General features: G+C 70.4%; 56 protein-coding genes and 8 pseudogenes. 30 read left to right on the top strand and 34 right to left on the bottom strand.

Going from position 1 to position 54,557, the window contains the following annotated elements; translation table 11 throughout:
- Window positions 1-134 (top strand): annotated as a pseudogene (locus ACFU7Y_RS02785) (IS5/IS1182 family transposase); the annotation flags it as partial.
- A gap of 88 nt (window positions 135-222) precedes the next feature.
- Complete coding sequence (locus ACFU7Y_RS02780; RefSeq protein ID WP_380766231.1) at window positions 223-759, top strand: hypothetical protein; 537 nt, start codon at window positions 223-225, stop codon at window positions 757-759.
- Window positions 760-894: 135 nt separating this feature from the next.
- Here the strand turns inward: ACFU7Y_RS02780 and ACFU7Y_RS02775 are convergent, their stop codons facing one another.
- From ACFU7Y_RS02775 to ACFU7Y_RS02765, 3 genes are all read right to left on the bottom strand, one after another.
- Entirely contained in the window at window positions 895-1,284 is a 390-nt protein-coding gene (locus tag ACFU7Y_RS02775) for a hypothetical protein (protein ID WP_380766230.1), read from the bottom strand.
- Complete coding sequence (locus tag ACFU7Y_RS02770; protein ID WP_224285034.1) at window positions 1,212-1,538, bottom strand: Pycsar system effector family protein; 327 nt, start codon at window positions 1,536-1,538, stop codon at window positions 1,212-1,214. The genes ACFU7Y_RS02775 and ACFU7Y_RS02770 overlap by 73 nt, the downstream gene beginning before the upstream one ends.
- Before the next feature lie 658 nt (window positions 1,539-2,196).
- Window positions 2,197-2,997 carry a hypothetical protein gene (locus tag ACFU7Y_RS02765; RefSeq protein ID WP_380766228.1) on the bottom strand — a complete coding sequence of 267 codons (801 nt, stop codon included), beginning with the start codon at window positions 2,995-2,997 and terminating at the stop codon, window positions 2,197-2,199.
- A 1,150-nt stretch (window positions 2,998-4,147) separates the two neighbouring features.
- On the opposite strand from ACFU7Y_RS02765, the gene ACFU7Y_RS02760 reads away from it, so the two are divergent.
- The 3 genes from ACFU7Y_RS02760 (at window position 4,148) to ACFU7Y_RS02750 (ending at window position 5,444) form a co-directional block, all read left to right on the top strand.
- Entirely contained in the window at window positions 4,148-4,579 is a 432-nt protein-coding gene (locus tag ACFU7Y_RS02760; protein ID WP_380766226.1) for a helicase associated domain-containing protein, read from the top strand.
- A gap of 112 nt (window positions 4,580-4,691) precedes the next feature.
- On the top strand, window positions 4,692-4,928 hold the full coding sequence (locus tag ACFU7Y_RS02755; protein ID WP_224274437.1) for a hypothetical protein: 237 nt from the start codon (window positions 4,692-4,694) through the stop codon (window positions 4,926-4,928).
- Between the two features lie 186 nt (window positions 4,929-5,114).
- Window positions 5,115-5,444 (top strand): hypothetical protein, encoded by a 330-nt coding sequence (locus ACFU7Y_RS02750; protein ID WP_380766224.1) that lies wholly within the window; start codon window positions 5,115-5,117, stop codon window positions 5,442-5,444.
- A gap of 123 nt (window positions 5,445-5,567) precedes the next feature.
- Here ACFU7Y_RS02750 and ACFU7Y_RS02745 read toward each other — a convergent pair whose 3' ends face one another.
- Window positions 5,568-6,083, bottom strand: a complete 516-nt coding sequence (locus tag ACFU7Y_RS02745) for an RICIN domain-containing protein (protein ID WP_380766222.1) — start codon at window positions 6,081-6,083, stop codon at window positions 5,568-5,570.
- 802 nt (window positions 6,084-6,885) lie between these two features.
- Between ACFU7Y_RS02745 and ACFU7Y_RS02740 the strand changes: the two genes are divergently transcribed.
- A complete protein-coding gene (locus ACFU7Y_RS02740) occupies window positions 6,886-7,116 on the top strand; it encodes a hypothetical protein (RefSeq protein WP_224274427.1) in 231 nt (76 codons plus the stop codon).
- A gap of 321 nt (window positions 7,117-7,437) precedes the next feature.
- A pseudogene (locus tag ACFU7Y_RS02735) lies at window positions 7,438-7,581 on the top strand (DUF664 domain-containing protein); the annotation flags it as partial.
- A 243-nt stretch (window positions 7,582-7,824) separates the two neighbouring features.
- Here the strand turns inward: ACFU7Y_RS02735 and ACFU7Y_RS02730 are convergent.
- The 3 genes and pseudogenes from ACFU7Y_RS02730 to ACFU7Y_RS02720 all read right to left on the bottom strand — a co-directional run bounded on the left by ACFU7Y_RS02730 (window position 7,825) and on the right by ACFU7Y_RS02720 (window position 9,711).
- Window positions 7,825-8,046 (bottom strand): hypothetical protein, encoded by a 222-nt coding sequence (locus ACFU7Y_RS02730; RefSeq protein WP_224274425.1) that lies wholly within the window; start codon window positions 8,044-8,046, stop codon window positions 7,825-7,827.
- A 45-nt stretch (window positions 8,047-8,091) separates the two neighbouring features.
- Window positions 8,092-8,727, bottom strand: a pseudogene (locus tag ACFU7Y_RS02725) (transposase); the annotation flags it as partial.
- A 639-nt stretch (window positions 8,728-9,366) separates the two neighbouring features.
- Window positions 9,367-9,711 carry a hypothetical protein gene (locus ACFU7Y_RS02720; RefSeq protein ID WP_380766220.1) on the bottom strand — a complete coding sequence of 115 codons (345 nt, stop codon included), beginning with the start codon at window positions 9,709-9,711 and terminating at the stop codon, window positions 9,367-9,369.
- Between the two features lie 130 nt (window positions 9,712-9,841).
- Here ACFU7Y_RS02720 and ACFU7Y_RS02715 point away from each other — a divergent pair, with 130 nt between their 5' ends.
- Together ACFU7Y_RS02715 and ACFU7Y_RS02710 are read left to right on the top strand one after the other, a co-directional pair.
- On the top strand, window positions 9,842-11,122 hold the full coding sequence (locus tag ACFU7Y_RS02715; RefSeq protein WP_380766219.1) for a YncE family protein: 1,281 nt from the start codon (window positions 9,842-9,844) through the stop codon (window positions 11,120-11,122).
- Between the two features lie 292 nt (window positions 11,123-11,414).
- Window positions 11,415-11,921: a cupin domain-containing protein gene (locus tag ACFU7Y_RS02710; RefSeq protein ID WP_224274420.1), complete on the top strand. Its 507-nt coding sequence runs from the start codon at window positions 11,415-11,417 to the stop codon at window positions 11,919-11,921.
- 375 nt (window positions 11,922-12,296) lie between these two features.
- Here ACFU7Y_RS02710 and ACFU7Y_RS02705 read toward each other — a convergent pair whose 3' ends face one another.
- The 3 genes from ACFU7Y_RS02705 to ACFU7Y_RS02695 form a co-directional block, all read right to left on the bottom strand.
- Window positions 12,297-12,647: a calmodulin gene (locus ACFU7Y_RS02705; RefSeq protein WP_380766218.1), complete on the bottom strand. Its 351-nt coding sequence runs from the start codon at window positions 12,645-12,647 to the stop codon at window positions 12,297-12,299.
- Between the two features lie 921 nt (window positions 12,648-13,568).
- Entirely contained in the window at window positions 13,569-13,913 is a 345-nt protein-coding gene (locus ACFU7Y_RS02700) for a hypothetical protein (protein WP_224274416.1), read from the bottom strand.
- A 10-nt stretch (window positions 13,914-13,923) separates the two neighbouring features.
- Entirely contained in the window at window positions 13,924-14,385 is a 462-nt protein-coding gene (locus tag ACFU7Y_RS02695; protein WP_380766216.1) for a hypothetical protein, read from the bottom strand.
- Between the two features lie 360 nt (window positions 14,386-14,745).
- Here ACFU7Y_RS02695 and ACFU7Y_RS02690 point away from each other — a divergent pair.
- Window positions 14,746-16,194: pseudogene (locus ACFU7Y_RS02690) on the top strand (catalase).
- 657 nt (window positions 16,195-16,851) lie between these two features.
- Window positions 16,852-17,262, top strand: a complete 411-nt coding sequence (locus tag ACFU7Y_RS02685) for a hypothetical protein (protein ID WP_224274412.1) — start codon at window positions 16,852-16,854, stop codon at window positions 17,260-17,262.
- Between the two features lie 386 nt (window positions 17,263-17,648).
- Here ACFU7Y_RS02685 and ACFU7Y_RS02680 read toward each other — a convergent pair whose 3' ends face one another.
- The gene (locus tag ACFU7Y_RS02680) at window positions 17,649-18,095 is read right to left on the bottom strand and encodes a DUF5994 family protein (RefSeq protein ID WP_380766232.1); all 447 of its coding nucleotides are present in this window, start codon (window positions 18,093-18,095) and stop codon (window positions 17,649-17,651) included.
- A gap of 260 nt (window positions 18,096-18,355) precedes the next feature.
- On the opposite strand from ACFU7Y_RS02680, the gene ACFU7Y_RS02675 reads away from it, so the two are divergent.
- Together ACFU7Y_RS02675 and ACFU7Y_RS02670 are read left to right on the top strand one after the other, a co-directional pair.
- Entirely contained in the window at window positions 18,356-18,781 is a 426-nt protein-coding gene (locus ACFU7Y_RS02675; protein ID WP_224274409.1) for a CBS domain-containing protein, read from the top strand.
- Between the two features lie 462 nt (window positions 18,782-19,243).
- Complete coding sequence (locus ACFU7Y_RS02670) at window positions 19,244-19,675, top strand: hypothetical protein (protein ID WP_224274407.1); 432 nt, start codon at window positions 19,244-19,246, stop codon at window positions 19,673-19,675.
- A gap of 265 nt (window positions 19,676-19,940) precedes the next feature.
- On the opposite strand, the gene ACFU7Y_RS02665 is transcribed toward ACFU7Y_RS02670, so the two are convergent.
- From ACFU7Y_RS02665 to ACFU7Y_RS02645, 5 genes are all read right to left on the bottom strand, one after another.
- Entirely contained in the window at window positions 19,941-20,234 is a 294-nt protein-coding gene (locus ACFU7Y_RS02665; protein WP_224274405.1) for an STAS domain-containing protein, read from the bottom strand.
- A gap of 18 nt (window positions 20,235-20,252) precedes the next feature.
- Complete coding sequence (locus ACFU7Y_RS02660) at window positions 20,253-20,408, bottom strand: DUF6131 family protein (protein ID WP_224274404.1); 156 nt, start codon at window positions 20,406-20,408, stop codon at window positions 20,253-20,255.
- Window positions 20,409-20,456: 48 nt separating this feature from the next.
- A complete protein-coding gene (locus tag ACFU7Y_RS02655; RefSeq protein WP_380766213.1) occupies window positions 20,457-21,041 on the bottom strand; it encodes a hypothetical protein in 585 nt (194 codons plus the stop codon).
- Window positions 21,038-21,604, bottom strand: coding sequence for a hypothetical protein (locus tag ACFU7Y_RS02650; protein WP_224274400.1), 567 nt, complete (start codon window positions 21,602-21,604; stop codon window positions 21,038-21,040). Before ACFU7Y_RS02650 ends, ACFU7Y_RS02655 begins: the two co-directional genes overlap by 4 nt.
- Before the next feature lie 365 nt (window positions 21,605-21,969).
- Complete coding sequence (locus tag ACFU7Y_RS02645; protein ID WP_380766211.1) at window positions 21,970-22,278, bottom strand: hypothetical protein; 309 nt, start codon at window positions 22,276-22,278, stop codon at window positions 21,970-21,972.
- A gap of 138 nt (window positions 22,279-22,416) precedes the next feature.
- Here ACFU7Y_RS02645 and ACFU7Y_RS02640 point away from each other — a divergent pair, with 138 nt between their 5' ends.
- Window positions 22,417-22,710, top strand: a complete 294-nt coding sequence (locus ACFU7Y_RS02640) for a helix-turn-helix domain-containing protein (protein ID WP_224274397.1) — start codon at window positions 22,417-22,419, stop codon at window positions 22,708-22,710.
- On the opposite strand, the pseudogene ACFU7Y_RS02635 reads toward ACFU7Y_RS02640, so the two are convergent.
- Together ACFU7Y_RS02635 and ACFU7Y_RS02630 are read right to left on the bottom strand one after the other, a co-directional pair.
- A pseudogene (locus tag ACFU7Y_RS02635) lies at window positions 22,711-23,031 on the bottom strand (transposase); the annotation flags it as partial.
- Window positions 23,032-23,239: 208 nt separating this feature from the next.
- On the bottom strand, window positions 23,240-23,617 hold the full coding sequence (locus ACFU7Y_RS02630; protein ID WP_380766209.1) for a hypothetical protein: 378 nt from the start codon (window positions 23,615-23,617) through the stop codon (window positions 23,240-23,242).
- A gap of 247 nt (window positions 23,618-23,864) precedes the next feature.
- Here ACFU7Y_RS02630 and ACFU7Y_RS02625 point away from each other — a divergent pair, with 247 nt between their 5' ends.
- The 5 genes from ACFU7Y_RS02625 to ACFU7Y_RS02605 all read left to right on the top strand — a co-directional run bounded on the left by ACFU7Y_RS02625 (window position 23,865) and on the right by ACFU7Y_RS02605 (window position 28,712).
- Window positions 23,865-24,212: a hypothetical protein gene (locus ACFU7Y_RS02625; RefSeq protein WP_380766207.1), complete on the top strand. Its 348-nt coding sequence runs from the start codon at window positions 23,865-23,867 to the stop codon at window positions 24,210-24,212.
- A 434-nt stretch (window positions 24,213-24,646) separates the two neighbouring features.
- Complete coding sequence (locus ACFU7Y_RS02620) at window positions 24,647-25,912, top strand: molybdopterin-dependent oxidoreductase (RefSeq protein WP_380766205.1); 1,266 nt, start codon at window positions 24,647-24,649, stop codon at window positions 25,910-25,912.
- Between the two features lie 2 nt (window positions 25,913-25,914).
- Window positions 25,915-26,418 (top strand): hypothetical protein, encoded by a 504-nt coding sequence (locus ACFU7Y_RS02615; RefSeq protein WP_380766203.1) that lies wholly within the window; start codon window positions 25,915-25,917, stop codon window positions 26,416-26,418.
- A 79-nt stretch (window positions 26,419-26,497) separates the two neighbouring features.
- Window positions 26,498-27,349: an S-methyl-5'-thioadenosine phosphorylase gene (locus ACFU7Y_RS02610; RefSeq protein WP_380766202.1), complete on the top strand. Its 852-nt coding sequence runs from the start codon at window positions 26,498-26,500 to the stop codon at window positions 27,347-27,349.
- Window positions 27,342-28,712, top strand: a complete 1,371-nt coding sequence (locus ACFU7Y_RS02605) for a glycosyltransferase 87 family protein (protein WP_224274385.1) — start codon at window positions 27,342-27,344, stop codon at window positions 28,710-28,712. Before ACFU7Y_RS02610 ends, ACFU7Y_RS02605 begins: the two co-directional genes overlap by 8 nt.
- A gap of 44 nt (window positions 28,713-28,756) precedes the next feature.
- Here the strand turns inward: ACFU7Y_RS02605 and ACFU7Y_RS02600 are convergent, their stop codons facing one another.
- The 3 genes and pseudogenes from ACFU7Y_RS02600 to ACFU7Y_RS02590 form a co-directional block, all read right to left on the bottom strand.
- Window positions 28,757-29,410: a class I SAM-dependent methyltransferase gene (locus ACFU7Y_RS02600; protein ID WP_224274377.1), complete on the bottom strand. Its 654-nt coding sequence runs from the start codon at window positions 29,408-29,410 to the stop codon at window positions 28,757-28,759.
- The gene (locus ACFU7Y_RS02595) at window positions 29,407-29,934 is read right to left on the bottom strand and encodes a DUF2064 domain-containing protein (RefSeq protein WP_374119892.1); all 528 of its coding nucleotides are present in this window, start codon (window positions 29,932-29,934) and stop codon (window positions 29,407-29,409) included. Before ACFU7Y_RS02595 ends, ACFU7Y_RS02600 begins: the two co-directional genes overlap by 4 nt.
- 111 nt (window positions 29,935-30,045) lie before the next feature.
- A pseudogene (locus tag ACFU7Y_RS02590) lies at window positions 30,046-30,747 on the bottom strand (glycosyltransferase family 2 protein); the annotation flags it as partial.
- Between the two features lie 170 nt (window positions 30,748-30,917).
- On the opposite strand from ACFU7Y_RS02590, the pseudogene ACFU7Y_RS02585 reads away from it, so the two are divergent.
- Window positions 30,918-31,208, top strand: a pseudogene (locus ACFU7Y_RS02585) (response regulator); the annotation flags it as partial.
- A gap of 1 nt (window position 31,209) precedes the next feature.
- Window positions 31,210-31,479: pseudogene (locus tag ACFU7Y_RS02580) on the top strand (ATP-binding protein); the annotation flags it as partial.
- 2 nt (window positions 31,480-31,481) lie between these two features.
- Here ACFU7Y_RS02580 and ACFU7Y_RS02575 read toward each other — a convergent pair.
- From ACFU7Y_RS02575 to ACFU7Y_RS02560, 4 genes are all read right to left on the bottom strand, one after another.
- Window positions 31,482-32,537: an NAD-dependent epimerase/dehydratase family protein gene (locus ACFU7Y_RS02575; protein ID WP_380766200.1), complete on the bottom strand. Its 1,056-nt coding sequence runs from the start codon at window positions 32,535-32,537 to the stop codon at window positions 31,482-31,484.
- Window positions 32,538-32,817: 280 nt separating this feature from the next.
- Window positions 32,818-34,608, bottom strand: coding sequence for a reverse transcriptase domain-containing protein (locus ACFU7Y_RS02570; protein WP_380766199.1), 1,791 nt, complete (start codon window positions 34,606-34,608; stop codon window positions 32,818-32,820).
- Between the two features lie 575 nt (window positions 34,609-35,183).
- Window positions 35,184-36,386: a group II intron reverse transcriptase/maturase gene (gene ltrA, locus ACFU7Y_RS02565; protein ID WP_380766197.1), complete on the bottom strand. Its 1,203-nt coding sequence runs from the start codon at window positions 36,384-36,386 to the stop codon at window positions 35,184-35,186.
- Between the two features lie 430 nt (window positions 36,387-36,816).
- Window positions 36,817-38,754 carry a BTAD domain-containing putative transcriptional regulator gene (locus ACFU7Y_RS02560; RefSeq protein WP_380766195.1) on the bottom strand — a complete coding sequence of 646 codons (1,938 nt, stop codon included), beginning with the start codon at window positions 38,752-38,754 and terminating at the stop codon, window positions 36,817-36,819.
- Between the two features lie 111 nt (window positions 38,755-38,865).
- Here ACFU7Y_RS02560 and ACFU7Y_RS02555 point away from each other — a divergent pair, with 111 nt between their 5' ends.
- On the top strand, window positions 38,866-39,750 hold the full coding sequence (locus ACFU7Y_RS02555; protein ID WP_224274364.1) for an alpha/beta fold hydrolase: 885 nt from the start codon (window positions 38,866-38,868) through the stop codon (window positions 39,748-39,750).
- 147 nt (window positions 39,751-39,897) lie between these two features.
- The gene (locus tag ACFU7Y_RS02550; protein WP_380766192.1) at window positions 39,898-40,167 is read left to right on the top strand and encodes a hypothetical protein; all 270 of its coding nucleotides are present in this window, start codon (window positions 39,898-39,900) and stop codon (window positions 40,165-40,167) included.
- A gap of 10 nt (window positions 40,168-40,177) precedes the next feature.
- On the opposite strand, the gene ACFU7Y_RS02545 is transcribed toward ACFU7Y_RS02550, so the two are convergent.
- Together ACFU7Y_RS02545 and ACFU7Y_RS02540 are read right to left on the bottom strand one after the other, a co-directional pair.
- Window positions 40,178-42,334: a tyrosine-type recombinase/integrase gene (locus tag ACFU7Y_RS02545; RefSeq protein WP_380766190.1), complete on the bottom strand. Its 2,157-nt coding sequence runs from the start codon at window positions 42,332-42,334 to the stop codon at window positions 40,178-40,180.
- A gap of 580 nt (window positions 42,335-42,914) precedes the next feature.
- The gene (locus ACFU7Y_RS02540; protein WP_380766188.1) at window positions 42,915-43,172 is read right to left on the bottom strand and encodes a hypothetical protein; all 258 of its coding nucleotides are present in this window, start codon (window positions 43,170-43,172) and stop codon (window positions 42,915-42,917) included.
- Window positions 43,173-43,190: 18 nt separating this feature from the next.
- Between ACFU7Y_RS02540 and ACFU7Y_RS02535 the strand changes: the two genes are divergently transcribed.
- Together ACFU7Y_RS02535 and ACFU7Y_RS02530 are read left to right on the top strand one after the other, a co-directional pair.
- A complete protein-coding gene (locus ACFU7Y_RS02535) occupies window positions 43,191-43,418 on the top strand; it encodes a hypothetical protein (protein ID WP_224274356.1) in 228 nt (75 codons plus the stop codon).
- Complete coding sequence (locus ACFU7Y_RS02530) at window positions 43,406-44,203, top strand: hypothetical protein (protein ID WP_380766186.1); 798 nt, start codon at window positions 43,406-43,408, stop codon at window positions 44,201-44,203. The genes ACFU7Y_RS02535 and ACFU7Y_RS02530 overlap by 13 nt, the downstream gene beginning before the upstream one ends.
- Before the next feature lie 652 nt (window positions 44,204-44,855).
- Here the strand turns inward: ACFU7Y_RS02530 and ACFU7Y_RS02525 are convergent.
- Complete coding sequence (locus tag ACFU7Y_RS02525; protein WP_380766183.1) at window positions 44,856-45,722, bottom strand: NAD(P)H-binding protein; 867 nt, start codon at window positions 45,720-45,722, stop codon at window positions 44,856-44,858.
- Window positions 45,723-45,803: 81 nt separating this feature from the next.
- Between ACFU7Y_RS02525 and ACFU7Y_RS02520 the strand changes: the two genes are divergently transcribed.
- Window positions 45,804-46,715 (top strand): AraC family transcriptional regulator, encoded by a 912-nt coding sequence (locus ACFU7Y_RS02520; RefSeq protein ID WP_224274350.1) that lies wholly within the window; start codon window positions 45,804-45,806, stop codon window positions 46,713-46,715.
- A 621-nt stretch (window positions 46,716-47,336) separates the two neighbouring features.
- On the opposite strand, the gene ACFU7Y_RS02515 is transcribed toward ACFU7Y_RS02520, so the two are convergent.
- Complete coding sequence (locus ACFU7Y_RS02515) at window positions 47,337-47,597, bottom strand: hypothetical protein (RefSeq protein WP_380766180.1); 261 nt, start codon at window positions 47,595-47,597, stop codon at window positions 47,337-47,339.
- 232 nt (window positions 47,598-47,829) lie between these two features.
- Window positions 47,830-48,732, bottom strand: coding sequence for an aminoglycoside phosphotransferase family protein (locus tag ACFU7Y_RS02510; protein ID WP_380766178.1), 903 nt, complete (start codon window positions 48,730-48,732; stop codon window positions 47,830-47,832).
- Between the two features lie 704 nt (window positions 48,733-49,436).
- Here ACFU7Y_RS02510 and ACFU7Y_RS02505 point away from each other — a divergent pair.
- A complete protein-coding gene (locus ACFU7Y_RS02505; RefSeq protein WP_224275842.1) occupies window positions 49,437-49,988 on the top strand; it encodes a YciI family protein in 552 nt (183 codons plus the stop codon).
- 186 nt (window positions 49,989-50,174) lie between these two features.
- Here ACFU7Y_RS02505 and ACFU7Y_RS02500 read toward each other — a convergent pair whose 3' ends face one another.
- Complete coding sequence (locus ACFU7Y_RS02500; protein WP_380766176.1) at window positions 50,175-50,672, bottom strand: hypothetical protein; 498 nt, start codon at window positions 50,670-50,672, stop codon at window positions 50,175-50,177.
- 126 nt (window positions 50,673-50,798) lie between these two features.
- Between ACFU7Y_RS02500 and ACFU7Y_RS02495 the strand changes: the two genes are divergently transcribed.
- Complete coding sequence (locus tag ACFU7Y_RS02495) at window positions 50,799-51,104, top strand: hypothetical protein (protein WP_380766174.1); 306 nt, start codon at window positions 50,799-50,801, stop codon at window positions 51,102-51,104.
- A gap of 242 nt (window positions 51,105-51,346) precedes the next feature.
- A complete protein-coding gene (locus ACFU7Y_RS02490) occupies window positions 51,347-51,520 on the top strand; it encodes a hypothetical protein (RefSeq protein WP_380766172.1) in 174 nt (57 codons plus the stop codon).
- A gap of 275 nt (window positions 51,521-51,795) precedes the next feature.
- Here the strand turns inward: ACFU7Y_RS02490 and ACFU7Y_RS02485 are convergent, their stop codons facing one another.
- The 3 genes from ACFU7Y_RS02485 to ACFU7Y_RS02475 all read right to left on the bottom strand — a co-directional run bounded on the left by ACFU7Y_RS02485 (window position 51,796) and on the right by ACFU7Y_RS02475 (window position 54,018).
- Window positions 51,796-52,002: a ferredoxin gene (locus tag ACFU7Y_RS02485; protein WP_224275836.1), complete on the bottom strand. Its 207-nt coding sequence runs from the start codon at window positions 52,000-52,002 to the stop codon at window positions 51,796-51,798.
- A gap of 3 nt (window positions 52,003-52,005) precedes the next feature.
- Window positions 52,006-53,211 (bottom strand): cytochrome P450, encoded by a 1,206-nt coding sequence (locus ACFU7Y_RS02480; RefSeq protein ID WP_224275834.1) that lies wholly within the window; start codon window positions 53,209-53,211, stop codon window positions 52,006-52,008.
- Window positions 53,212-53,619: 408 nt separating this feature from the next.
- Window positions 53,620-54,018, bottom strand: coding sequence for a nuclear transport factor 2 family protein (locus ACFU7Y_RS02475; RefSeq protein WP_224275832.1), 399 nt, complete (start codon window positions 54,016-54,018; stop codon window positions 53,620-53,622).
- 185 nt (window positions 54,019-54,203) lie between these two features.
- Here ACFU7Y_RS02475 and ACFU7Y_RS02470 point away from each other — a divergent pair, with 185 nt between their 5' ends.
- Window positions 54,204-54,488 (top strand): GNAT family N-acetyltransferase, encoded by a 285-nt coding sequence (locus tag ACFU7Y_RS02470; RefSeq protein WP_224275830.1) that lies wholly within the window; start codon window positions 54,204-54,206, stop codon window positions 54,486-54,488.
- The last annotated feature ends 69 nt before the right edge of the window (window positions 54,489-54,557 follow it).

The following is a 54,557-nucleotide window of genomic DNA, read 5'->3' as shown; positions in this document are numbered from 1 at the left end:
AACGCAACGTCGTCGAGCGTGCGATCAACAAGCTGAAGAACTTCCGCGCCGTCGCGACCAGATATGACAAGCGCGTCTACGTCTTCCTCGGCACGGTCACCGTCGCGGCACTGGCCATCTGGCTCCGCTCATGATCGACCGGACAGGACCTACGGGGCCACCCGCGAGCACTTCCTGGTCACCGTCCAACCGGGCTGGTTCTTCTCCTGCGACGGCTACCTGATGACCTGGACCATCGAAGCCTCACGCCTGGCCATCACCGCCGACACCAACCTGCTCCTGCCCCTGCTCCACGATCCGGTCCCGGACGTTCGGACTGCGGCCGCCGACGCGCTCGCTACTGCACTGGACCACCTCGGTCCCATCACAGTGGCGCTGCGGGCCAGGCTGGCCGTCGAGCAGGAACCACATGTCCGTGCGGCCCTCGTCCTGGCCTGCGCAGAACTGGCCCGCGGCCACTGCGAACCCGACACTGTCGGATGGCTCGGTACCCTGTGGCCCGACCCGGATCAGCCGGCGGATGTCCGCGTCGCGGCCGCACTCGCCTGGCTCTGCCTCACCGACAGCCCCGTCCCGGACTCCTTGCGCACCATGGTCGACGCCTTCGTCACCAACGACTCGGCCAAAGTCCTGGACGAGGTGCCGTGGTTCGCCCGTAACTACGGCCTTCTGAGCACCGTACGGCAACTCGTCCACGGCCGACCGTTCGCCTACCCCGTTCCCCCCTTGCCGAAAACGCCAAGCCACCACCCGCACTAGCGAGCGGTCTGATCTGATCGAGTCTGGGCCACGGCCGCTGAGCCCGAGGGCAACGACTCATCAACTTGTCAGGTTGGCCTCAGGAACAGGCAATTACCGCGACCTGCTGAGGGTCTTCGCCGCCTGACGCAACACTCAGCCCGCTGACGGCCCCGGGTCGCTCTCAGGTGCCCCGGGGCCGTCGGGACGGCGGGGCAGCAGGACGACGTTGCCTAGGTCCGCGCAGGGCTGTGCGTGCCGGTCGTGGGTGAGTACCGCTGCGGCGAGGGTGAGCCGGGTGATCTGTTGGCGGAGTTCGCGGATCTCGGCGTTCTGATCGGCGACGGCCTGTTTGAGGCGGGCGACGGTCTTCCGGAGCAGCTGTTCTGGTTCGGGGACCTGGCTGGTTTCGGTGCGGACCCGCTCGTAGAACTCGTTCTTCAGGTCCGCCGACGGGGTGGGGTGGTGGGTGGTCAGGCGGCGGCGGAGAGGAGGGCCGCGGCGGAGACGGCGAGGACGGCGACGAGTGCGAGGCGGGCCGCCCACTGGAGGAGGTGCATCTTGCGCTCGCACAGCACGCTGAGGGCGTGCAGGCGGGCGGGTCGGACGTCGTCGGCCAGGGCCTCGCGGATCTGGTCCGGGTCGGTGCAGCGGGCCCAGCGGGAGAATCCGTTGGACCTGGTGGGGTCGAGTTTGGGCATGACGACCAGGACCGAGAGCAGCGCGGAGGCGACGGCGGCCGCGATGCCGACGGCGGCTAGGGCGAGCGCGAAGGTGGGTGCCTTGCCGAGCGCGGCCACGCCGGCAATGAGGATGCCGGTGAGGCCGAGCAGCAGCGATGTCTTCGAATCCGTGCGGGCGAAAGCGCGCCGGTTCGCAGATTCCTGGATGCCTGAAACGACGAACCCGCGCGTCTCCGGCGGTTTGAGTGGCCGGAGCGCGCGCGTTCGTGGCATGTCGCGGGGCCGGAATCAGTGCACGATGGGGCGGTCAGGCCTTGCGCCGTTCGGATTCACGTTCGCCCGGGCTCTCGCATCCCGCGGACGGGCGGTCAGGGGCGGGAGATCACTCCGCCCCGGTGCGGGCCCTGAGAGGTCCGTACCGGGGCGGAGTGTGCGCGTCGGGCTACTCGGGTGACAGCGCTCATGGTGGCCGTCACCTCCCCGGCGCTCATCCCGAACCGCAACGGCCCCACCTCCGTGAACGGCTCCAGCACCCATTGCACGCGTTCCCCGTCCGGCCGGACACGCCACCACTCCTCAAACATGATCAACACTCTGCCTGACAACACCGCCATGCCGAACCAGTGGCACAACAGCGAGCGGGCACGGCACGCCAAGGACGACGAGCACCGTCTCGCCCGACAGTCACAATGACGGCGCGGCAGGCACAGCGCTACAACCCCGAGGCGGCCGGGGCGAGGGCGCGGCCTACGAGGCCGTGCCCTCGCGCTCTCGGCTACGGCTTCGTCTTGCCGGCGATGAACTCGTCCCAGGTGGCGACGGTGTCCGCCGGGGGCGCCGTGATGGCCGGGACGGCACCGAAGTCGGAGTACTCCTCGAAGACCTGGTCCTGGCCCTTGCTGCCGGTGGTGACCTCCTGCGACTTCAGGATGAGGTCGTCCTTGCCGACCCACATGTCGAGGACCGCCGAGGTCTCGCCCCGCCGCTTGGCCAACTGGACGTAGTAGTCGCGTACATCGTCCTTGATGGCGGGCCCGGTGTAGTGGGCCAGCTCGTCGAAGACCACCGTGCCGCGGTAGTGATCGGCCGGTCGGCCACCCACCTGCTCCTCACCGACCCACGAGGTGGACCCGGTCGCGGCGAGCGCGCCCGCGATCTCGTTGATGAACCCCGCCGCCCGCGAGTTGCCGGGGTCACCACCCCCGTTCTGGTCCATGCGGTACCAGCTCTTGCCCGGGACATGATCCGACTTCACATAGATCGCGTCGCCCATGGAGATCATGTGGTTGAAGCCGCTGGGGTTGTCCTCGGTCTTCTTCCCCCACGACTTGATGACCGAGGCGTACGGCTTCTGCTGGAAGAGCATCTCGGACCTGTCGGATCCGCCCTCTCCCGTCTGGACCGTCTTGTACGAGGCCCGTTCCGCGGTCTTCCTAGCCGCGACCACCAGCACGGTCCGAGCATCGGTCCGCTTCTTCGCCGCCTCGTCCTCGACCCGGCTCGCACCGCTGCTGTGGGACTCCCCGCCACAGCCTGCCAGAACCACCGTGAGCGCTGCCCCCGCAGCCGCCGCCACGATGCCCCTCCCCATCACCCGCACAGCTCTGATTCCTTCTCAGTTGTTTCGAAATTCACGATGATCATAGTTGTTTACCCAGGTCGGACCACCAAATGAATTTGCTCGTCCGCCTCTCGAAGCACCGCCCGCCCGCATCGGGCGGGCTGCTCCACCCGTGAACGGTGGGCGACAGAACGGGGCCGGCCGGACGAGCCCGAGGGGCCAGCGCGGACACCGGACCGAGCGCAGCGGACGGCCTGGCGGCCGACCAGGACCGCGACCACCGCCTACCGGCAGCTCGGCGACAAACACGGTGAAGCCAGCGCCTGGAACAACCTCGGCGCCACTCTCAAGGGGCCGCGCCGCTTCGAGGAAGCCGAACAAGCCCACCGCACCGCGACCACCACCTACCGGCAGCTCGACGAAAACTCGCCGAAGCCAGGGCCTGGAACAACCTCGGTGCGGCGTTGCGTGGTCGTGGTGAGTTCGAGCCGGCGGTTGAGGCGGGTGAGCGGGTGGTGGCCATGTTCGAATTCCTGGGGGATGAGCATCGGCGGGGTGAGGCTTTGGAGGAGTTCACCGCCACTCCGTCTGCGGCTGGATGGCCATCGGATGTCGTCCGAGCGGTGCGCCAGGACTCTGCTGAGGCGTACCGGCGGGCGGGCGCTGAGGAAGAAGCGGCGAGGGTGTCGGACATGGACGGCGAGTAGGGCGAGCTCATGCCTGTAAGGCGGCGTGTGTGCTTGCCGGCAGCGGTCTTGAGCCCTGCCGCCGACGCCAGGTCGACGGCGATGACGGTGAACTCAAAGCATTCGCGGCGCAGTTGGTTCGGCTGCAGGCCAGCGTAGAAATCGGCGGGGGTGCATCGCATCCGGCCTCGGCTCCACCCGACCGGGCCGCCACCGGCCACCGAGCCTCGCGGGCCATCCCAGACGACACGAAACCTTCAGCGGAAAGCGACAGAAGCCTTCAGTCCCAACGACACACGTCTTCAGCGGCGTGACCGCACCACCCCGGCGAGCTGGCCGCTGAAGGGAATCTGACGTACCAGCACTGAAAACAGCCTGTCGCCTAACACCGGGCCTCGGTCGGCGGGTACGCGATCGGGACATGGCTCTCGGAGCTGCGGGCTGCGGCCCAGGTGCCGGCCGGCCAGCCGGGGGCGCTCGTGCCGGAGCGGCGCCGGGCGCTGGAGGAGATCGACCCGTGGTGGTGCCCGGCCTGGCCGATCGCCTGGCAGCGTGTGTACGCGACCGCGCGGCAGTGGTGGTTGGAGGCCGACGGCCGGGTCGACTGGGCCGCGCTGCCTGCGGACACCGTCTTCGAGGGCGAGCAACTCGGACGGTGGGTGAAGGCGCAGCGGGCCGGGTGGGCCGATCTCGACCAGGAGCAGCGGGACCTGCTCGCGGCGATCGGCATCGAGGAGGACCAGGAGCTCGCCGCCGCGCGGGCTGCGGCCGCGGCGAAGCCGAAGGTGTCGCGGGCGGACCGGTTCGGCGCCGGCCTGGCGGCGCTGGCGGCCTTCGTCGAGCGGGTGGGCCACGTGAAGGTGCCGTGGGCGTACAAGACCGAGGAGGGGCTGTCTTTGGGGCCTGGCTGAACAACCAGAAGGCCCGGCGGGGCAAGCTGAGCGAGGAGCAGCGCGGGCAGTTGGAGGCCCTGGGGGTGGCCTGGTAGAGCCGCACCGGCCAGGCAGGTGTCCGTGGGCGGGGGTGGCGGCCTTCGTCTTCCTGCTGCTCGACTGCGTGGCCTTTGCGCTCGCGGCGGGCAGCCTGCGTGGCCTGCGGCGTGCGGTCCGCCTGTGGTTCGGGCCGGAAGCGTTCGTGATCACCGGCCCCCGCTGGGCCCGCCGAGCCAAGCGGGCTTGGATCGCCTTCTGGCTGGCGCTGGCCGTGGCGGCCGCCGGGACCGTGGTGGCGACGGTGGTGGCAGCCGCCAGCAGCTCCTGATCCGCCGGCAGCTCACCCCGCCCGCCCCTCGATCACCCTCGCCAGCCATAAACCCACCGCATCACCTGGGACCTGCTGCGGGACCACCGCGAGCTGGTCGACGCGGGCGTGAGGAACAGCTGCGGGTGAACCTGTCCATCGGTGACGCCCTGCCCCGGCTCGCACTCGCCGACGTTCGGCTCGGAGATGTCGACCTCAAGCAGGGGGAGTTGGTCCTGGTGCCGGTCGAGGGCGCGCTTCGACCCGGAGGCCTTCCCCGACCCCCACCGCTTCGACCTGGACCGCGCCAACGCCGCCGACCACTTGCCCCTCGGCGGCGGCTCCCACTACTGCCCCGCCACCTCACTCGGACGCGTCCACGCCCGGATCGCCCCGGAGGCGCTGCTGGACCGACTGCCGGATCTCGAACTCGCCTTGACCGTGAACAAGTTGGTCTGGCGAACGGGCTTCATGCAGCGGATTCCGGAGCGGCTTCCGGGGATGTGGCAGCCGAGGTCCTCGGGCCCCGCCCGCTGACCCTGTGACGCACCACCCGCATGCGGTCCGCGTCGGCCGCGGTGCGTGGGACAGCGAAAACAGGGCCTACTGGTAGCTCCAGGTCCGACCCGAGTTCCACCAGAGGCCCTGTCTTACGGCTTCTTACCCCCCCAGCTGCCAGCGGCGCGAGAGGTCGTTGTCGCAGGTGTACTGGACGAGGGTGACGTTGTTGTCCGCGGAGACCCCTCCGGCGACGGTCGCGCACTTGCCCGTCTTCACGTTGACGAACTGGTAGGAGCTGCCGTTGCTGTTGCTGAGGCGCCAGCGGCGCGAGGAGTCGTTGTCGCAGGTGTACTGGACGAGGGTGACGTTGTTGTCAGTGGAGACCCCTCCGGCGACGGTCGCGCACTTGCCCGTCTTCACGTTGACGAGCTGGAAGGTGTTGTTGCTCCAGTTGCTGAGATACCAGTGCCGCGAGGAGTCGTTGTCGCAGTTGTACTGGACGAGGGTGACGTTGTTGTCAGTGGAGACTCCTCCAGCGAGGGTCGCGCACTTGCCCGTTGCCATATTGACGACGTGGAAGCCTGTCTGTGCGCCCGCAGGGCCGGGGAGCAGCATCATGCCCCCGGCCACAAGCGCCGATGCCGTCAGGAGACGTGCCACAGTGTTCTTGGTCATCAGAGTGCTCCTCGCGTGATTACGGGAGGGGTGGAGACGGTCTCACGTGCAGCCTGCACTGCCGGTGTCGACCACGAAGGGTTGCCGGCGCAAGGGAACGGGGCGTGCCGCTATCGGAGCGGATCCGCCAGCCGTGTTCGCCGCCCGGTGGCGGGGCGAAGTGGCTCCTCGCCAGGAGCCCTGCCGTTGTCGCCAGACCTGGACGACCAACGGCACGAGGCCGGCTGGTGGCTGCCCGCACTCCGGCGCGCCATACGGCCACCGTGTCCACTATCGATGGCCGCAATCCGGCCCGCAACCGGAACCATGACCGGGAGCCGGTCTGCTGACTCCGGCCGCGGGGCCCGTCCGTGAGACGACGACTCCGTGCCGGCACGACGGGTGCGCGGGCGGCGATCGCCCGGAAGCCCGGGGTGGTGGGTTCGCGGTGGAGTCGTGGTGACTTGACGCCGAGTTCGGTGAGCGGGCGGCTGACGAGCTGCTCGATCCGGTCGCGGATCGGGCGGGCCGCGGCCACGTCCTGGCCGTGGTCCTGGCTGCCGCGGCCGACCAAATCCGTTGCCGGGCGGTGCGACTTCCGGCAGGCTGGTCGCCATGACGATCTGTCGAAAGGCCTATGTCGCGTAGGTCGCCCGCCCGCGTGCGCGCGGGCCTGAGCCGCATGCCCCGTCCGTCTGACCGCAGTCCACGTCGCGTCGTGCCCGGGGTCTCTGCTGCGACGCAGCGCCTGATCGCCGAGTTCGAGCGCGCCAGAGCACACCCTGGTGCGGTTGCCCTGGCCGTCACCGCATGGTCGAGAACGGTGCATTCCCGGCGTGTCCACCCGCCCGGTCCACCGTTCGTCGACGACTGCCCGTGTTGCGCGGACGACTACGGGCGCGATCTCCTGGAGGCGGCCCTGCGGGCCCTGCCCACTCGCGCCGCCCGTGAACTGAGGGCTGTGGTCAAGCCGCTGGACGAGGTCTTCCTCGCCCGCGTCCGACCGGACCCCGCCCACAACGGCCGCGAGGAGTGGTGGACACATGGGCTCTGAAGGTCGTCCACCACCGAGCGCCGCCAACAGGTCACGCTGCTCCTGGCCGGCTTCCGCCCGGGCCGCCCGCCCCGTTGCCGCCGGGAGTGACCGTTGGGTGTGGGTGTGTCGTTCCGGGGTGTTTGATCCGGCCGCAGCCGTGCCCGCGCGGCGTCGGCGCTTGAGCGCGAGATCGGCCCCGCCCCACAGGCTGCCCGGGCGACGGCGCACCGGTCCCGGGTGGCCGGGGCTCCACGGGCGGGACACAATCGTCGGGGTGGCGCGACATCCGCCGCCCCGCCGGTGGGACGGGGTATCGACCGGGAGGCGACTGTGGCCGGTGTGACCAGCACCGATCTTCTCGTGGACGCGTTCGACAGGATTCGTGAAGCGGTCGCCGACGCGGTCGACGGCCTGACCCCCGAGCAGTTGGCGTTCCGGGTGCGGGACTCGGCCAACTCGATCGCCTGGCTGGTCTGGCACCTGCTCGCCCCTCTGCGCGCCCGGCCGGCGACCTGGCGGAGCCGCCCGAGCAGGCTCCCGGGTGCGTAGCAGCGGGGTGCCGCGAACGTGTAGAGCGATAACGGCGTGGCGACTCCCCGTCGGAGGATGGAGACGCCTTACGGTCGTGCCGACTCCGAGCTGGCCCAGGACGGGACGCCCGTCAACCCGACACCGCATACGCCCCGACGGCTCGGCAACAATGCTGGCGACTCCGCTCAGCGGCTCCTACTTGCCGGGCAGGAACTCCGCGATCCGCGCGAACCGCGACGGGCCGGCCACCAGCATCCCGCTCACCACGGCGCAACCGACTACCACCACGGAGTGCACGGCTACGGGAAGCCCTGTCGAGGGGAGCAGCACGGTGGCGGCCACCGCCGAGGCTGTTGCGGCCGCGATCGCGAGGGCGAGCCGTACGGTTTCCGCAGCCGAGGCGCGCCTGGTCGACACAGGGCTCGCGCCTTCGAGTTCGGTTTCCGGTAGCAGGGCGGGCCATCAGGCCGGCGCCTCGACTTTTGGGTCGAGGCGCCGGAGGGTGAGGAAGGCGTGGGCGGCAGTGACCAGGGTGACGTGATGGTGCCAGCCTCGCCAGGTGCGGCCCTCGAAGTGGTCCAGGCCCAGGCCGTGCTTCATCTCGCGGTAGTCGTGTTCGATGCGCCAGCGGATCTTGGCCAGGCGCACGAGTTGGCGGATCGCGGTGTCGGGCGGCAGGCTGGTGAGCCAGTACTCGGTGGGCGCGTCGGCGCCCAATGGCCATTCGACGAGCAGGGTCTCGGTCGGCAGGACGCCGTCCCAGGCAGCGCTTCCGCCCGCGTCTGCGGCGGCGAGCGTGCGGGGGATCTTCCCCGCGGGCCGCACTTGCAGGACGCGGAAGTGCGAGCGCATCGCTCCGCGGCTGCCCTGACGCCAGGTGACCTGCCGGAACATCCGGCGGCCGCCCGCGGTGGCGAGCTCGTGCAGGGCTACGGAGTCCGTGCGGTAGCGGGGCAGTGTCCTGCGTCCTGCGCCGCCGTAGGCGGGCGCCTCGGGCTGCGCGTCGTGGCGGTGTGCGGTCTCGTCCCCGCGCACCGCCACGATGTAGTCCAGATCCTGCGAGCGCAGGGCATGACGGAAGGCGGCGGACTGGCCGTAGAGCTCGTGGTCGGAGTCGTGGGCGCCGCCGAGCGGGCCCTAGCAGGGGTGCACTGGCCCGGCCGTAGCTCGCGCCGCCGGAGGCGACGCAGGAGGCCACGCGCCGGATCCGCACCAACGCGAACCCCGCGCCCAGCAGCAGATTGCACGCGCGCGACCGGATGTCGGTTGCGCCGCCGGGCTCACTCTTGAGGTCGTAGTTGTCCAGCGGCACCCCCTCCGACGACAGCACATTCAGGGGGGCCAGCACGCCGCCGCGCTCCCCGCCGTCGGCGGCCTCGGCGGCCGACGCCCCGGCGAGCAGGAACAGGAACGTCATGCCCGCGGTCATCAGCACCATTCCGTAGCCCGCAGCAGCCGCCCAGCCGAGGTCCCCGAGCCCCACGGCGGCAGACCAGGCGTGCGGGTCGGCGGTCGCAGGGCCTACGGCCACCGCAAGCAGAAGACCCACATCGGCCACCTCGGTGACCGTGCCCCGGGCCAGCCCTCCGCCCGGTACCAGCGGGCGCAGCGGGTCCAGGACGGGGAGGGTGCCGCTGGGGGTCTGCCGGGCGCGGGTGGCTGGCGAGGTCGCGTCCATGAGGTCGGCCAGGCGCCGGGCAGGGTCGGCGGGGGCGGGTTCGGGGACGGCGGTGAGCGTCATCGGGACCGCTCGCCGTGGTGGGGTGCGGTGTCCGCGGCGGGGTCGATCAGCCGCAGGCTGTCGTCCACGATGACCCATCCGGCCTGCTGGTCCTCGCCCCAGCGGGCGTAGGCGATCCAGGGCGCGTGCGGGGTGGGTCGTCGGCGGATGGTGATCAGGGCCGAGCGCCAGGTGCCGGCGGCGCGGAGCCAGGCGAGCCGCCAGCAGCCCTCGCCCGGCTCCACGCCGGACGGGCCCGCCAGCTCGGGCAGCACCCGGACGGTATCGCGAGGGGCGGAGGCGGCACGCGCGGGTTCGGCCAGGGGACGGATGCGGGCGGCGTCGAAGAGGTTCCCTGTCAAGTTGTGCGTGTTGAGGTTCCGTGACCGAGACATGCGTGACGGTTCGTCAGGGTACGAAGGGGCGGTGGAGAGCGGTGGGGACCGGGCGCGTGGGGCGGCCGGTGCCGCTCACCGGCAGGGAGAGCAGGGCATGACACAGTCCGACGGCTACCACTTCTACATCGCGTACTCGGGCGGCGACTCGTTCGCGAACGGGCTGGCGGTCCTCGATCCCGGCACCGGACGGATCAGGGCGACCGCGGGGTCCGGTCCGTTGCGGGGGGTGCTGGCCCGGCACGACGGCACGGGCACTCGTCTGTACCTGCCGCTGGAGAGCGACGCGATCAGCCGCACCGGTCAATTCGCCATGGTGGACACCCGGACCCTGGAGGCCGAGACCTCCACCTACCGGGGGACGGCCGTTCTGAGCGCCGTGGACCCGGCCGCGACCCGGCTGTTCCTCCTGCAGCTGCGGGACGGGGTGATCGAGGTGGACACCACCACCGGCGCGAGCACCTTCCACGAGGCGCCGGGCAAGCCCTTCACCACCTGGATGACCCAGGCCTCCGACACGGGAAAGCGGCTGTACCTGGGCAACGTGAACAACGCCGGCAACAGGAAGCACACCCCCTACGTCATCGCCCTGGAAGGCGGCGTCCCGGTCACGCCACAGGCCGGCGAGCAGAGCGACGAAGCGGGCGCGGCCGTCGTCGTCGCCGCACCCAAGGAGAACTTCACCGTCCGGATCCTGCTCAGCCCCGACGGCGCCACCCTGTACGCCTGGGTCCCCGGGCACACGGACCCGCTGGTCGCCATCGACACCGCCACCATGGCCGTCACCGCCCGCGCCGAGGGCCCCGCCCCGGCCGCCACGGCCATCACCCCGGACGGCACCCGCCTCTACGCCCTGTACGCCGACGGGCGCGGCCTCGTGCTCGACCCGGCCACCCTCTCCGAGGCCGGCACCTTCCCCGGCCTTCCCGATGCGGCCCCCGTCCTCGCCGCCGCGCCGGACGGCACCCTGTGCATCGGCTACTCCAACCGCATCTGCACCGTCGTACCTCCCGATGCCGACACCTCCTCGGCCCCCGCCCGCCTGAACGGCGTCCCACTGGCGGTGGCCGCCGCCACCGCGACCGAAGTCGCCCCCCAGCCCGAACCCGAGTACGTCGGCGAATACAAGCGCGACGGGGCGCTCCGCAAGGAGCAGGACGGCAACCTGTTCACGGCCGGCGCCTTCTGCCCCCGGGGCACCCGCATCCCCGGATACGACAAGGTCTACGAGGGCCACTACATCCTCACCGACTCCGACAGGGACGAGAACGGCGGCGTATGGCGCAAAGTCCCGTACGGCGGTCAGAGCAAGTACTTCTACCGCATCCCCCAATGGGGCAACCTGCTCGTGGACGGCGACCAGGTCACCTGGAAGTAGCACCGCAACCCGCGGTCACGCCGGCGCGGAGACCACGAGCCTTCCACCGGCGCAACCGGCCCGATCGGCATCCGGCATCCGGGCGTGCGGCCACCGCATCCCTCGGCGTGCCGTCCTGGGGCCAGGGGCCGACGGGGGGTGATGCAGACAGGGTCCCTTGGGCCTGTGTCGTGGCAGGCCGCCCGTCATCCGGCAGATTTCCAGGCCGGGGTGCTGGCTCTGGTGGAGGCCGACGCCGATCGACGGCGGGCCTGCCTGACAGGGAAGAGATGGGTACGGTGGGAGTGTCCTGGTGGTCCTGGTGCTCTCGTCACAGGGAAAGGTGCGTGCCATGGATGTCGTTCTCGTCCCGGCGGGTGGTGGCGAGGTGCTTGCCGGCTCGACCGGGATGCGCATTCTGGAGGACGGCTCGCACACCGGGCACCGGGTGGGGGTCATGGTCGGCCGTCTGCCGCCGAACAGCGGCGGGCCGCCTCAGCACATCCACCGTCAGCACTCCGAGACGTTCTACGTCCTGTCCGGGACGATGCGCTTCACGTCCGCCGGCGAGCACGCTGACGTGGCTGCCGGAGGAATGGTGACCGCACCGATCGGTGTTCCCCACACCTTCTCGAACCCGGACCCCGCCGAGTGGGCAGCCTTCATCTGCACGGTGGCTCCGGACCTCTACATCGGCTACTTCCGCGACCTGTCCACCCTGATCGCGCAGCACGGCAGCCTGGACCAGGTGGAGGAGAACGCCATCCTTGAGGTGATGGCCCGCTATTCGACCGAGCCGTACCCGCCGCCGGGGTCATAAGCAACCACAGCCCCGGACTGGAACGGGTGCGCACTCCCACGCAAGCAAGCAGCACTCCCCCACGCCTGCGAAACGCCCTGACAGACTCACCATCAGCGCTGGGCACCGCAGTCCGGGAAACACAACTGCCACCAGGCCACCGCTGTAGCCGCCGAGCCCCGCTCAGCGCTCCCGCAGCTCCAGCACCGAGCCATCCTGGCTCCCAATCGAGCCCCGGCACGTCCAGCACGGGCGCAGCGAGGCGTTCGCCGTGCGGGCGGTTTCCAGTTGCTCTTCGGCCTCCCGTTCCAGGCGTTCCGTGCGTTCCTGGTGGCAGGGCCGGCAGCGGCCGCCGTGGCGGCGGGTCCAGGGCGTTGCACTGCGGCTGCGGAGTGCTCAGCTGTCGAGTTCGCGGGTGATCTTCGAGCGGGCGGGGGCCCAGATGTTCTCGGGCAGGAAGCCCTCCTCGCCGATGCGGTCCAGTTGCGTCGAGACGTAGTGCCCCGTGGCGTCGCAGTCCTCGTCGGCCTCGTCGAAGAACGTGATGCTGCCGGGGTCCAGGTGGAAGTTCCACTCCGGGTTGTGGGGCGCCGTCTCCGAGACGACCCGCCCCTGGACGTGCACCCTGGATGTCTCGCTTCCGGCGAGGATGTCCCGGGCCTGGCGGATCTTCGCCTCGTCGTCGAGCCGGAAGATGAACTCGTCCTCGTTCGGTGACGGGACGAGGCTGAAGAGGGCAGTCGCCATCGCATGCTCCTGTATGAGTACGAATCAAGGGCCTCTCGACGCTACGGCGCCCGGGCGATGGCACGCAATCGCTCGATCGGGTGCCGGCAGCGTCGCGCCCGCGGTTCTCGCCCCTGTTCCGTCCGGGGGTGAGGCGAGGCCAGGAGCCGCGTTGCCTCGTCTCGGCGACCTTGCCCGCCTGGCACCCGGGCGGGCGGCGCTGTGGTGACGCCAGCACCGGGCGGCAGCTCGCGGTGTCAGGGCTGTCGCTGGCCCAGTCCCAACGTGCCGGGTCGGAGGGCCGGGGCCCGTAGTGGGCGCGGCCACCAGCGCCGTACCGGTCGATCTCAGCAGCCCGCGGTGGTGCTGGTGGTGCATTGCGGCGACCCTACCTGCCCGGCGCCAGGACGCCGGACAGGGCGAGCCGGGCCTGGGGCGCGCTGGCGGCGGATCGGGCGGATACGGCCGCCCCGGACCGGGACCGCATCGACCCGCACCCGGACCGGCTCGGTCAGCGTGCTGGCGGTCACCGCCGGGTCCAGGTCGGGCACGCGGGCTCGTGCCAGGTCGTACGGACGACGCCCCCTCCGGGGGTGAGGTGTTCGCTGGACCAGGTCCGGCAGCACCCGCCGACCGGCCGGACCGGGGCTGGCGGCGTGGTGGCGCGGACCGGACCAACGGATGCGGGGACGGCGGGCGCGGCCGGACGGCGTCGGCGGCGGGGGCGCCTGGTGGAGGGTGTCGTCATGCGGAGGCTCTGCCCGCCCCGCCGTCCCGCCGAACCTGGACGCCACCCGGACGGCCCAGCCGCGGCCGTTCTCACCGGCCGCTGACCTGTGCAGACATCCGAAACGTACCGGCGGCGGCCGGGTCAGGGCGGGCAAACTCCCCGTCGGGCGACAACCGCCCGCGACAGTGGCGGGAGCCGTCAGTGCGCGGGCATCACCTGCCCAATTGCCATGCGGCTGCGTAGGAGACGTCCATAATGCCCAGATGCTGGTCATAAACCTGGACGTCGTAGTTGGCGACGTGAGTCCCGGACTCGTCCAGCACGGGAATCGAGCTGGGGACGAACGGCCCGCGACGGACGGTCAGCACAGGCTGCCCGTCCTTGTACTCCAGCGTCAACGTGCCGACGTCCTCGGGCTTGACCTCGGACGCCGGGACCGGCGTCGGCTGCACGGGTGCCGTCGCCTCGGGGGTGGAAGTCAGCCCGAGGCTTGCCATCTCCTCGGGTGACATCTGCCTCTTGGCGGGACCCTTCGAGTTGGGCGTGGTCTCGGACATGGCCGCCTCCTCACCGGCCGGCTTGCCGCCGACGCACCCGAATCATTCCATGACGGCCCGTCAGAAACCCTTGTGGCCAACTCCCGATTCCAGGCGACGACGCCCAGGCGTGCTCGGAGAACGCCGTGCTCGGGCCGTCCCGCTCGGGGCGCAGCGCCGCCACGTTCCCACTCAACTCGGAAAGCCGGGCCCACAACTCGTCAGTGACAGCGCCCCCACGACGCAGGGCCTCTTCCACACGGCCCGACTTCCGGGCGATGGCCAGCCCGCGCCACACCGTCCGCACCGACACCCCAGCCGACTCGGCAGCGATCCGCGCATGCACCGACGACAACTTCCCCGCCTCGTCCACAGCGAGCAGACGCTGTACCACCACCTGCCGCGTGAGCGCCCGCTCCCGCGAACGGGACACAAGCGGTTCCACATCGGCCACGGATACCAGAGACGTCTCCGCAGAGAGATCGGCGGTCATGCGCACCAGCCCACTGCCCCGCCCAAGCGGTCTGTACAGGAATGAGCATCCTCGTGTCAGCCGTCATCCTGGTGTGCTAGGCACAATCCGCGTGCCATGACAGCGGATTGGTCACTTCGTGACAGCCAAGATCCACGACACCACCAGGAAGAAACCCAGCTCAACCATCTACACTCCGGACAGACCCGCTGACACCCAACCCGCTGACACCACCCCACACACTCACACGCTGCGCGTAAGAGCTGACCGGCGGCGGCCGGCCCCGACGGCCGGTGAGTGTGTCCTTTCGCAGTCCAGGGCGTTGCGTCTGTTGCCAGCTGTCTGGCCTTCACCACAGAGACGTAACCGGAGAGGGTATCGATGGACACGCCATACACCACGACAACGCAGGTATTCCGATCGCGAGTGACGAACACTTGCTGACCATCGGCTCGAACGGGCCGGTCCTACTCCAGGACCACTACCTCATCGAGAAGATGGCCCAGTTCAACCGGGAGCGGGTGCCCGAGCGGGTGGTGCACGCCAAGGGCGCCGGCGCGTACGGGTCCTTCCAGGTCACCAACGATGTCAGCCAGTTCACCAAGGCCGACCTGTTCCAGCCCGGCAGGAACACCGAGGTGCTGGCCCGCTTCTCCACGGTCGCCGGCGAGCAGGGCTCGCCCGACACCTGGCGCGACCCCCCGCGGCTTCGCCCTGAAGTTCTACACCCAGCAGGGCAACTACGACCTGGTCGGCAACAACACGCCGGTCTTCTTCGTGCGTGACCCGATGAAATTCCAGGACTTCATCCGGTCGCAGAAGCGTCGTCCGGACAACGGGCTGCGCGACCACGACATGCAGTGGGACTTCTGGACGCTGTCGCCGGAGTCGGCGCACATGGTCACCTGGCTGATGGGTGATCGCGGTATCCCCAAGACGTACCGCCACATGAACGGCTATGGATCGCACACCTACATGTGGATCAACGCCGGCGGCGAGAAGTTCTGGGTGAAGTACCACGTCAAGACCGACCAGGGCATCGACTTCCTCTCCCAGGCTGATGCCGATCGCCTGGCCGGGGAAGCCCCGGACTACCACCGGCGCGACCTGTTCGACGCCATCGCGGGCGGCAACGCGCCCTCCTGGACGCTGTATGTGCAGGCGATGCCGTTCGCCGATGCCCCGGACTACCGCTTCAACCCGTTCGACCTGACCAAGGTGTGGCCGCACGGCGACTACCCGCCCATCGAGGTCGGCCGGCTGACGCTGGACCGCAACCCCGAGGACTACTTCACCCACATCGAGCAGGCGGCATTCTCGCCCTCCAGCATGGTGCCCGGCGTGGGTCCCTCACCGGACAAGATGCTCCTCGGCCGGCTCCTCTCCTACCCGGACGCCCACCGCTACCGTATCGGCGCCAACCACGCGCAGCTCCCTCCGAACCGTCCGCACAGCGCGACGAACTCGTACGCCAAGGACGGTGCGATGCGCTACGAGCCGGCCAACACGGCCCGCCCGTACGCGCCGAACTCCTACGGCGGCCCGGCGGCCGACACCAAGCAGTACGGCGAGATCGCCGGCTGGGAGACGTCCGGGGAGATGGTCCGTGAGGCGTACAAGCTGCACCGCGAGGACGACGACTTCGGTCAGGCCGGAACGCTGGTGCGGCGAGTGCTGGACGACGCGGCCCGCGAGCGCCTGGTCTCCAATGTCGCGGGACACCTCCGCGACGGGGTGAGCGCCCCGGTGCTGGAGCAAGCCCTGCAGTACTGGCGCAACATCGACAAGAGCACCGGCGACCGCATCGCGACCGCCGTCAACGCCAGCTGACGACTCGACGCCGAACCGACCGGCCACGAACTGCACCACCAAGGCTCGGGGACCTGGCTGGGGACCAGGCAGGTCCCCGCCTTGGGAGCCAGGGGAAGCGGACGACGGTAGCGAATCCCCTCCGCCGACCGACGACTGTCCAAGGCGGGGCGATGCCGCCCGCTCTTCATAGCCAACCCCGAAGCCCCCCGCATTCAACGGACCGGGTTCGCGGGAAGAACAGAACGCCCCGGCGGGAACCCGCACAAGAAAGCCCGTCCCCAGGGGATCGGCCCGAGCGGGTCAACAGTCGGTGGGTCACCGGCCCGGCAGCTCGGCGCCCGGCCGGTCGGCATCGGCTGCGAGGATGGCGGCCACGCCCGCATGTGGCGAGTCGAAACCGCCACGGACGAGACGGTCCACACCAGCGCCAACGGGGGCGCCGACGGCAACGGCGTCTGGGTGAACAAGGGTGCGGTCCCGGGCTGGCGCATCAGCCACGGCCCCGCCCTCGCCAACGACGCGGCAACCGGCGCCCTGAGCATCCTGATAGACCCGCCGCTAGATCGGGCAGAGGCAGGGCCGCCGTCAGCAGCGCAACGATGCGCAGGTGCAGGGGCCCGGCCGCCGAGACAGTGGTCACCTGCCGTCAATTCTCAATCACTCAGGGGAGTTGGAATGTCGCAGACGCGGGACGCCGCAACGGTCGGGCCGGACCCGGACCTGAGCCTCGCCGAGATCTGGGCGCCGATCTCGGAGAACAAGAACAAACTCGTCCAGGACGACTACGGGATCGAACCCAAGGCGGTCATCCCCCTGTACGAGGAGCACGAGGTCGGCGACAAGATCAGCCTGTACTGGGGGGAGAGCACCGTCGTCCCGGACGTCGAGTACGAGTTGGCCGCAGGCGACCTCGGCCGGCACGAGATCGGGTTCCGGGTGCCGTGGTCCTACATCAAGGGTGCGGGCAAGGGCGACATCCCGGTCTGGTACACGATCACCCCGGACGACGCGGACGCCCCCGTACAAAAGTCCACCAGGACCTTCGTCACGGTCGAGGCCGTGGCCGCGGCTGTCGAACCCGACTGACCACCCCTGCCCGGCGCGGCGAAGCCCCCGACGTCGCGCCGCCCTGGATTGCGGCCGGCCGATAGGCGGCGATCCGCGCACCCCAGCCGAGGTCCAGGCCCTGCTCGACTTCCTCCGGACGGTTTGGTGGCTGTGACCTGCGGCATCAAGGTATGAGGAGGGGCCACCAAGGCTTCCCGCCGACACCTTGATGCCCGGTCTGGTCTGGAGGCAACAGGTGCAGCGCGTGCAGCAGTACGGCGGCAACGTCGGCTGGCGCCGTACTGCACCGGAAGGCGATCTCGGCTATTTGCCAAGAGATCTTGATCGACCGCAACCACCGAACCGCACGCAAATCCACGGGTCAAGCCATCACCAGTCTCGGAGTCGACCACGCAGCCACGCGGTCAGCCGTACAGAAGTTCGGCAGCTGGTGTGTGGTTACCGGTCACCGAGGCGCCGGCCATCGCCGAGGCGGCCGTCGTCGGGTCGGTACCGGGCGGCACCACCAGCAGCAGGAAGTGGTCCTGGAAGCCCCGGGTGACGCTGATCGTCGCATCGCTGCCGGCGAACCAGTTGATCCTGACCATCAGGCCGTTCGCCGCGACGGACCGGGGCACACTGTCCCAGGCCGAGGTGTCGAGGCCGACCCGCAGGATGCGCCCGAAGTGGGCGCCGAGCGCGGTGATCAGGTCCGGCAGTTCAGCGAGGACGTGGTTCGAGCGGGGCCACCAGGCCCCGTCGAAGACGCCCTGCCGCGCCATCGTCGGCTCCAGCTCCAAACGCGGCAGCAGCGGGGCAGCGGGCACCGTCCACGGCCCGAAAGAGGAAGAAGCGGGGAAGGGGATCGGCATCATGCGAAGCCGCCCGTCCGGTCCACGAGGGACCCATCATGCCCCAGGGCGACGTCGACGCTGATGCCGGTGTGCGGAATGTCCTCGGTTGTCTCCCACGCTACTCCCCCACGGCCTCCCCGGGCCGCCCACCGCAGGAGTAGCCTCGAAGACATCCAGGGCATCCCGCATTCCGGTACCCGTTCCGGCTTCGTTCTGGGTGAAGGACAGCCCGGCAGCCCCGCCCCGGCGGGCAGCCGGAGACGGGAACGGTGAACACCGTGACCACCCACTCCCCGCAGTCGGCACGGCTCGGCCATGGCCTGACAGTCGCCGACGCCATGGAACCCTGTGACTACCAGATAGCCGACGACAGCACCGTCGACCAGGCCAACGACGTCCTGCGCGGCGGCGACATCGAGTACCTGCTCGTCCGCGGCCACGACGGCCGGTGCGAAGGGCTGGTCACCCGCGCCGGACTCCGCCCGTTCCTGACCCGCTCCTGGGACACCGAGCGGACCGCGATCAGCGCCACCTCGCACCAGCGCGGCCCGTTCGCCTGGCCGACCATGGGCCTGGCGCTGGCCGCACTCGCGATGCGGATCAAGCACCTGGCAGTCTGGCCCGTCGTCGACGAGGACGGCTACATCCTCGGCGTCCTCACCGCGGACCGCGCCACCGGCCTCCTCGCCGATACGCCGGTCTGACCAGTCACCACCATTCCTCGACGAGGTCCAAACCCGGGCCGTACGGCACCGTCGCACGCCGGCACGGCAACGCCTCCGCCCCCGGTCAAGATCAAGTGGCAGAACCCATCGCTCGTCAAGACCGATTGACAAATGGTCACAATCTCGCGTCAGGGGAGAACAGTGTTAGGTAACGGTGCGGATCAGGCGGCCGAGCCGCGGCCGGTGTTCGAGTTCGGCGCGCAGCGCCTCCAACACTTCGCCCGCTGCGGGCTGCGCTGCGGGCCGGCCGGCCGCGAACATGCCATCCGACGGCGGCTTGAGAGCGTGGCGACCACGCCGTCGCCGGGCCCAGGACGGCTCGTGTCAGCCGGGACGGGCTGAACATGGTGACCTCGCCGGGACCGTTCTCGTTCGCCCGCCGTGACAGCCGACACCTCGATCGAAGACGCCTGGGAGTAGCTGGTCCGCAGCGTGGACCGAGTGCTCGAAGCCCGCGCGGCCGTGGCCGAAGCGGAGGAGCAGCTGCGCGTGCGGCTGGGCAAAGCTGCCCCGGCCGGTGTCGCCTTCGCGGTGATTGAGGCTCAGCTCAGCCGTCCGGCGGCCGGCCCGTGTGACGCACCGGCCGCCACCGTGCCGCTCGCTCGAACGCCGGACGATGAGGAGCGCCTGGGCGAGCGGCTGGCCGAATGTGCGACGAAGAAGGACGCGCTGGAGTTGCTGTACCGCGTGCGGGTGCGGCCCGGTGACGTTCGCCGTCGCAACGCCGTCACCGAACCGCTGCTCGCGGAACTGCTCACCTACGGCATCACGCTCGACCGGGGATCGGCCAACCGCTACGTCGGGGGCTTCGGCACGCCGGCTGCCCGTGACCGCGGACCGTCTACAGGTGCGGGCCGATCAGCAGCACGGTGACCACGCCGCCGTCCTGGTCGTCGCCGTCGGCCGGTCCCCAGGTCCAGAACAGACGTCAGGCGCCGGCGCCCGGGTCGACGTACGACGTCCACGCCCGGCGCCCGCGCTGTGGCCGGGCAGGCCGGGGTAGCGGTGGCTGCACAGGCCGGGGCGGCGCGGGTCGGCGGCCAGGCGCTCAGGGGGCGGCGGCCCTGCTCCAGGCAGGTCAGGATGCGGGCAGCGGCGTCGGTGAAGTGCAGCTTCGGCGTAGCCGCGTGGCGGCCGGTCAGACTTCGCCGGTCAGGTACCGGGTCAGGCTGGTGAGTTTGAGGAGCCTGGTCACGGGGTGTCCGATGCCGCGCAGGATGAGCCGTCCGCCGCTGCGGTCGGCCTGGTTGCGGGCTTGGACGAGGGCGCCCAGACCGGCGCAGTCCATGAACGTCACCTCCGACAGGTCGAGCACGACTTCGCGGTGTGCCCGCAGCGCATCGGCCAGTTGGCGGCGCAGTGACGGGGCGGTGGCGAGGTCGATGTCGCCGCGCGCCGTCACTACGGCAGGTGCCGGGCTTTGGTCGTGCATGGCGTCTGTCGAGTCGGGCTACCAGTAGTGCCGGCGTCCGGCGATGCCGTGGCCCACCGCGCCGAGGAGCCAGAGAATCAGGCCGAGAACTACCAGAATGATACCGATGGTCCACAGCACCGAGATGCTGGTGACGAAGCCGATGATGAGGAGGATCACTCCAAGGACGATCACGGTGGCCTCCGAAGGTTCAGAGCTGTTTCGCGAATGGCCGCGCAGTGCTCAGCTGCTCAGCAAGCGGTCGAAGAAACTGCGGTACTTCTGCAGAGCAAGCCGCAGCTCCTCGGTGTCAGCGCTGTCCCCCCGGTTCCACTGACTCTCGAGCCGCTGCTTGCGGTCGGCGAAGGATTCGGCCAGTCGCCGCATGAGGTCGGCGACCAGTTCGTCGGCGGTCCGAACAGCCTCGCGCGGGTCGTCGACGAAGCAGGTCTGCACCTGCTGCCAACGGGTGCGCAGCTCCTGTGCCTGGGCCGACGGCAGCAACGGTTCCTCGCCCTCCTGGCCGGCCGCGCCGCGGTCGGCAGCCTCCCCTTGCGCGGTCGTATCCTCAGGAGGCGTTGCCGCCTGCCCGCTGTCCACATCCGTCCTCTCGCCGGTGGCCTCGCCCGGGAAGACGGCCCGCTCCTGCCGCGCATCGGGCGTGGTCTCTGCTGTCGCGTCAGACGTCATCCGGGGCTGATCCATGGCGCCTGAGTGCCGTTGTGTCCCGGTGGTCTCTGTTTCCTCGTTCTGCGATCCGGTGGCGGCGATGTCCTCGGTCGTCATCGGTCCCTTGTCGTCGTAGCGCTGTGGCGTCATCTCTGTCATCTCCGTGGCGATTCGTCGTCCCGCGCCGCCTGCCCGCCGTCGAGGAGCGCTGTGAACAGCGCGCGGTAGTGCACCATCGCCCCGCGGAGTTCTTCGGTGGTCGCGTCACCGTGACCGGCCTGGGCGTTGACCGCATGCGCGGCGCGGTAGTGCTTCAGGGTGTTCGCGTGCTCGACGGACAGGTCACGTAGTCGCTGTTCGTAGTCCTCGGTGGGGTAGCCGCGCTCATGCATGAGCGCGGTGACCAGGCCGTCGGCCCGCTGGACGGCCTCGCCGGGACGGTCGACGAACTCCTGCTGCACCTGCGTCCAGTCCTGCGCGTAGCGCTGTCTGGTGTCGGGGGCCAGCGGCTTGATCTCCAGCTGCTGGTGGCGCTGTTCGCGGCGGCGTAGTTCCTGCTCGGCGGCCAGTCGGCTGCCCGAGCTGCGAACGGTGCGCTCGTACTCGGGGCCGAACTGTTCCCGCAACCGGCGACGGCGGGCCACGAGCCACAACGCCCCGGCGATCAGGAGCAGCACGACCACGACGGGCACGATGATCGCGATGAGGGTCCCTGTCGACATCAGGTCCTCCTTGGTTCTTCGGTGGCCTGCCGCCTTGGCCGGTGTCTTGAGACGTCCTCTTCGCCGGGTGCCCGCGCGGGGCCGCCGTCGTCGGCTCTTCCTTCAGCCGATACCGGGGCTGGAGGAGCCTTGGTACGAGAGCGGGGAGATCGCAGGTGTGGCGGGGAGCGAGCCCACATGCTTCGGGAGTGGGGCTTGCCGGGGCGGTGCCGGCGGTCGCGGGGCTCGTATGCGGCTGTCCTGTCCCGCGCAGGGGCCCGTCTCGGTCACTTCACCGGGCAGCCGTACCTGGGGCCGGCCGCACAGGTCACTCGCTGGGGGCGTCGGCTCGGGCGGCGGGCGACGGGCAGTGGCCATGGCCTTGGTCACTCTGTGCTGCGATGGGTGGTGCCAGGGGTAGGAGCTGGCTGGCCGCGCCGGCAAGAAGCGAACCGCTCCAGGCTCTCCCCCAGCTCGGTGGCGGTGTCCTGCTGGTGGTCCAAGGTGCCTTGGCGGGATTCGCCGGCAGCGAGGCAGGCCTCGTGGCCGGTGACCGCGTGGCGGACCATGCGGCGCAGTGGCTCGACCTGACAGGTCTGGTCGCCGTTCTCGTGGTGGCGGCCGATGCGGTCGTAGGGGAAGCCGGCGAGGGCTTCCAGGTGGTCGCGGGTGAGGCTGTCCATGGTGACCTTCACGCGGTACGCGAGGATCCCGGCCGATAGGCGGCCTGGCTTGCCCTTCAACCATTCGCCCACGAGCGACCCATGTCAACGGTTACACGGATTGTTTTTCGTGCTTACGACTGCGTGAATCGACGGTCGTAAGCTGGTGCCATGAACGAAGGCCCCTCGACGACGCGGCAGTGGACCTTCTTGACCAACCACGCCCGCGTTCTGGTACAGATCGCCCGCGATCCCGGCATCAGGGTGCGCGACATCGCGGCACGCTGCCTACTGACCGAGCGGGCCGTCCAACGGATCATCGTCGACCTCGAAGACGCCGGCTACCTGACCCACGAACGCACCGGCCGCAGCAACCACTACCACGTCCAAGCCGCCAAACAACTACGCCACCCAGCCGACGCCGGCCCCAGCCTCGCCGAACTCCTGGCCGTCCTCCTGCACTGACTCAGGCTTGCGCCCCTCCTTCACGCGGGCCAGGCCGGTCAGGTCATAGTTGAGTTCCACGAAGATTCCCTCGTCGCGCCAGGCCGCGTAGTAGGCGTAGACCGTGGAGTGGTTCGGGAAGTCGTGCGGGAGGTACTTCCAGGGGATTCCCGTGCGGTTGACGTAGAGGATCGCGTTGAAGACGTCGCGCAGTTCGACCTGGGCCGATTTCCCAGTGGGCCGGCGGTCGAGCCGGGCCTTTCTCCAGGCCGTCAGTTTCGGTTCGATCAGGGCCCATCGGGCGTCGGACAGGTCGCTGGGATACGGCTTCCGCTGGCTCACGGCACCAGCGTCGGCACGGATGCGGCGGAGGATCCCGTTCCGCAGCTCGTTGGGCGGTTCTATGACTTCTTCAAGCCAAACGGATTTCAGAGCACAGAAGCGGATGAGATGGACAGCCCAGCCGGCAATTGAAGGCGAAGCAATCTTCTCCTATCGGCTGCAGTGTCACGAAAGTGGACAGGGGTGAAAGCCGCGTATAGGAATACAACTACCAAAACACCCACTGAGAGGGGGCCGTGGCCGCCAGTTCCGGGATGGTGTGGGTCGGGTGGGTGACCTGGCGGCGGCGCTCGCCGTTCTGCCCGGCGGCGGCGAGGATGCGGTACATGGTACGGATCGAGCAGTGGTAGCGCCCGGCGTCCAGTTCCCGCGCCCAGATCTGCGCCGGCGGCAGTTCGGCGTACTCGGGGCTGTCCATCAGCTCCAGCACCGTGGCGCGCTCGGCGGCCGAGAGTGCTTGCGGCGGGGCTGATCCGGGGCGCTTCGGCTTGGCCGCCGGCTCCTGGGGGTTCAGATGCCGGTGGTGGGTGGCCCGGGACCGGCCCGCCAGCCGGCACGCGGCCACGATGCCCACATGTGCGGCCAACTCATCGACAATCGACGGGATTTCGGTGTCAAGGACGTGCTTCAGTCCGCGCTCTCGGAGACCGATTCCAAGAGCGCGACAGCTTTTCCCAGGACCTCCACCGCGGCCTTGTTCTTCGCCAGCTCCCGCTTGAGCCGCTCGTTCTCCCGGCGCAGCTTCTCGTTGTCTTCGGGCGAGCCGGGCTGCGGCGGTGGTCGGCCAGCTTCTCCAAGGCCCCGGCCTGCCGGGCGGCCCGCCACTCCTGGATGTGCGAGTGGTACAGCCGCTCGCGACGCAACAGGGCCCCACGCTCGGCGGGGGAAGCGGCGGTCTCGTACTGCTCCAGGAGGCGCAGCTTGTGCTCGACGCCGCGCTCGCCCAGATCCCCGACGCCCACCGCCACGGCACCGAGATCCTCCGCCGGGTCCGCGACACCACCTTCGCCGAGGACGCCTCGAAGATCCGTACCGGCCGTGGACCCGAGAACATGGCGACCCTGCGCAACCTGGCGATCAATACGCTGCGGCAGCACGGGCACCGTAACATCGCCGCCGGCCTCCGGCACGCCTCCTACGAGCCCTTCAGCCGCCCGCTCGACCTCCTCGGCATCGCCTGACCAGCACACTCACAAGATCACCGGACTCTGAAACGGCCCTGGGTTCTGGGGCGGCTCCTGGGATGCCGGAAGACCCGATGCCGAGCGTTCGTGACGGCTGGGGCTGCCGGTCACGGCAGAGGCCCGTGTCCCGGTTCGGAAGCGGCCGTACGGGTGACGTCTCCACCGGTCCTGTGTGGCTTTGCCGGGGCCGCTCCGTTGTGGGTGATTGGCTGTCCGGCGAGCCGCTGCCAGCAGACGTTCCACGGTGGCGCGGAGAGCCGGTAGCCGCCGTTCTTTCCCGGGTCGCAGGCCCGCGTGCCGCGGTCCAGGGGTTCCCGAGTGGTTGGAGGCGGTCGAAGGTGATGGCTCGGTGCGATGGTGGACGGCTCTGGGAGCGAGCCCGGGCTGCGGTCGGTGCCGTGCTGTCGACGGTCGCACACGGACCCGGGCGGATGCCCGCGCCGCCCGGGCCGTTTCGGCCAGGGTTCTGGCGCAGTCCGATCCGCGGGCCGTGGCTGACCTCGGTCTTCGGGCTGGTACTGCTCGTCGGGATCCCGATCCTGTTCGTGACCGGGGCGCTGTCCTACGCCGCCTACAACCCCGACCTCGGCCCGCTGAACGATCAGACACCGGACAAGGGCCTGCTGGGCTTCTACCTCTTCGACTGGCCCACCCACCCGGCCTGGCTCTACCGGCTCACCCAGGGGGTGCACGTGACGCTCGGCGTCGTCCTGGTACCGGTCGTACTGGCCAAGCTGTGGTCGGTGATCCCGAAGCTGTTCGAGTGGCCGCCCGTACGCAGCGCCGCCCACGCCCTGGAGCGGCTGTCGCTGCTGATGCTGGTCGGCGGGGCGGTCTTCGAATTCGTGACCGGGATCCTCAACATCCAGCTCTACTACGTCTTCCCGGGGTCCTTCTACACCCTGCACTTCTACGGGGCGTGGGTGTTCGTCGCCGCGTTCGTCATCCACGTCGCGCTCAAGCTCGGCAGGCTGGTCCGCGCCCTGGGGTCGCGCTCGCTGTGGGGCGAGCTGCGCACCGGCGTCGCCGGCACCCGGCCCGAACCGCCGGACACCGACGGCCTCGTGGCGGTGGACCCCGCCCCGCCGACGATCGCCCGGCGCGGCGCACTCGCACTGGTGGGCGCGGGCTCCCTGGCCCTGTTCGTCGTCACCGCCGGGCAGAGCATCGGCGGCTGGACCCGTACCACCGCACTGCTGGCGCCGCACGGCCGCGAGCCCGGGGACGGACCGAACGGCTTCCAGATCAACAAGACGGCCGCCTCCGTCGGCATCTCGGCGGCGATGGTCGGCCCGGACTGGCGGCTGGAAGTGCACGGCGCCGGGCCGGTGCAGGTGTTCACCCGGGAGCAGCTGCTCGCGATGCGGCAGCGCTCCGCCCAGTTGCCGATCGCCTGTGTGGAGGGCTGGTCCACCACCGACCAGCACTGGAGCGGACTGCGGCTCGCCGACCTCGCCGCCCTGGCCGGGCTCCCCGACGCGACGGACGTGCTCGTGGAGTCGGTCCAGCCGCCCGGCCCGTACTCCTCCGTGGTGTTGCGCGGCAATCAGATCCGGGACCCGCGTTCCCTGCTCGCCCTGCACGTCAACGGAGTCGACCTCTCGCTCGATCACGGCTATCCCGCCCGCATCATCGTCCCCGCCAACCCGGGCGTGAACAACACGAAGTGGGTCCGCCGGCTGACCTTCAGGACGTGACGATGGACCGACGCACATCCTTCGCCCGCTGGTACGGCGCGCGGCCGTTGCACCTGCTCGCGCTCCTCGCCTCCTTCGCCCTCACCGGCTTCGCGGTCGAGCGCCTGGTGACTGCACGGCCCCTCGCGGTGGCGGTCTGGTTCGTCGGCGCGGCCGTCGCCCACGACCTGATCCTGCTCCCGCTCTACTCGATCGCCGATCTCTCGGCCCGGTCCGTGCTGCGCCGCCTTCCCGAGCCGATGCCGACCGTGCCCTGGATCAACTACCTGCGGGTACCGGTATTCCTGTCGGGCCTCCTGCTGCTCGTCTGGTTCCCGTTGATCCTCAACCTGCCCGAGCCCTACCCGGGGGCGACCGGGATGTCGGCGGACGTCTACCTCGGCCGGTGGCTCGCCATCACCGGGGTCCTCTTCGGCGGCGCCGCCGCCGGCCTCGCGTTCAGACTCCGCCGCGCCCGTCGAGCCGGGCGATCCGGCCGCCGTGCGCGCGGCGTCCGCGAATCGTAGGACCGTGCTTCGCGGGTTCCGTCCCGACCGGCTCCTACAGTGGTCGCGACGTTCTTCGGAGGAGAGGTAGGTGCAGGTGATGAAGCGTCAGAACGCCTTGCGGGCCGAGCTCGGTGTGATCGGCGGCTCGGGGCTGTACGCGCTGCTGGACGAGGTGGTCGAGGTGCGCGTGGACACGCCGTACGGTCCGCCCAGCGACGCGCTGTTCCTGGGCGAGGTGGCCGGCCGCCGGGTCGCCTTCCTGCCCCGGCACGGGCGTGGCCACGGTCTGCCGCCGCACCGGATCAACTACCGGGCCAACCTCTGGGCGCTGCACTCGCTGGGCGTGCGGCAGGTGCTCGGGCCGTGCGCGGTGGGCGGGCTGTGGCCGGAGTACGGGCCGGGGGCGCTGCTGGTGCCGGACCAGTTCGTGGACCGGACCTCGGGGAGGGTGCAGACCTTCTACGACGGGCGGCCGCTGCCGGACGGGTCGGTGCCGCAGGTGGTGCACGTGTCGATGGCCGACCCGTACTGCCCGGCCGGGCGACGGGCGGCCCTGGACGCGGCGCGCGCGGCGGCCTGGGAGCCGGTGGACGGCGGCACCCTGGTGGTGATCGAGGGGCCGCGCTTCTCCACCCGGGCCGAGTCCCGCTGGTTCGGCGCCAACGGCTGGTCGGTGGTCGGTATGACCGGGCACCCGGAGGCCGTGCTGGCGCGTGAACTCGGTCTCTGCTACACGTCGTTGGCCCTCGTCACCGACCACGACGCCGGTGTGGAGAGCGGTGAGGGCGTTACCCACGCGGAGGTGCTGGAGGTCTTCGCCCGCAATGTCGACCGGCTGCGCACCGTGCTGTTCAAGGCGCTGGAGGCCCTGCCCGTCGACCGGGAGTGCCCTTGCCCGCACGCCCTGGACGGCCTGACGACCGGCCTTCCCGGCGTCCCGGGTGACTGACCGGACCCGTACCGTCCTGCCCTGCGCGCTCGCTCTCGCCGCCCTGGTGGCGGGCCTCGCGCTGACCGTGACCGGCGGCGGGACGCTCGCCGACCGGTCGCCGCTCCACGCCTGGTACGTCCTCGACGCCGCACTGTTCGCGCTCGGGCTGTTCCTGCTGCGGAAGGTGGCCGACCGTCAGGTGGCGCCGCTGGTGCTGATCGGGAGCATCCTGGTCGCCGGGGCCGGACTGCTGGCACCGCCGCGCACCAGCGACGACGCCTACCGGTACGTGTGGGACGGGCGGGTCCAGGCGGCCGGAGTCTCCCCGTACGCGCACGCACCGGACGACCTGGCGCTGCTCCGGCTGCGCGACACGGGCCTGTTCCCGGCCGGGGACGGGTGCACGGCCTGGGACGAGCGGAGGACCGCGGCCGGGGACTGCACCCGGATCAACCGGCCCGCCGTGCACACCGTCTACCCGCCGGTCGCGGAGGCGTGGTTCCTCGTCGCGCACCTCTTCGGCGACGGGGTGCGCGGCGTGCAGGTCGGTGGTGCCCTGCTGGCGGTCGCCACCACCGGGGTGCTGCTCGCCACCGGCGGGCGGCGGCGGGCGGCGCTGTGGGGCTGGTGCCCGGGCGTGACGATCTGGGCGGTCAACGACGCTCACGTCGACACCCTCGGTGCGCTCCTCCTGGTGGCCGGACTGGCCTGTGCGGCCCGCCGACGGGCCGGTGCCGGTGGCGCCCTGCTCGGCGCGGCGGTCGCGACCAAGCTGCTGCCGGCACTCGCCCTGCCCGGGGCAGTGTCCGGGCTGCTGGCCCGGCGGCCGACGAGGAGCGACCTGGTGCTCGCCGCGACGGTCCTCGGGACCTTCGTGGCGGCCTACCTCCCGTACGTCGCGGTCTCCGGCGTGGGCGTCCTGGGATACCTGCCCGGCTACCTGCGGGAGGAGGGGTACGAGCAGGGACACCTCGAACGGTTCGGCCTGCTGCGGGTGCTGCTGCCCGACCGGTGGGTCCCGTGGGCGGCCGCCCTGGTGCTGGCGGCGGTCGTGCTGTGGGTGCTGCGGTATGGTGACCCCGCCCGGCCCTGGCGCGGCGCGCTCCTGGTGACCGGGACCGCACTGATGCTCGTCGCGCCGAGCTACCCCTGGTACGGACTGTTGGTGGTCGCCCTGGTCGCGCTGGACGGACGGTGGGAGTGGCTGGCGGTACCGGCGGCCGGGCAGGTGCTCTACCTGGTGGGCGGGGAGGACGCCCAGCGTGCCGCGTACGGGGCCGCCCTGGCGTGCGTGCTCATGGTGTCGGCGGTGCGCGGTCGGGCGAGTGGTGCGTCGGGCCGGTCGATGCGCGGTGCGGTGCCGGAGATGACGAAACCCTGACGGGGCGCCCCGGGGCGTGGGGACGCCCTGGGGCGGCCGACGGCTCATCCCTTGCGCAGCGCGAGGAAGCGGCGGCCGTGCGAGGTCCAGCGCTCGGCCTCGGCGAGGCCCGCGGCGCGGGCCCGCCGCAAGGTGGCGACTGCACCGAGGCGGGCCCACGGGAAGGCCGGGCCGAGCCGTCCGTCCGGCCCCTCCACCCGGACGACGGCGCGCTCGTCCACCTCCTCCGGCTCCACCTCGACCAGCAGCAGCCCTTCCGGGGTGACGAGTTCGGCGCCCCGACGGAGCAAGACGTCCGGGTCGCCGCCAATGCCGAGGTTGCCGTCCGCGAGCAACGCGGCACCCCAACGGCCCTCGGCGGGCAGGCGGTCGAAGACGGAGCGGCAGAGCGCCGGGCCGCCGAGGCCGACCGTGCGGGCCACCGCGGCCCTGGTCACATCCACCCCGAGCACCGGCACGCCGAGGGCGAGCAGCGCGGCCACCAGTCGGCCGGGCCCGCAGCCGAGGTCGAGGACGGGTGCGGCCAGGTCGGCGCAGCGCAGCAGCAGGCTGTGGTCGGCGCCGGCCGCCGGTGCGCACCAGCGCTCGATGTCCAGGTGCAGCCGCCGGCCGTCCTCGCGGCGCAGCCACAGCGGGCCGCGACCGGTGCGGACGGCTTCGGCGAAGGGGTCGTCCACCCAGGGTGAGGCGACCGTCAACTCGCCACCTCCGGAGCCGCCTTGACAGTTCGCAGCCGGGCGGCGAAGCGGGTTCCCGGTGCCTCGGCGGCCACCTGCCAGGCGTCGTCGACGGTGTCCACGTCCGTCAGTACGGGCAGATGATGGACGGTCAGGCGGGCTTGCGCCATGCGGCGCAGGAGCGTCGCGCCCGTGCCCGGGGTGGACATCGGCACGTCGTGCAGGAGCTCGGCGGCCAGCTGCGCGGTCGGCCGGGCCAGGCCCAGCGCCCAGAACCCGCCGTCAGTCGCCGGGCCGTACCAGGCGTCCACGCCCGGTCGCCGGGTGGCGGACAGCGGCTCGGCCAGTGTGGCGGCGTCCAGCTGCGGGGTGTCCATGCCGACCAGCAGCGCGGGCGCCTCCGGGGCCAGCCGGGCCGCGTGCGCGAAGGCGCCGGCCAGCCGTCGGTCCAGGCCGCCGCCGCGCTGCGGGACGACCTCCCAGCCCGCTGGTAGCCAGCCGCCGGGTTCGCCGTCCAGGACCAGCAGGCGGCGTCCGGCGGGCATCGTGGCCAGGGTGTGCAGGGTGTCGGCGAGCGCGGCCTCGGCGAGGGCTGCTGCTTGGGGTGGGGTGCAGGGCGGAGTGAGGCGGGTCTTCACCCGGCCGGGGACGGGCGCCTTGGCGATCACCAGCAGCGTGGGAGGCGGTGCCGCCAGCACCACCCGCATGTCGCGAACGGCCTGGCGGGTGCCGCGCACGGTGCCGGTGACCTTGGACCGGCCCGCGCGTGGCAGGTAGTCGACGGGGGTCTCGGCGATCCGCAGCCCGGCGGCCGAGGCTGCGAGGACCATCTCCAGCGGGTAGCCGGAGCGTCGGTCGCCGAGGCCCAGGGCCAGCAGCTGCTCCCGGCGGGCGGCCCGCATCGGACCGAGGTCGTGCAGCGGGGCGCCGGTGCGGGCCCGCAGCCGTCGGGCGAGGACGGCGTTGGCGAGGCGGGCGTGCACCGGCCAGGCACCGGCGGTGGCCGGCCGGCGGCGGCCGAGCACCAGGTCGGCCGCACCGTCCAGCACCGGTGCGACGACCCGGGGGAGTTGGGCGGGATCGAGCGAGCCGTCGCAGTCGAGGAAGCAGACCAGGTCGGCGGTGGCGGCGCGCAGCCCGGTGTGGCAGGCCGCGCCGAAGCCGCGCCTCGGTTCCTCGACCACGGTCGCGCCGAGGGAGCGGGCGAGCTCGGCGGAGCCGTCCCGGGAGCCGTTGTCCACGACGATCGCCCGCCAGCCGGGAGGGATGCGTCCGAGCACCCACGGCAGGGCCCCGGATTCGTCCAGGCAGGGCAGGACCACATCGGCGACCGGTGGGGGAGGGAGGGGAGAAGTCACGCCGGTCACGCTAACCGCGGGCGGTCCCGTCGGGACCGAACCGCGCCCTTGTGGAAGTGCCACGTCTGTCCGGCGGGGCCCGTTCGGGGGATCTCGGGGATCTCACGGAACGCGGACGCCGGTCCCGGTGGGCGACCCCGCCGTGGCCGGGGGGTCGTATCCTCGGCAAGGTGAACGACCGCCCCACCACAGGGGGATCACCGTCGTCCTGCCGCGTCCTGGTGATCGGTGACGACCCGACCGTGGCCGAGGTCGTGGCCGGCTACCTCACTCGGGCGGGTCACCGCGTCGACCGGGCCGCCGACGGCCCGCAGGGGTTCGCCCTGGCCCCCGCCCACCGCCCGGACCTGCTGGTTCCGGACCTCATGCTCCCCGGGATCGACGGCCTGGAGATCCTGCGCAGGCTGCGGCCCGCCGAGGGCGGTGCCGACCTGCCGGTCGTCATGCTCACCGCCAAGGGGGGACGAGCTGGTGCTCTCGGTCACCGACGGCTGCGGCGGCATCCCGGAACAGGACCTGCCTCGGGCGTTCGAGACGGGGTGGCGTGGCAGCACCGCCCGCACTCCTCGCCCGGCCGACCCCGGAAGCCCCCAGGAACCGGGCGGGGGCGGTGCCGGACTTGGGCTCGCCATCGTCCGCGGCATCGTCGAGGCCCATGCCGGTCGGGCCCGGGTGCACAACACCGCCGGGGGCTGCTGCTTCGAGATCGTCCTTCCCGCTGCCCGAAGCTGACGTCAGGCACGTTGCGGTGCCGCCGCGAACTCCCTCATGCCGTCCGTGAAGGCCACCCGGGCCCGCCAAGCGAGTTCCGCGCGCAGCCGCGAGGAGTCCGCGGTGATGTGCCGGACGTCGCCGAGCCGGTACTCGCCCGTCACTACCGGCATCGGCCCCCCGTGGGCAGCGGCGAGCGCCGAGGCCATCTCGCCGATCGTCCGGACCTCGCCGCTGCCCACGTTGTACGCCCGGGCGCTGCCTGGGGGCCGGCCGCCAACGGCAGCGAGCGCGGCGACGTTGGCATCGGCCACGTCCTGGACGTGGACGAAGTCCCGGCGCTGACCGCCGTCCTCGAACACCCGCGGTGCCTTGCCTCGGGCCAGGGCCGAGCGGAACAGGGAAGCGACCCCAGCGTACGGCGTGTCGCGTGGCATGCCCGGCCCGTAGACGTTGTGATAGCGGAGCGTCAGTACGCGTCCCCCGCAGGCGCGGGCCCAGGCGGAGGCCAGGTGCTCCTGGGCCAGCTTGGTGGCCGCGTACACGTTGCGCGGGTCGACCGGGGCGTCTTCTGCCACCAGCCCGGGGCTCAGTTCAGCGCCGCACCGCGGGCACGGCGGCTCGAACAGGCCGGCGTCCAGGTTGTCCGGATGCCGCGGACCGGGCGAGACGTCCCCGTGCACCGGACACCGGTACCGGCCCTCCCCGTAGACCACCATGGACCCGGCGAGCACCAGGTCCCGCACGTGCGAACGCGCCATCGCGGAGAGCAGGACCGCTGTGCCGAGGTCGTTGCAGCCGGCATAGGCGGGTGCGTCGTCGAGGTCCAGCCCCAGGCCCACCATCGCCGCCTGGTGGCAGACCGCGTCCACACCGGCCAGTGCCTGCTCAACCACCACCGCATCCCGCACGTCGCCGTGCCGCAGCTCCACGTCGTCCGGCAGGCTGGGCATCACTCCGGAGGGGTGGACGGCGGGCAGCAGTGCGTCCAGAACGCGGACCTCGTGGCCCGCCGTCGCTAGGGCCAGTACGACCGCCGACCCAATGAACCCGGCACCGCCGGTGACCAGAATCCTCACAATCGGCGACCCTACCGGCGGACGCCGGAACGACCGGCCCAAGCAGGCGTCGTGTCACGTCCCGGTAAAACTCGGCGCGTTGACCGAGTCCGAGCTGGGTCAGGAGCGCTGAGCCACTGAGTAGGGTCGGGGACTGGCGCGGTGGCTGATGCTCCGTTTCCAGTCCCCGCCGCTTCGAGTGAAGTAGGCCGCCGACGAGGTGCCCGTGGTTCGGGTCCTTTTCCGACGGCCCCTTCCCGAACGGGACGGGCCAGTTTCCCGGCATCCCGCTCTCCAGTGATCACTTCCGTGGTGGCGCGGTGCCTCGCCCGGCGTGGATGTCCTCGTGGCAGCGGCGGCAGATCACCAGGGTCTTGCGCCGTCGTTTGGCCATGAGGTGCACCCAGTCGGGCTTGTCCCGACGGCCGGGCCGGTTGAGGTCGGCGAGCTTACGGACGTGGTGGACCTCAAGGTTCGTCCGGGCTTCGCAGATCTCGCAGCACTCGGCGATGAGCCGGTGGATCAGCTCGTTTCGCTTCGCGCTGGCCATGACCGGCCGTCTGTCGGTGAGGACGGCCTTGCGCTGTCGTTTGAGCGGTATCCCGCCGAAGCGGGCGACCAGTGGTTTCCTTCCCCGGTCGCGTGGGACGGTGACGGTAAGGCAGGTTCGCGGTCCCTCGGGTGTCTCGACGGTGCTCTTGTATTTCCGAGCCATCTTCGTGACCGTCGACCGGTGCTTCCCGGCCAGCGTCTTCAGCAGCGAGGTCTCCATGACCCACTGGAGCCTGCCCAGGCGGAACACGTCCTGGGCGAGAAGGTAGTACTGGACGAGCCCCCGGTACTCGGCCTGGTACTTCGCGACGATCGTGAAGTCCTCGTCGTGAAGCAGCATGCCGCGTTGTGCCGGTTGCCCCTTGCTCATGTAGAGCGCGCATCTGTGCCTGATCACCTGCCGTGGCACGAACAGGCCGATCGCTCCGTTGACCGCCCGACGGTTCCGGGTGATCTTCGTGTCGGAGTGCTGGGCCCGGATCTCGTAGCCGAGGAAGTGCGCCGCCTGGCTGGTGGCGTGGGTGATCACGGTCTTGGACTCGGAGAGTTCCAGCCTGAGCTCGTCACGCAGGAACGCACCGATCTTCGACTTGATCTCCTCGGCTTCGTGCTTGGGGCCGGCGAACCCCAGGAGCCAGTCGTCGGCATAGCGGACGTATCTCAACCGGCGATAGTCCGGATCGTTCGGGTCCTGGCTCGGCAGGGTGCGGCGCTGGAGCCCGAGGGTCCGCACCGCCTCCCGGTCGCCGCGCCGTCTGGCCCTCGCGATCGCGTACTCGACGGCCTTGTATGCCCGGTTGGGCTGCCGACGCAGACCCCGGTTGTACTCAGGCAGCAGAGACTGTTCGACGAACCGGTCCAGCCGGTCAAGGTAGATGTTCGAGAGGATCGGGGAGGCAACTCCACCCTGTGGGGCACCGCTGAGCGTGTCGTGCCACCTCCAGTCCTCCAGGTATCCGGCCTTGAGCATGTGGCTGATCAGCCGCAGGAACCGGCCATCGTGGATCTTCTCCGCCAGCGTCGACAGCATGACCTCGTGATCGAGGCTGCCGAAGCAGTCGGAGATATCCCCCTCGATGAACCAGTGCGTCCCCTTCCAGAGATCCACCACCTCGCTCAGCGCGGTGTGGCAGCCCCGTTGGGGACGGAACCCGTGAGACCGATCGGAGAACTGGACGTCGTAGTACGCCTCAAGCAGCAGACGCACCACCTCGGAGACCAGTTTGTCCGACCAGGTCGGCAGGCCCAGCGGGCGCTTCTTCGTCGATCCCTTCTTCTCGATATAGACCCGCTTGACCGGAGACCACCGGTAGCGCTCGGCACGCAAGGCGTTGACGATGCTGCCGATCTTCTCCAGCGACATGCCGTCCGCGGTCTCCCCGGTGACCCCGGGCGTCATCGCACCCGTGTTGGCATAGATGCGCCCGTAGGCCACCAAATACAGCTGAGGGTTGAACAGTTGCCGATACAGCCTCTCGACCGGCAGTCCTCTCTCGCCACGTTTACGGATGACGTCCAGCACCGCTTCGGCGCTCTGCATTACGCATGCCTCCCTTCACTGGACATCTCGATCACCTGTGCCCCTTCGCCCATGCGGACGGCTTTCCCGTCCTCCCTGGCAGGTCGTCACTCCTGCGACTACTACGGGCACTCCGTCGCCGTAGGGCTCGCGCCCCGTAGGCGATCCCGTGGTACGTCTTCGCTGTACGTATCGAGCACGACGTAGGCCGCCCACTCATCTCCTTGACCGCCCTCGCTGGGCGATGCTCCACGTCACGGAGGTTGTCCGGTCTCACGGTTCATGCCCGGACATGACGTGGCGTCGGTTCCAGGTGTCGTTCCGACGGGTGCGCACTCTCACCGCTGGAGATTGGGCTTCAGGCAATCCAGCTTTGGCCATATCGCACGGGTCTCGCGGCACCCCGCCCCGGACACCTCCGGACGGCCACCACTTCCCTGACATGCTCTTGTCCCCTCGCGCTTTCGCGTCCAGGTAAGTCAGGCGACCCAAGAACCTCCCTCCGAGTTCCTCCCGACTGCGTCGGGGATACAACGAAGCGCCTCACGGCGCACACCGTGCATGCGGTTCTCCCGCACACGGCTTTCCGACATCGTTCACCAGCTGGCATGCGCCGTCGCCCAGCGCACGTTCCCGGTCAGGCGGTAGACCCCGAGCCGACTGATCCACCCGTAGGTGAAACGGGTGGTCCAGTTCCGGCCCCGCAGGCCGTGTTTCCGGCTGGCGAAGATCGCCAGCCGCTCGTGGACATAGCCGTCGACCTCATTGAACTTCCGCCCGCTGTTGCCGTTTCGGAAGTACGCTGCCCAGCCCCGCAGGACCGGGTTGAGATCGGCGACCACAGCGGCCACCGGCCGCTCGCTCCGGGACCTTGAGGTGGCCGCGCGAATCTTGTCCCGCAGAACCCCCAACGCCCGTGGCGAGGGCCAGCGTTGCAGGTAGAACCTGCCCCGCCATCTCCACGACTCCACCTTCCGGTGGTGGAATCCGAGGAACTCGAAACCCTGCCCGCCCCGCGTGAGGCAGACGATGCCGGACTTCTCCGGATGCAGCCGCATCCCGAGTCTGCCCAGCACCCGCGCGGCCAGCTCGCGCGCCTGTTCGGCGCGCTGTCTGGTCGGCGACAGGACCACGAAGTCATCGCAGTGGCGCACCAGCACCCCCAGCCGGCGTCCCTCGTCCTGCCACGCCTCGTCGAGGACGTGCAAGGCGATGTTGGCCAGCAGCGGGGAGATCGGTGAGCCCTGCGGGGTTCCCGCCCCAGTCGGGGAGGTCACCCCGCCCTCCAGTACTCCCATCCGCAGCCATGCCCGGATCAGTTTCAGCATCGACCGGTCCGCCACGCGCCGCTCCACCTGAGCGACAAGGGCATCATGTCCGATCGTCCCGAAGCAGTCCCGGATATCGGCCTCGAACACCCACTCCCGTCCCTGGTTCGCCGCGACGCGCACAGCCTCACACGCATCGATCGCGGACCTCTTGGGCCGGAAACCGTAGCTCGCCTCGGTGAACCGGGCCTCGAAGACCGGTTCGAGGACCAGTTTCGCGGCCGTCATCACCACCCGGTCGGCCGCAGTGGGGATCGACAGCGGCCGCAACTCCCCCGGCCGCCCCGGTTTCGGGATCTGGACCCGCCGCAGCACCGACGGACGATACGTATGCGTCCGCAGTCGATCCGACAGGTCCTGGAGGAACTCATCCACCCCCGAGGCCGCCACCTGGTCGACGCTCACGCCGTCCACCCCGGGGGCGCCCCGGTTCGTGCTCACGCTGGACCATGCCCGCCACAAGACGTCCATGCGGAGGACGTGGCCATACAGGGCATGGAACCGGCGCTCGGGTTCTTGCTTGGCACAGCGGTAGAGCGTCCACTGCTTCTCTGCACTTCACTCGAAAGGGTGAGGAAGGGTATGTGGTTGGGCAGGGGATGCTCCGTTGATGAGGGGGCTGGGGAGTGTGCCAGGTGGCACCGAACTCACGCCGCACTGCGTGATTACGGGTGTGAATAGTTGAGGTACAGGAAATCCCGGTGAGATTGATCTTGCTGTGATTCCCCTACTCCTGCCGGGGCTCGGGCGTGCTGGGCTCGGGTGCAGTCTCGCCTTCTTCGGGTTTGGGCCAGCGGCCGAAGGGTCCGTGTTCTCCGGGTCCGGTGGCGCCGAGGACACCGGGGTCCTTCCAACGGTGGGGCGGCATGGGGATCACTGGTCGTCTCCGTTCCGGGGTCGCTTACCCCGCTCCGGCGCATGCCTCCGCCTCTGCCAGATACCGTGCCACCGGGCCCAGGGTCACCATTCCGCTGGTGGCGCCGGCGTGTTCGGCACAGGCATCGCGCAGGGCAGCCTGGGCGCGTGCGGCGATTCCGGGCGCGCCGAGGCGTACGGCGGCGCGGACGGTCAGGCACCACATGGCCTCCTGCATGTGGTCACGCGGTGGTTCGGGCACCGTGGCGAGGGCGGCACGGGCCTCCTCGGTCCGGTCCTGGGCGAGCAGTACGAGGGGTCGTGCCCAAGGCCGGTACGGACCCCAGTCGAGGTGCGGGTCGGTGGGCGCGGGCCGGTCGTGCAGCAGGCGCAGCCCCAGCAGGGCGAGCGGGAAGAGGCCGCGGTGCAGCCCGGGCATTCCGGCAGTCCGGAGGGCGTTCTCGGCAGCGCGGTAGTGCGCCGCGGCCGTGGCGGCGGTCGGTCCGCCGGGTTCGGTGCTGCGGGCGGCTGTGACCCGGGCCCGGAACCACCCGGTGAGGACGGGGACGAGGGGCGCCTCGATGGTGGCGGCGAGCTGTTCGGCGGCCTCGGCGTGGGAGGTTGCGGTGTCGAGGTCGCCGAGGGCGGAGGCGGACTGCAGGCGGATGAGCCGGCCGAGTACGGCGAAGTTCGGCAACGCGTGCCGGGTGGCCAGGTCGAGGATCTCGGCGCCGGTCCTGTCCCGTACCGCCGCGAGCCCGGGGCGGGTGAAGGACTGCAGGAACACCCCGTTGAGGGCGAAGGCGAGCAGGGCGGGATCGGCCAGGTCCCGTGCCAGCGCCTCGGCCCGCCGCGCCGCCTGCCGCGCGCGCCCCGGCTCGGTCCCGGACAGATCGGCGCTGCGGCTCTCGACGGCGATCGTGGCCAGCAGGCGGGCGGAGAGGTCGGCGGGGCCGTCGGGGCCGAGCGCGGTGATGGTGCGCTCGGCGGCCGCGACGACGGCGCGGGACTGTTCGGGGTCGTCGGCCCGGCTCCAGAGGGCGGGCACGTCGTAGGCACCGATGATCCGCGCGGTCAGGGAGAGGTCTCCTGTGCGTTCCGCGGCCTGGACGGCGGCGAGACGGTCGCGCCGCGAGTGGACGAGGGCGTCGCCACCCGCCAGGGCGAGGGTGCGGGCCAGATCCACGGTGGTGCGCGGACCGAGCCGGACACCAGGGCCGGCCCACGCAGTACGTGCGCCTTCGAGCGGCACGGACCCGCCGAGGATCTCCATCTCCAGGCGTTGCAGGTCGGCACCGGGGTCCAGTCCGAGTTGGTCGACGAGCATCGCGCGGGCGCGGCGGAGGGTGGCCAGCGCGTCGGCCCGGCGGCCCGCATGGTACTGCGCGCGGGCGAGCAGCCCCCAGGCCGGCTCGCGCCACGGATGGTCGGCGACATGAGCACCCAGCCCGGCGACGAGATCGGCCCCTTCCCCGGAGCCGAGGAGGAGGCGGGCACGCAACTCCACGCCCTCCAACCGCAGTTCCTCCAGCCGGATCCGCTCGCGCTGCGCCCATGCGGAGCCGGGCACATCGGCGTACGCGGGTCCGCGCCAGGCCGCGAGTGCCGCGCCGAGGTCGGTCACCGCGTCGGGGTGGCGCCGGGCACGGGCCAGGGTGTCCTGGAACCGGTGGACGTCCACCTCATCACGCGGCAGGCGCAGTGCGTAGCCGGGACCTTCGGTGACGATGACACGCGGCGGATCGCGGGGCGGCCGTTCGGGTTCGAGGGCGCGGCGCAGCGCGGCGACGAACGTACGCAGAGCGCCCACGGCGCGGGCAGGCGGATCGGTCCACAGGTCGTCGACCAGGGTGTCGGTGGTGACCATCCGCCCCTCGGCGGCGACGAGCCGGGCGAGTACCTCGCGATGACGGGGTCCGCCCAGGTCGACCGGGCTGCCGTCGTCGCGGAGGGCCCGCACAGCACCGAGCACGTCGATTCGCATGCGCCCAGTGTCTGTGACGGGGGCGGGCTGCGCCCAGCCGTACTGATCGGCTGCTGATCGCCGTCGCTCAGGCTGATCCGGTCGGTCCCCGACCCGAAAGGACGGCCTTCCATGACCCCCACGATTCCCGGCTTCGACCACGTCCGCCTGCCCGGCGCGGACGGTGTGGAGCTGGCCGCCGCTGTCGGCGGTAGCGGCAGCGGCAGTCCGGTCGTGCTGTTGCACGGCTTCCCGCAGACCCACCTGATGTGGCGGCACGTCGCCGAGCGGCTCGCCGACGAGCACACGGTGATCTGTCCTGACCTGCGGGGCTACGGCGCCAGCGACAAGCCGGCGGCCACCGGCCCCGATGTGTACGCCAAGCGCACCATGGCCGCCGACGTCGTGACCCTGGCGGCGGCCCTCGGCCACGAGCGCTTCGCCCTCGTCGGCCACGACCGGGGCGCCCTGGTCGCCTTCCGGGCGGGGTTGGACCACCCCGAGACCATCACGCACCTGGGCATCCTCGACATCGTGCCGACGCTCGACATGTGGAACGTCCTGCGCGGCGCCTCGGCGGCGGTCGGCTACCACCTCTTCCTGATGGCGCAGCCGCCGGGCCTGCCGGAGGCGATGATCGCAGGCAGTGCGGACGCGTTCTTCGGCTCGTTCCTCAACGCCTGGGCCAACGACCCGACAACCATGCCCGAAGACGTGCGTGCCGAATACCTGAGCGCGAGCGCCGCGGCAGTGACGTCCATCGTTGCGGACTACCGGGCCTCGGCGGGCATCGACGTCACGCACGACCAGGCGGACCTGGACGCCGGGTCGCAGCTGGCCATGCCCGTGACGGTCATCCAGCAGGACTGGGGCGCACAGCTGGGCTACGACGCTGCCGCGGTGTGGAAGGCGTGGGCGCCGGACCTGGACCACCGGCTGACCCGAGCAGGCCACTTCATGGCCGAGGAGGCACCCGACGAGATCGCGGCGGCCATCCAGGACCTGCTGGTCCGCTGAGTCCCATGCTCTCGACTCACCGGCTGGTGGGCCACAATCGGTCGGCGAGTCCAAGGTTTTCGGAGATCAGCGTTCTCTTCCTGCGCTGGATACACAGGCGGTGCCGCCCGGCCGGCACGAGGTACAACGAACGGCCTAACGTCCCGGGTGCGCCGGCGGTCAGTCCTCTTCCTCGTCGTCCTCGGCGGCGTCGGGGTCGCGGAAGGGCCGCAGGCCCTGGCCGGGGCCGCTGGCGGTGATGTTGAACAGGTAGCGGCCCAGGAAGTTGATGTGCCGGTCCTTGAGCGGGGAGAGCCGGCGCTCGGCAGGTTCCTGGCTGATGCGGGGTTTGAGGTCGAGGCGCAGTACGGCGACTGGAACCGGGAGCCGATCACTGCTTCCAGCCGGGAGATCATCACGATCGCCCGGCGTGAATAGCTGCTGTCCGTCAGTGGTCCTCCTTCCTTCGGGCTGTCGGGATGCCGAGGTCGACGGCGGGGCGTCGGGTTCGGCGTTGCGTTTCCTCTCGCTTGGCGCGCAGGAAGGTGAGCGTGAGGTTGATGCCTTCGACCTCGCCGAGCCAGTTCTCGTCCTGGGCCCGCCGTAGGCGGGCGAGGAGGTCGGTTTCGAGTTCTTCGAGGCGGCCAAGCATCTTCGGGTTGATGTGGAGCATCGGGCAGCGGATGCAGGCGTGTTCGTGCTGGCAGGGGGTGCCGTAGGGGCGTCCGCAGGAGCCAAGCTCGACCTTGCGGCGGTCGAAATGCTCCTCGAACTCCTCCCATTCCCGCTCCGTCGTGTCGCGGTACTCACCCTCCGGCCGGACCTCACGGCGGTGGTGGAGAAACTCCTGGTAGTGGCGGACGATGTCCTCGTCGAAGACCGCGACGTAGCCACGGGTGGTCTGGACGTCAAGATGGCCGAGCAAAGCCGCGCCGATGTGGATGGGCAGGCCGCTGTTGACCAGCTCGGTGGCGAAGATCCTTCGGAAGTCGTGCGGGGTGAACTTCAGCCCGCGGAACTCCCGGTGATTCTTGGCCAGTTGCTCGCAGATCCGGCCGAGCATGACCTGGATGGTCGCGGTGCTGAACACCATGGGGGTAGTGCCGTTCTGCCGCTGGAAGAGGAACGGCATCGGGGGACTCCACACCTTGTCGTGATAGTCGAACCGGCTGACGAGAGGGATCGGACGGCCGGTGCGGGTGTGACGGCGGATGATCGAGGCGATGACGTGGAAGAGCTCGGCGGACATCGGGATGACACGCTCGCGGTCAGTCTTCGATGGCGCGATCACCAGCAGCGCGATGACCTCGCCGTTCGCCCGCTGGTACTGGCGAATGCTCAGGTGGGTCAGTTCACAGAGCTCCTCGATGCGCACGCCGGAATGGCGCAGGGTCTCGACGGCCGCCCATTCCCAGAAGGCGCCTTCTTCCTCGGTGCCGATGTGGACGATCCGACCGCTGTCGACTTCCTGGACGCGGGTGGGGACGGCATCTCCATGGCGAAGGAACTTGCGGTCGGCTTCGGTGCGGATCCGCCGGTACTCGCTCCCCTCGTGAGTGAACACCTCCCCTTCGGCCGACTTGTCGGCCTGCTCCAGGAGCAGGCGGGCGCGGTCGTAGCGGGTTTCGACGTGGTTCACCAGCAGGGGAAGGAGGGGCTGACGCTGGCGGGTGCGGTCGGCGGAGCGTTCGTTGATGCGCCGGCGACGAACCCCGAGCCCGCGTAGTTCGCTGGGCGGGACCGGACAGGGTGCGACCCATGCCGCCCAGCGCTCAGGTTCGTCGGCGGCCCAGGTGTGTAGGTCGTAGTAGAAGGAGCGGAGCGCGATGACGATGCTGTCCTGGCCGACGCGGGGTTTGCCGTCGTCCTTGACGGTGATCGCCTGGCGCCAGGTCGCGTAGGTCTCCGGTGAGATGCGCAGGTCCTCCTGGTCGGGGTTGATCCTCTCGATGTTCTTCCAGAAGTGGCGGGTGAGCTTGCAGGCGAGGTCCTTCAGGGTGGAGTAGTCGGTGTCGGCCTTGCGTCGGGTGAGGTAGTCGATGAGCAGTCCGCGAACGGCCTGGTTGGTGATCTCGTACTGGTCGACGAGTTCCTCGACGCTGAGCTGTCCACGCAGCAGGGCGGCCCGCATGCTCTCCGGTGTGGACGGCGGGAAGTGCCCCATGGAATGCAGAACGTTCCAGACGCCTTGGCCGATCAGCCGGTTGGACACCTGGCTGCCCGGTTGCAGGATGCAACGTGCCTGCCGATTCTCGTGGGTGAAGTGCAGCAACGCGGCGGGAGTGACATCGCTCAGGGTGACGCCCTGGACGGTCAGCAGCATGCACAACTCGTTGATCGCGTCGCGGCGGTGCACTTGGCGGAACTGGTGGGCGCGTACCTCCGCCGCGTACTTGTCCAGGAGCGGGTCCTCCTGAGCGGCGATGAACATCACCCCGTAGTTGGGCAGAGGGTTACGCCGGAAGGCGAGTGGCGTCGGCTGGATGACGCGCAGGCAGTACAGAGCTCGGACTCCGGGGATGACGCTGGTGCCCGTTGTCCGACGGGACCCCACCTCATCGGCGGCGATCTGGCCCTGGCCGAGCGGACTGGCGTCCCATCTCACCTGCCATGTCTCCCCTGGGAAGGTGAGGAGGTATTCGAGCAGCGCGCGGGTTGAATTCTTCCAGTTCAGGCAGGTTGCGCGCTGTGTGTCGGGCCAGATCGAGGAGGAGCCGGCCACCTGCGACAACAGCGAGACCGAAACGGGCTTAAATCACGACGCTGCAGGCTTCACTTCATGTTGCGGACTGGCCGGTCGCACGCCCCCGAAGGACGCTTGTCACTCCACTTCGACGCCCGCCTCTCGACGAACGCCGGGAGTCAGCTACCGAGGACCCTGGCGTCTCCCCGGACCGGACTCACACCGGCTGGCTGCCCTGAGCTTGACGCCCGGTTACATCCTCTCCACCTCCTCTGAACTGGGACGATGCCCGAGCTGCTGGACGTACGCTTGATCTTTATCGACCAAGCGATCCACGAGGCTGGGATCGCCTCCTCGCTGGCCAATCTGGCGTCGTACGTCGAAGCGGCCGGCTGACCGAGCGACAACGGCTATCGCGGCCGGAGGACGACGAACGCCTGAACGCCTACGCCGAACTCCGGGCCGACGCCGACGGCCTGCCGTCGTAGCCGGGTCCCGCCGGTCACAGGTTCTGCAGATAGGCGAGCCGGACTGTCCGGGGGGCCTGCTCCGGGGTGTCATGCAGGGCCGCCTCCTGGGTGGTCGGGTCGCCGATGACGTACCCCTCGTACACCGCCACCCACTGATCGCCAATGCCGGTCAGGCCGCGCTCGACCCAGCCGACCTGGTGGCCCTCGCCGAGGACGAGGTAGACGTCAGGGTTGACGGTCCATCCGGCCAGAGACCACCAGCCGCCGAACGCCGCCGGCGCCGCTGGCACCGGAACGACCGGAGCAGCGTGAACCGGAGTCTGAGCGGGTTCCACAACGGCGGCCGCGCGCACGGGCGCGGCCTCGGCCGGAGCGGGGGCCGGCCCGGCCGGGACCTGGACGGTGGTGGGAACGAGACTGGCGCCCTGCGCCTGGCGCAGCCACGCACCATCCGGTTCGGCAGGACCAGCACCAGCGACGGCACGGGGCGCGGCTTCCCAGCGGTGGCGGTGATCATTAAGGTGTGGAAGCTGTGAGCATGCGTGGATCCGGTGACGACCTGTGGGAAGAGTTCGTCAAGGAGTTTGAGAAGAACAACGCGGTACGGGAGCCGAGTGTCGCCGAACAGGCGCGCCGGCCCGTACGACGAAGCGCGCGACGTCGGCTGCTGCTTTCGGTGGCCGCTGCGCTGCTGGTGGCAGCGGGCGCGGGGGCGTACCTGCTCCGGCCGTCGAGCCCTGCACCGGCCGCACCGCCCGCGCTGGCTGCGCCGGCATCGTCCGATCGCTCGCCGCAGGTGGCGACGCCGTCGATCGGTGCTTCGTCGGCGGCATCCGGCGCTCCGGTCTCGGCGATGCCGCTGTCCGTCTTTCCGGCGCAGCTCCAGGGGTACACGCTGGTGGCGGGCGTGGCGCGCTCGAACTGCACCGGCCCGGACACCGTGGCGCCGACCCTCGCCGGGTTGATCACACAGGGCCACGGCTGTCTCGGAGTCGACCTGGCGCTGTACAAGGACGCCGAGGGCAACCAGTACAACGTGGCGCTGTTCACCATGGCGGACCAGGGCGACGGCGTGCACCTGGTGAGCTTTCTCGGCTCCCACGCCGACTCCTTCCAGGTCGCCGTCCATGTCCCGCCCACGGATTCGGGTCTGCGCCGGTTGCCGGCCGACAGCGGCCGCGTGCAGGGCTTCGCGGCCTACGGGCACGGCGTGGTCGTCGGTTCGGCCCAGTGGTCCGACGGCCGGACCGCAGACCTCGACAAGCTGTCCGATCAGCTCTCGCCGCTGACCGACGCTGTCATCAAGAACGTTCCCGCCTGACGGGGCGCCCCTCCCGACTCGGTCCTCCGCGAAGGACGCGGCGCCCTCCTGGGCGCCCACTGTCGGCGACAAGTGGAAACTGGTTTCGCGCCCTGCCGGATCGGGCGCACGCGGTGCCGCGCGTTCTGGGCGTCGACGAGGTCGCCCTGCGCAAGCGCGTCCTCCTCGCCGCCTGACCGCTGGTCGTGGTGGCGTGGAGGGTCACACATCGGGGGACGGTGATGGCGCCGAGCACGACGGCCGAAGGGCGGGGACTCGGGTCAGTGCCGGCCGAGGTCTCGGCTGTCGAGACAGTCGACCAGTGCAGCCTCCTTCCGGAGCAACCGGTCGCGGTCATCGGCAGGTAGCGAGGCAAGGGCGTCGAGCAGCACGCGCTCTCCCGCCCCAGATACGACGCCCGGCTCCGCCCGCCTGATGGAGGGCCTGATCGCGGAAGCCGCGAAGCGCGGCGAGGTGGACTTGGCCCAGAGGAACAAGACGGGCGGGACGCCTCAGGCGGCCCGGAAAGGGAAGAACGGCGACGTACCCGGCGTCGGCGCAGGCTTTGGCTGAAGGAAGCCTTGCTCGGGCGCTCCAGGGGCGGGTTGACCAGCAAGGTCCATTGCGCCGGCGACCGGAAGTGCCGGCCGGGGCCGGCTTCCCGCGCGGGTGGTCAGCGGAAGAGGGCGGCGTGGTCGGTGGCCCAGGTGCGGAAGCTGCGGGCGGGGCGGTCGGTGACGTCCCGGACCGTCGTGGTGGCGGGCTCCGGCTCGGCGATGCGGGCGTGGATGAAGTCGAGTGCGCCGTCGGCGATCGCCGGGGGCCAGCCGGTGGTGAGCATGCGCTGCCGGGCGGCCTCGCGGGGGATTTCCTCCCAGCGCAGCAGGCGGCCGGCGGCCTCGCCGATGATCCGCACCTGTTCCGCCTGGGTGGGTGACTCCGGGCCGGTCAGGACGTACCGGGCGCCGTCGTGGCCGTCCTCGACCAGGGCTCGGACGGCGACCGCGGCGATGTCCCGCTCGTCCACCGGGCTGAGCCCGGCCGCACCACCGTAGCCGCGGACGACGCCCCCGGTGCGGATCTCCTCCGCCCAGCGCAGCGCGTTGGCCGCGAAGCCGTGCGGCCGCAGCACGGTGTGCCGCACCCCGCTGTCGGCGAGCAGTGCCTCGATCCCGCCGTCCGGCCGCCCCGGCGACTGCGGGCCCGCCCCCGGTACGTCCCGGACGACGGCCGAGGAGAGGAACACCACCCGTCCGACCTCCCCGGCCAGTGCCGCCACCGCCTCCGCCGCGCCCTCGGTGGTCGGGAACGGCCAGGTCAGGAAGGCCGCACCGGCTCCGCGGGCGGCCGCGCGCAGGGATGCCGGATCGAGCAGGTCCCCCTGGCGGAACCCCTCCTGCCGCGCGCGGTCCGCCTGCCGGGTCAGTGCCCGTACGTGCGTTCCGGCCTCCGTGAGCTGCCGGGTGACATGGCGTCCGACCGTTCCGGAGGCGCCGATCACCAACACGGTTGACCCATCGTCAGTTCGCTTGTCCGTCATGTGTCGAACGTATGCGGTGGCTCCGAGGTGCCCAATGCTCGCAAGTCCTCCGTTGATGCGCGATCGTCTATCGTCGTCCGGATGGACGTGCTGAGCGATGTGGTCGCGACCCTGCGGACGGGGGAGCCCCGCTCGGCTCGGGTCGGGTGGCGGGCGCCGTGGGGTCAGCGGTTCCCGGGGGCGCCGGGGGCGGGTTTCCAGGTGGTCCTGCACGGCTCCTGCTGGCTGGTCCCGGACGAGGGCGAGCCGGTGCGGCTCGCGGCCGGGGACGTGCTGTTCCTCCCAAGAGGCCACGGGCACGCTCTGGCCGACCACCCCGGCACCCCGCTCGCCGAGCCGGTCTGCGACCAGCGCGTCGGGGCGTACGGGGCGGAGGCCACCGGGGCAGCGGAGCCGGACGTCGTGACCCTCTGCGGCGCCTACCAACTCGACCCGGTCCGCGCCCACCCGCTGCTGCGGGACGTCCCGGACGTCCTCCACCTGCCTGCCGGCCCCGGCCACCACCCGGAGATCCGCTCGGCAGTCGAACTCCTGGCCGGGGAGCTGGAGAAGCCCCGCCCGGGCGCTGCGGCCGTGGTCCCGGCGCTGCTGGACATGCTGCTGCTGTTCATCCTGCGGGCGTCGTCCGAGCATCCTTCGGCAGGGCCCGAGCGCGGCTGGGCGGCCGCCCTCGCCGACCCCTCGCTGAGCCAGGCCCTCCAGGCCGTCCACGAGGAACCGGGCCGGAGTTGGACGGTCGAGGCGCTGGCCGCCCGGGCCGGCCTCTCCCGCTCCGCCTTCGCCCGCCGATTCACCGCCACGGTCGGCCAGGCACCGCTGGCATACGTCACCTGGTGGCGCATGGCGCTGGCCGCGCGCCTGCTCCGCGGCTCCGACCTCCCCCTGAGCGCCCTCGCCGCCCGGGTCGGCTACGCCTCGGAGTTCGCCTTCTCCCACGCCTTCAAGCGCCACCACGGCCTCTCCCCGGGCCGCTACCGCACCACGCCGGATTGACGGGCACCCCTGCGTCGCCTCACCACGGGTGCGGTGCACGGGAAGTCGGGCTGGCTGGACAACCCCTCCAGCGCCCACTCCACCGCGTCCGCGAGCGTCCGACCGGACGGCGCCAACTCGCCGTCGGCGAGGAAGGTCACCAAGGCCTTCCCAGACGGGGCGACATCGAGCACCGCAAGCGGACCGACCGGGAACCTCGCCGCCACAGCGGCCTCCCAGTCCGCCGGACCACCTCGGAAGCCGCCGTGTTCCGCGCCCGCGACACCGCGCCAGCGACAGGGCGGGACGCCGGGCCACAGCCGGTGCGGCTTCCGCGCGGGCGGCCTGACGGGACGCAGCGACCGAAGCGACCGAGGCAGCCGACTCGGCCGGGCCTGCGAGGCGGGCCTCTCCACCGAGGCCGCCCAAGCACCGCGCCTGTTCTACGGACGACGGTGACCACAGGCGCGCCGGGCCGGCATGCCACGGCGCGGGGCCGAGGCGGGTCAGGGGCCGGTGGTGGTACGGGCCCGTACGGCCAGCAGGGCGAGGTTCCCGGCTGCGGCGGCGGGGGCGGAAGGCGAAGACATCGGTGAAGGGTCCGGTCACCAGCAGCAGGACTTCGTGCGCGCGCAGCGCCCGTCACCACTCGCGCCCGGCCGCGAGTTCCCCGTCGAACCAGGCCTCGCCGTCCGGCCGACGCACCGTCAGGCACGGCGGGGACGCGGTGGCGGACCAGCCCGGGGCCGGATCCCGTTCCAGGACGCCCGCGTCGTGGGCCCACCCCTCCCCCGCCGCCACCGGGCGTCCCACCGCGTTGGGCACCACCAGCACCGGACACCGGCCCGGCACCAGCTCCGGCCACGCCCTGCCCACCAGCCCCGTACCGGCCATGATCTCCACGCAACACCCCCTGCCCCACCACGCATCCCGGCACACCCAACCCCCAGTACCGCACCCCCGGCCCATCATCCCCCGCCCCCGGCCCCGGCGCGGACGGCGTCACCGACAAAAGCACCACCCGCATTGCCATCGACGCCGGAGACCCCTGGAAGAACTACGCTCCGGGCGCTCACGGCAGCTGACAGGCACAGTGGCAACGGCCGAGCGGATCCGGTCACAGCCACCGGGCGAATCAGCCGCCGACCAGGGCCATAAGGAACCGGGTCTCCGCGTCGTCCCGCCCCGCACACATTCTGGGAACCGCAATGAGGGCGGCCAGAGCCCGGCACCAACCCACCACACGCCGAGGAGACAGGCCAGGAACCAGCGCCGCCAGCTCCTCAGTCCTCTGCTCCAGCATGGCTGGATCTGCGACTCCCTCAAGCACCCAGTCCACAGCGTCGAAGTCCGGGTCGCCCCACGTCGGCCTCGGATCGATCGCCACCATGCGGGCTCCCGGACCAGACAGCACGTTCGCCGGATGGAGATCACCATGCACAAGTCCCACAGGCCCACTGGCGGCAAGTTCCAGGGCTGCTGCTCGGGCCTGACCAAGCACCGTCGGGGCAACCACGCCGTTCGCGCGGGCCGCCGCCAGCCTGCGATCAGTCAAGTCGAACAGGAAGTCGATCCTGTGTGAGAGAGGCCGCAGCACCGAGTGCTCCCCTGGCACGGGAGGCGAGAACCGCAGATCTCGAAGCAGGGCCGCGACCTCGGGCAAATTCCAAGCAAGCTGCCGCACCGGTACTCCCGGTTCCACATTCTCCAGCAGCAAGGCCCCGGCAGCGAGGTCCGCCGCCAGCAGAGTGACGACCGACGGCATATCTGCCCAGGCTCGCAGGGCTTCGGCTTCCTCGCAGGCAATCAAGGGCTCTGGCGTGAGCTTCAGCCACACCGAGGCACCAGAGCCACGCTGCAAGCAGCGGAACACCCGCGAGGTGCCTCCGCCCCCCGTCGCAACAAGATCCAGATTCCAGCGATCAGCGAGCTCACCGACGAGAGCCGGCAACTCGTCACACCAACCGAGCACACCAGCGCCGAACCGAACGACGAGACGATCCCGCACCTCGGGAGCAATGCAGGCCAGCTCTCTCAACACGTCCCCCTCAGGAAGTCGATGCAGATCCTGCGCATCCTATGAGCACAGCCCGTGCACGCCCACCACATTTCAGTGTCACGGAGCGTGAAGAGCGGTCGCGTCGAACTACCCCATACAGCACTCAGGATCATCGACGCTTACCAATCCCAAGGCCGATGACCACGCGCAGTTCACGGCACCATCCGATGCCGCGCACCGGACGGACGAACGGCAGGTCGCAGACGACGGCGCAGCCGGAGCGGCCGGCCTGGCGCGATCCGCCGCCTCCAGCTCGACGACCTCGACATCGGCGACCGCCGACTCGCCATCGACGGCCGCGTCCGGCCCCTGGACGAACTCACCCTGCAGGCAGCCCTCGCCGGGCTGGAGCACCGACGACGACGCTGGCCCGACACCGCCAACCCGCACCTGCTGATCAACAAGCAGACCGCGCTGAAGACCGGCCCCATCAGCGGCGTCTCCGTCTCCGCCGCGCTTCGCGGCCAAACCGCCACCCTCGAACGGCTCCGCGTCGACCGCCAGCTCGAAGAAGCCTCGTCCACGGCCCCGACCCGCTCCACCTCGCCGAAGTCTTCGGCCTGGCCGAGAAAACCGCCATCCGCTACGCGGACTCGGCACGCAGGCTTCTGGGTGAGACCGCCGAACAGCCAGCACAGAGAATTCGCTCGACCTGGTTACTTCCTTGAAGAGACCCTACGGGCATGGAGTTCTTCTGCTACCACCACGACCGGCCCGGCTCCCTAGCACTTCGCAACGAACTACTGGAAGAGCACTGGTCCTACATGGACCGGTACGCGAAGGAGATGATCGCCCGGGGCCCGACCCTCACCGGCAACGGTGGCGCTCCCACCGGCAGCGTGCACATCGTCGACCTTCCCGATCCCGCCGCCGCCCGCGCGTTCGCCTTCGACGAGCCGGGCTACCAGGCCGGCGTCTACCGGGACGTGCTGCTGCGACGGTGGAGCAACACGCTGGGGCGCACCATGTGGGACTTCCCCGGCGGCCGGACCGGCAGCAACCGATACCTCGTGCTGGGCCTCGGCGCAGGACAGGCCGCCGACCTCGCCGTGCCGCCTGACAGAGACGACCTCATCGCCTACGGGCCGCTGCTGTCCGACGACGGCACCACCTGGCTCGGCACGGCCGCGTTGCTCCGCGCGCCGGACCCGGATACGGCAGGAGCCATCCTGACCCGGGACCGATACGCCACCATCGAGGTGCACAACTGGCAGTTCGGCGGGCGCCCGTCATAACCCGAGGACGTCCAGACCGACGTCACACCGGAAGCCCTTCGGATCGCTCCGTCCTCGCGTTTCATCCGAACCCACGGGTCCGTCGGCCTGACGCACACCGGTGGACCCGTGAGTTCGCGCTGAAGGACCTTCGGCTTCCCCGAATCCACGGGGCTCGCGGGGTCCAGCCAAGGTGCGCGCAAAACGTTATTCGGTCGGCTGATCGGCGGGATGGTGACGGCCCTCGGGGACTTCGACGCTGCCGAACAGGCGCCGGCCTGACGGTTCCTGCTGGCGATGACGCGGGTGGTGCGTCAGCATGCTGACTTTCTGCGAGTGTTTGCGTTGCAGGATGTCACCGCTGTGCACCGCTGCCACGACGCTAACCACGGGAGTGGAGAGGAGCGTGAGCAGCATCGGCCCGTATCCGCCATCTGAGGCCACTGCCACGACGACGGTCTCGCCGAGATATGTCGTCCCGGCGACAATCCCGGCGAGTAGTCCTCGCAGCGAGGTGCGCCCAGCCAGCCACTCAGGTGACAGCGCAAGTGCCGCACCGGTGATCGCGCCGACCAGAACGCCGACACCCAGGCTTCCGCCGACCGCGATGACAAGTCGGGAGAAACCCGGCAGGGCATGCGGCTTCATGAGGAGCTGCGCGACAGCTACGCCGAGCCATAACGAGGCGGCCAGCCCGGCAGGCACAGCTCCTATGCGGACTCCCAGTCGAACACCACGTCGGATCACAACGGCAGGATCAACCGCCACCGCCTCTCCCGCGGCGGCCACCGCGCGGCCAACGCCGCCCTCTACCGTATAGCCCTGTGCCGGATGTCCAGCGACCGGCGAACCCGCGACTACGTCGCCCGCCAGACCGAGGCCGGCCGCACCAAGAAGGAGACTATCCGCCTCCTCAAACGCGCCATCGCCCGCGAGATCTTCCGCTGCCTCACCGCAACCGTCACCGTCCCCGAGATCGCCGACCTCCGGCCCGCCCGCCAGGCCAAGAACATCACCCTCACCGCCGTCGCCAACCACTTCGGCATCTGGCCCGCCACCATCTCCACCCTCGAACGCGGAATCCGCCGCGACGACGACCTCGCCAACGCCTACCGCGAATGGCTCACCGCCGCTTGACACCCCATAGGAGTCAGCCGTTCGCCTGCGGATGACGCCTTGCCCGCGTGAAAATCGGTGCGGGGGCCGCCCGCTGACGCCGCATCATGTTTGGGCTTCGAGCTCGCATAGGAGTCTGGTGAGGGGGCTGACCGAGGGACCACGCACTGTCGCTTTGAGCACGCTGTTCAGCTTCTCCGCCTCCCTCAGGCTCCCCGGACGGCCCCACCCTGAAGCACGACAGCAAGGGAGGGCCGACGACCATGGAAGAAACGAGGGAGGACCAGGACGACGGAGCCGTGGCTCGGGTCGCCGCGATCGACATCGCAAAGGCGTCCGGAGTCGTGTGCATGCGGCTGCCGCACGAGCGGATCGAGGGCCGACGGGTTCAGGAAGTCTGGACGGTGGCCTCAACTACCAACGCGGTCATGGAATGAAGCTCCCACGCTGAACTGGACACAACCGCTACAGGTGACACAGGCACGCCCCTCCACCAGGGCAAACACCGCTCTCATGACACAGGTGCCGCATCTTGTGGATCTTGACGGATCAGGCCGCGGCGTTGGGGTGCGTGCATCGCAAGGCGGAGGAGGGAGCCACTGCGGTGGGGGCACCTCCCGACCGAAGGCTGGGGGCCATTGGCGACCGACGACAACGCGGCGAGATGCGTGCCCCGGCGTCGCGCACCCGGCAAAGATCCGCAAGACACGCCCTAACGTCGCTGGTCGGCCGACAGGCTGATCGCCGAGGCGGGGCACAGGGCGACCGCCTCGCGAACTGCATCCAACGCCCCGGCCGGAGGCTCGGGTTGCCGCACGACCGACGTGCCGTCGTCGTCGCGCTGGTCGAAGACCTCGCCGGCCGTCAGGACGCACATTCCGGAGCCGATGCAGCGTTCGACGTCCACGGTGATCCTCATCGATCACGCGTCCCAGGTGACGGGGAGGCTCTTCACCCCGTAGATGTCCGCGAGCTCCGGGCGCAGGGCGACCTCCTCGGGCGGTACGGCGAGGCGCAGTGTGGGGAAGCGGTCGAGCAGTGCGGGGAAGGCGACCCGCATCTCGATGCGGGCCAGTTGTTGGCCCAGGCACTGGTGGATGCCGTGGCCGAAGGCCAGGTGTCCGCCGTCTTGCCTCCGCAGGTCGAGCGCGTGGGGATCGGGGAAGCGCTCGGGATCGCGGTTGGCGGTGTTGAACGAGAGGATCACCCGCTCGCCGGCCTTGACGGTCCGACCACCGAGTTCGATGTCTTCCAGGGCCGTCCGCATGAAGGTCTTGGCGACGCTCAGGTACCGCAGCAGTTCCTCCACGGCCCGGTCGGCGAGCGCGGGATCGGCGCGCAGTGCGGCCAGTTGGTCCGGGTTGCGCAGCAGCGCGAAGGTTCCAAGGGCCAGCATGTTCGCGGTGGTGTCGAGACCAGCCGCGAGCAGAATCAGGCTGATCCCCTTCAGCTCTTCGTCGGTCAGATCGCTGTCGGTGAGGTCGCTGAGCACGTCGTCGGTGGGGTTGGCGCGCTTGGCGGCCACCAGCTCTGCCAGGTACTCCTGGGTCGAGGCGTAGGCCGCCATGAGGTCCTCGTCGCTCGTCTCCCCGTTCATGAACGAGTCGACCTGCTCCTGGAAGGAGCCCCGGTCCTCGTACGGCACCCCAAGCAGCTCGCAGATCACGATGGCGGGGATCGGCTTGGCGAATGCGGTCACCAGGTCTGTCGGAGGCCCGGCCGCCTCCATGGCGTCCAGGCGGGCGGCGGTGACCTGCTCGATGCGCTCGGTGAGCAGCCGCATTCGCCGTACGGTGAACTTGCCTGTCAGGGGCTTGCGGTAGCGGCTGTGCTGGGGCTCGTCCATGAGGACGAACTCCCCGGGCGGCGCCGGCGGGGTCTGGAAGTCGCCGTAGTCGATGGTCGGGTGGAGCATCAGGTCCTTGCGCGAGCTGAACCGTGTGTCGGCCAGCACCGCCCTGACCAGGTCGTATCCGGTGACCAACCAGCCGGGCTTTCCGCCGGGGAACGTGTAGCGGCTCATCGGCCCGTGTCGGCGGGCGTCGATCAGCTCGGCAGGCGGGTCGAAGGGACAGCCGGGGCGGCGCGCCGCCGGCATGGTCGTGACGGTGTGCGGGGATTCACCCATGGCTGTTCCTCGTTTCGCGTTGCCTCACGTTCGGGATCACTGGAAAGCTACGGCTTTTTCTGACTTACCGTCAATCGCATGAAATGCGTTCTGCCAGCTCAGTGGCGGTAAATTGATGCAATGACGCTGAACTCAAACGCAATGGGCCGTTGCAATGGCAGAAGGCTAAGGCAATGCCGGAGGCCGGCCGGGTGGCCGTACTTCACCGCGCCCCGCCGACAGGCCCAGCCGTTGCCCCTGAGGTAGCCCTGCTTGGCCCAGGTCCTGGGGCCGGTCTCGCCGTTGACCCTAAGCCTGGTACACCGCTCGAACGTCTGGCTCGCCGTCGGGATCTGCTGATTGACCTTCGCGGTTTTGCGGGGGGTGCCCCTATGTGTTTGGTCAAGCGGTTCGAGGCCGTGCCTCAGCTCAGGGCTGGTCGTACCAGGAGAACGCCGCGATTCGCCAGCCCTCCGAGGTGCGGACGAACTGGATGGTCTTGGTCCCACCGCCCTCGAACGGCTCGCCGTCCAGGACGCCGGCCTTCCGGTACTCGCCGAAGCGCGACGCGATGTCGCCCGCGATCTCGGTCCGCTCGGAGGTCTCCCACTCCGAGAACTCGACCAACCGGCCGTCGGCGAGCAGGCGTTCGCGCGGATCGATGAACTCGTCCACAGTGTAGACCGTGTACTTCGGCCCGGTCAGCACGATCACACCACCCGGAATGACCAGCCGGCGGATCCGGGCCACGTCCGCGGGCTTGCCGCCGCGGTTGTCGAAGGCTCCGAAGAACTCGGCGGTTATCGCGTCAATCTCGATCTTGGACATGGCGTGACAGTAACACCGCTAGGGGGCAACGGACATGGCATCGAGGCAACTTCGAACCAGAGCACCCACGAGCTGCGGCCGCCGGGGTGGCCAGGTCGCCGGCCGGCCGGAGGCGGCTGCACGTGGCGATCAGGTCGGCTGTGGCCAGGCCGCGCAGTTGGGCGCGCAGGGCGTCGGGGGCGGTGATGAGTGTTCTCTGCGGGCGCCGCGGCGAGGTGGTCGCTCTCGGACCGATGTATCTGCTGGAACACGTCCAGGGCCAGGGACTCGGTGGCCGCATGATGACCGAGTTCCTCACCTGGGCCGGAGCCGCACCCATAGGCCTATGGGCCACCGACTACAACGACAGCGCGGTCCGCTTCTATCAGCGCCACGGATTCGAGATCACGGGCGAGCGAGAGCTCTGGCAAGGAAGGCTGCCAAACCTCCGTATGACCCGCGAGGTCGCACCCGGCATCAACCACAGCTGAGCTGCCCGCGTTGGCAGCAACTGCCTCGAAGGCCGGCTGCGGGAGAACCCACACCACGGGCTCGTGGGT

Source organism: Kitasatospora sp. NPDC057542, from assembly GCF_042801945.1.
Classification (GTDB): Bacteria; Actinomycetota; Actinomycetes; order Streptomycetales; family Streptomycetaceae; genus Kitasatospora.
The sequence above is the reverse complement of the archived record's forward strand: the minus strand, read 5'-3'. Positions and strand labels throughout refer to the sequence as shown.

Coding starts and splice junctions, on each gene's coding strand:
- ACFU7Y_RS02665 (WP_224274405.1), bottom strand. CDS start 20,234: ATGCACGACCAAAGCCCGGCACCTGCCGTAGTGACGGCGCGCGGCGAC.
- ACFU7Y_RS02780 (WP_380766231.1), top strand. CDS start 223: ATGACCTGGACCATCGAAGCCTCACGCCTGGCCATCACCGCCGACACC.
- ACFU7Y_RS02470 (WP_224275830.1), top strand. CDS start 54,204: ATGAGTGTTCTCTGCGGGCGCCGCGGCGAGGTGGTCGCTCTCGGACCG.
- ACFU7Y_RS02495 (WP_380766174.1), top strand. CDS start 50,799: ATGTCCAGCGACCGGCGAACCCGCGACTACGTCGCCCGCCAGACCGAG.
- ACFU7Y_RS02695 (WP_380766216.1), bottom strand. CDS start 14,385: ATGACCGCCGATCTCTCTGCGGAGACGTCTCTGGTATCCGTGGCCGAT.
- ACFU7Y_RS02505 (WP_224275842.1), top strand. CDS start 49,437: ATGGAGTTCTTCTGCTACCACCACGACCGGCCCGGCTCCCTAGCACTT.
- ACFU7Y_RS02745 (WP_380766222.1), bottom strand. CDS start 6,083: ATGACCAAGAACACTGTGGCACGTCTCCTGACGGCATCGGCGCTTGTG.
- ACFU7Y_RS02650 (WP_224274400.1), bottom strand. CDS start 21,604: ATGTCGACAGGGACCCTCATCGCGATCATCGTGCCCGTCGTGGTCGTG.
- ACFU7Y_RS02485 (WP_224275836.1), bottom strand. CDS start 52,002: ATGAGGATCACCGTGGACGTCGAACGCTGCATCGGCTCCGGAATGTGC.
- ACFU7Y_RS02560 (WP_380766195.1), bottom strand. CDS start 38,754: ATGCGAATCGACGTGCTCGGTGCTGTGCGGGCCCTCCGCGACGACGGC.
- ACFU7Y_RS02620 (WP_380766205.1), top strand. CDS start 24,647: ATGCCCGCGCCGCCCGGGCCGTTTCGGCCAGGGTTCTGGCGCAGTCCG.
- ACFU7Y_RS02680 (WP_380766232.1), bottom strand. CDS start 18,095: ATGCCGATCCCCTTCCCCGCTTCTTCCTCTTTCGGGCCGTGGACGGTG.
- ACFU7Y_RS02700 (WP_224274416.1), bottom strand. CDS start 13,913: ATGTCCGAGACCACGCCCAACTCGAAGGGTCCCGCCAAGAGGCAGATG.
- ACFU7Y_RS02715 (WP_380766219.1), top strand. CDS start 9,842: ATGACACAGTCCGACGGCTACCACTTCTACATCGCGTACTCGGGCGGC.
- ACFU7Y_RS02480 (WP_224275834.1), bottom strand. CDS start 53,211: ATGGGTGAATCCCCGCACACCGTCACGACCATGCCGGCGGCGCGCCGC.
- ACFU7Y_RS02555 (WP_224274364.1), top strand. CDS start 38,866: ATGACCCCCACGATTCCCGGCTTCGACCACGTCCGCCTGCCCGGCGCG.
- ACFU7Y_RS02490 (WP_380766172.1), top strand. CDS start 51,347: ATGGAAGAAACGAGGGAGGACCAGGACGACGGAGCCGTGGCTCGGGTC.
- ACFU7Y_RS02750 (WP_380766224.1), top strand. CDS start 5,115: ATGTCGACCTCAAGCAGGGGGAGTTGGTCCTGGTGCCGGTCGAGGGCG.
- ACFU7Y_RS02570 (WP_380766199.1), bottom strand. CDS start 34,608: ATGCAGAGCGCCGAAGCGGTGCTGGACGTCATCCGTAAACGTGGCGAG.
- ACFU7Y_RS02705 (WP_380766218.1), bottom strand. CDS start 12,647: ATGGCGACTGCCCTCTTCAGCCTCGTCCCGTCACCGAACGAGGACGAG.
- ltrA (WP_380766197.1), bottom strand. CDS start 36,386: ATGGACGTCTTGTGGCGGGCATGGTCCAGCGTGAGCACGAACCGGGGC.
- ACFU7Y_RS02640 (WP_224274397.1), top strand. CDS start 22,417: ATGAACGAAGGCCCCTCGACGACGCGGCAGTGGACCTTCTTGACCAAC.
- ACFU7Y_RS02520 (WP_224274350.1), top strand. CDS start 45,804: ATGGACGTGCTGAGCGATGTGGTCGCGACCCTGCGGACGGGGGAGCCC.
- ACFU7Y_RS02475 (WP_224275832.1), bottom strand. CDS start 54,018: ATGTCCAAGATCGAGATTGACGCGATAACCGCCGAGTTCTTCGGAGCC.
- ACFU7Y_RS02595 (WP_374119892.1), bottom strand. CDS start 29,934: ATGCCCGCCGGACGCCGCCTGCTGGTCCTGGACGGCGAACCCGGCGGC.
- ACFU7Y_RS02615 (WP_380766203.1), top strand. CDS start 25,915: ATGGACCGACGCACATCCTTCGCCCGCTGGTACGGCGCGCGGCCGTTG.
- ACFU7Y_RS02655 (WP_380766213.1), bottom strand. CDS start 21,041: ATGACAGAGATGACGCCACAGCGCTACGACGACAAGGGACCGATGACG.
- ACFU7Y_RS02525 (WP_380766183.1), bottom strand. CDS start 45,722: ATGACGGACAAGCGAACTGACGATGGGTCAACCGTGTTGGTGATCGGC.
- ACFU7Y_RS02685 (WP_224274412.1), top strand. CDS start 16,852: ATGTCGCAGACGCGGGACGCCGCAACGGTCGGGCCGGACCCGGACCTG.
- ACFU7Y_RS02610 (WP_380766202.1), top strand. CDS start 26,498: ATGAAGCGTCAGAACGCCTTGCGGGCCGAGCTCGGTGTGATCGGCGGC.